Below are 52,653 nucleotides of genomic sequence, written 5' to 3'. Positions count from 1 at the left end.
ATACGTAGGATAATTTATTCGAAAGTAAAATCATCAGCATTCATCAATGTCAGCTCTAAGTAATTGACGATAAATTTAGATTAGCAGAGAATTCGACTAAACAAATTGCTAGAACTATACGTAGGATAATTTATTCGAAAGTAAAATCATCAGCATTCATCAATGTCAGCTCTAAGTAATTGACGATAAATTTAGATTAGCAGAGAATTCGAAAATAAAACCATCAAGATTTATGAAAGAAATTCTAAAGTCAAACGTAATTTCTATAACAAGTACACATGAAATTTGGCTTTCAAGTTAGCTAGAAGAAGGATCACAGCACTTAGGATCTATAAAATTGGACCATAATCAGTAAATAACCTCTATTTTAACAATAGTTATAAATGAACTATAATTTATATTATGTAAAATAGAAAATAGCAACCAACCTATCTTAATAGTATTAAAATACTGATAATGTGTTTTATATCTAAGATTAAGAACAACATGCAAAGCTATCTGTTCCTAAAAGAAATCCCAATTTGCTAACAAATAGCAACACAATTTATTTCTTTACCATCATTTTATAATTATAGCATGCAATAAGCGTTCTATTCCATATATATTTTATTAATTTTGTTTTACTAAATAATCTCAAGTATGAATACAATTGCAAATAACATTGCCGATTTTCTTAAGGAATATGCACCATTTAAATATTTAAGTTTTGATGAGTTAGCTGCAATTGCTACTAATATTAGAGTATTAAATTTAGAAGTCAATAAAACCTTGTTTAAAGTCGACGATCCCTTGCATGATGTATTTTATGTGGTCGCTTCAGGATTGGTTAATTTAACGGTTGTTGTAGACGCTGAAGAGAATATTTTAAACAAATGTCATGAAGGCGCCATCTTTGGTTTACGCCCGTTTTTTGCTAAAAACAACTACACCATGACTGCAAAAGCGCGTGAAGAGAGTATTTTGTACGCTATTCCTATCGCTATTTTTAGACCTTTTGTAGCTAATAATACGGATGTACTTAACTTCCTTTTGGAAAATTTTGCCATTAATACACGAAATTCTAAAGACAAAGAGAGCATGCATAATAATCAGGTTTCTGATTCTGTTTTTTATACAGGACAAACTTCTGAGATGCAATATTTTCAAACCTTGTCATACAACAACAGTCCGATAACGGTTGCACACAGTGATACGATTCAGGAAACAGCACAATTAATGGCCGAGTCTAAGAATACTTGCGCAGTAATTTGCAGTAATAAGATTCCCCTAGGAATTGTTACTGATAGTGATATGTCTCGTAAAGTTGCAACCGGAAGATTTGCTGTTACTAGTACAATAGATAAAATTATGGTGTATCCAGTAATCACGGTTTTAGAAAATATTTCTTTGGCCGAGGCGCAGTTACTAATGCTTAAAAACAATGTATCTCATTTGTGCGTAACGCAAGATGGTTCTGATAAAACTGCTGTAAAAGGCGTCATTTCAGAACATGATTTAGTGGTTGCTCAAGCAAATAATCCTGGTGTTTTAGTTAAAGAAATTAAACGCGCTCACGATGCAAACGATTTAAAACAAATTCGTTTTAGATTAGCAGATCTCGTGCAGAATTCGATCCAGAAAAATATCCCTTTAACACATGTGAATAACATTGCTAGTGAAATCACTTTTGCATTATTAAAACGTGCCATAGAGTTGTCTATTTTAGAATTAGGCTCCCCTCCTGCTCGTTTTGCTTGGTTGAGTATAGGGAGTCAAGGCCGAAAAGAACAATTATTACCAACAGATCAGGATAGTATCTTAATATTTGAAGATGTTACACCTGAAAAATATAGAGAGGTAAAAGATTATTTCTTAAATCTTGCCAGTAAATCTACTGACATATTAGAAAGTGTGGGCTATGAAAGCTGTCCTAACGGTCACATGGCCAAAAATATCTTGTGGTGTAAATCGCTTACAGACTGGATGAAACAGTACAATAACTGGATCAATATGCCGGGCGAACATAGCGGTGATTTAAGCAGTATTTTCTTTGACTATGAGTTGGTTTATGGCGAGCAAAAAATTGAGGATGCCATTAGTAGTACTGTTTTTCAAAATATGGAAAACAACACCCTGTTCTTTGACTTTTTAGGAAATGATGCGTTGCGTAAAAACTCTCCTTTAACATTTTTCAAAAATTTCAATGTTGAAGAAGAAGGTCCTCATAAAGATAAATTTGATATAAAAACTAAAGCGTTAATGCCGTTGATTGATGGTGCTCGTTTGTTTACTTTGAGTTTTAAAGTCAAAGGAATCAACAACACCTATATCCGTTTCAAGCAACTGGCAATGGTAGATCCTAAGCATGCAGAAACCTATTTAGAATGTGCCGAAGCTTTTCTAGTACTATCAAAAATTAGAACTTTAGAGGGAATAAAAAATGATAGTTCGGGACAATTTGTTAATTTAGAGGAATTATCTAAGATTGATAGAGACAAATTAAAGAACGCCTTGGCGCCAATGCGAAAATTAGAAGACCTGATAAAAGACAAATTCCAACTGACACATTTTTCATAATTATGCTAGACTGGCTTAAAAATATTAACAAAGAGTACCCTGAATTTTACAAAGAATATCTAGCTAAATTTGGTGAAAAATCCACTAGATATGTGATGCTATCAACTGAAACTACTGGATTAAATCCAAAGGATGATGTTGTGTTGACTATATCTGCTTTTGCCGTGGTTGACAACAGTATTTTAATAGGTGATAATTTTGAGCACATTTTGCTGCAGTACAAATACTTTCATGACAACAAACTTTCTAATGAGTTTATTATCGAAAGTAAAATGGAAAAATTAAGCGAGCCAGAAGCACTCGAGAAGTTTATCAATTATTTAGGGAATGCTGTAATCGTGGGTCATCATATTGATTTTGATGTTGAAATGATTAATGCCGCCTTAGAGCGTTTGGGTTGTGGACGATTAAAAAACGAAGCGCTAGATATTGATATTATGTATCGAAAACTACAAGATATAACTGATAAAGAATTTTCACTAGTCGAACTCTCAGAGGCTTTCAAAGTTCCTGTGAGCGAACGTAATTCGTCTGCTGATGACGCTTATACTATTGCTTTATTATTCTTAAAATTAAAATCGAGACTAGGAATTAAGTAAAGATGCTACTGTAATAATATACTCGTAGTCACCATGATGTGTAATAGAAACTGGAAATTCTTGTTGGCTCTTTATATCAATTAAGTAAGGTATCCCTTTCTTTTTTAAAACTTGTTTGCGATCATTTAAAGTAACTATTTGCTCTAATAACTCGATAGTAGTAGCAGCAACAGTATACACCTTGTGAAGATCCATGATTGTTTTTGTATAATATATGCTGCCTTGACAGCTGACTGTTCCGCTATGTTCATCACTATATTCGCAAGATAATTGTAAAGGCATAAAAGCTCTTTTACCAGTTTCTCGAATGAAAATTTTATAGGCAGCCTCTTTCCTACTCCATAGATTCCATACCATGAAATCTTGATTTTCGGCTTGTTGAATAAGCGTAATTTCTTGGTTAGTAAATAGTTTTTCAAGATAGCCTTTGCGGCGCCAGTTGTTTTCTTTTTTGGCTACAGCCAAATCTACTACATCATTTCCAATCATTCACAAAATATTGATTTAAAGATTTTTATATAGTATTACCTAATGTATTACTATACCTTATTTCAAGGCTAATTTTTCTTCTATAACTGCAACGGTAGCTTCTACATTTAGCATTTTCTCCATTGCTTCATTGTCAATTTGGATATTAAAAAAATCCTCAACATCTAATACAATATCCACTAAATTAGCTGAATTGATATTTAAGTCTTGTATAAAATCTGTTTGCTCTGTCAAAGTCTCCAGTGCTTCTTTATCAGTCACAAAAGGAGCAATAATATTTTTCAAATTTTCGATAATAGTGATTCTTTCCATTTATTTTATTTTTCAAATTTTTTAAATACAATACATCCGTTCACATCCCCAAAACCAAAACTGGCTTTTACAACGATGTTTACCGGTATTTCTATTAGTTTTTGTGGTACTTTGCTAGCATCTATTATTGCAGTAACTTCGGGATGAAGGTCTTCACAATTTATACTGGGGAATATAAAACTCTCATGAATTTGTAAAATACTAGCCACACACTCAATACTTCCTGCAGCTGATAAGCAGTGACCAACCATCGATTTAAGCGAATTGATATAAGGAAAATCATTGCCTCTCAGCTCAAGCGCCTGACTCCAGTTCTCAATCTCTAATCCGTCCTTAGTTGTTGCAGTGAGATGTCCGTTAATGGTATCAATCTTTCTAGGATCTATTCCACTATTTTTTATAGCATCTCGTATACACTTTTGAACCGCAACCGTATTAGGAGCTGTCATGGTTCCAGTGCCTCTTTGACCTCCTGAGTTGATATTACCTCCTTTTATCTCAGCGTATATTCTAGCACCTCGCGCCAGCGCATGCTCTAAATCTTCTACAACAAAAGCGCCTGCACCACTACCTGGAACAAAACCAGACGCGGTGGCACTAAGTGGTCTCGAACCCGTCTCAGGACTATCATTGTGTTTAAAAGTACAGACTCGCATGGCGTCAAAACCTCCCCAAATATAAGGTCCAGAATCACTAGTGCTACCAGCAAGTATGCGCTTTGCTTGTCCGGATTGTATTCGATCATAAGCCATCATCAAACTCTCTGTTCCCGTTGTACAAGCAGAGGAATTTGTGGTAACCTGATTGCCTAATCCTAATTTACCCGCCAGATAAGCGCTAATCCCACTATTCATAGTTTGTGCCACAGCAGTGCTCCCCAATCGCTTTGTTTGGAAATTATCAATTTTATAAATGCTTTCGCGAAATTTCTCAATTCCCGACGTTCCAGCTCCAAAAATTGTTCCAGAATCCCAATCAGGATCGGTTGCAGTAGTGATCTCGAGACCGGCATCTTTCCAAGCGTCTAGCCCTGCGATTACGCCATAGAGTATTCCGGTAGAATTAAAATTTCGTAGTTCTAATTCAGTAAAATAGTCTGCTATTTTTTCAGTAGAGAGGATTGGTTTGCCTGAAATTTGACAGGAGAATTTCAATCGCTCTAAGTCGGGATCTTTTTTTATACCCGAAATACCATTTTTTATCGCATGAGAAAATGCTGTTAGTCCCACGCCGTTAGGGGCAACGACTCCCATTCCTGTTATGACTACTCTCCTACTCATCTTTAGCTTTATTTTCAATTATCATTCCTGCTATTTCTCCTCGACATACTTCAATACCTAAGGCATTGCTCATGCTGACTTTGCATTTTAATTTCCCGAATCTAAAATAAATTTTCTCAGATGTAACCGTTACTTTTTCATTAGGATAAACAGCTTTTAAAAATTCGATAGTGCTTGATGTTAAAGCAATTGCTACTTGTGCGTTAGCTTCTTGATTTAAAAGATAAATTCCTAAACACACTACGCCTATTTGAGCCATGGTTTCAGTAAGTATGACTCCAGGAGTAACTGGATTGTCCTTAAAATGGCCTTTATAAAAATCAGCATGCTCTTTAAAAGTGTAGCTACCCACCACACCATCAGCACTTATTTTAGTAAGGCTGTCTACAAACAAAAAAGGTTCAGTATACGGGAGTTTATCAATAATTGCAGTAGCATCCATTTTTTCTTAAAATTAAAATTCGAGTAAAACACGTTGTGCCGAAAAGCCAGGACCAAAGCTCAACATTAATCCTAATTCACCCGCTTGCGGTTTACTATCCATAATGCGCTCCAGAACATACAAAACAGTAGCACTAGACATGTTACCATATAATTTAAGTACTTCCTTAGTGTCGTCTATATTCTTACCTAAGTCAGAAAATAAGGCTTCTACAGTTTGCACTATTTTTTTTCCGCCGGGATGGAATATCAAATGATCTAGCGCCTCTATTTTTAAATTATTTTTTTCTAAAAAAGGATGAATAATCGCTGGAAAATGCGACGCTATGGTATTAGGAACTTCGATATCAAGTACCATTTGTAAACCAGAATTAGTTAACTTAAAACCCATCATGTGCTCGTTATCATAAAAGTGATACATAGCTTCATCAAGAATTCGCGCACCTGCATCTTCCTCACAAGAAGAGAGTAACACGCAAGCAGCGCCATCACCAAAAATTGCTGCACTAACAATATTTGCCATTGAAAAATCATCCAACTGAAAAGTAGCCGTAGGACTTTCTACTGCAATCACCGCAGCTCTTTTTCCAGGATTAGCTTTCAAAAAATTCTTTGCATAAATAATTCCTGAAACTCCTGCAGCACAACCCATTTCGGTAACGGGAAGCCTAACAATATCTTGTCGTAATTTTAATTTATTGATTAAATAAGCATCTAGTGACGGAATCATTATTCCGGTGCAGCTTACCGTGATTATAAAGTCTAAATCTTCGGGTTGCCACTTTGATTTTTCTAAAGCTTTCACGAGTACTTTTTCACCTAAATCAATCACTTCTCTGGTGTAAATTTCATTGCGTTCTTGAAATGAAGATTGCGTAAAAACTTCGATAGGATCCATAATAGAATACCGCTTGTCTACAGCAGCACCTTCAAATATTTTTTTTACTTTTCGAATAAATCGCTCGTCTTGATTTACCAACCAATGATCCAAAAAAGGAAGGATTTCCGCTGTGGTTCTTGAATATTTAGGTAATTGCTTGCTTACTGAACTAATTTTTACACTCATATTTTATATATTATCCATTGGTACCTAAAAGCCCATTTCCATTTAACATCGTATTTTCTGAAGCCTAATTTTTTAGAAAACTGAATCAAGTCTACTTTCTTAAATCCTCGTAATATAGAGACTAATCCATCTTCACGTGACATATCGTTTAATCCAAATACTTTACACAACGCTTGGAAAGAACGGTAAGCTATTTTACTTCTATGCAAGTCATTGATTACAACTCCCAAAGTGGCATTATTGTAAAAAACCCGCAACAGTTGTTGGATTTGATCGTCTTTAAAATGATGTAATGTCAACGTACAAAGTACAATGTCGTATTTAAGATTTTCAAATTCTTTATCAAATATATTTTCGCATAAATAGGAAATATTGGCATAGTTTGTTGATAAGGCTCTTGCATGTGTAATTGTGAAATTATTAGCATCAATTCCTACCAATTTGAAAGTGAGCCCTTTGCTTGTTGCATAATCTGCTAGTGCTCTCAGCATATCTCCATTGCCACATCCCACGTCAACAATGGTAAACTCACGCTTTTTTTCGGCGGTAGACAACATGTCTTTCACTCCGTTAAGTGTTAGTTTATTGCCGCCTAGCAGTTGATTGATACTCGCTATTTTATCTAGGGCATCACGAAGTACTTCGCCTTCCATGGCAAAATCATCCATGATTTCCTCTTGATCTGTTCTACATTTTGTACTTAAACCCATCTATGATTCAACTGTAAGTGGTTTTCCATGCGTTTGCTTTATTATGTATGGTAAGATAAATTTGAAAGTAGTGACCATTTTTAGCACCAGATTAGCACTAGTTTTGTTTTCTAAAATTAGTGATAAAAAACGGCCTGCTTGTATTCTTTTATTAAAAGTATACTTCCATTTTTTCTGGTACTCTTTTTCTAAAGCAGCTCTACTTTCTATTGTGTTGTTATTGTACTTAATAATTAATTCTGATGCTATCTTGGCACTGTGTATTGCCATTGCCATACCATTGCCACAAAGTGGATGAATGAGCCCCGCAGTATCCCCTATCATGATTATATGCTCTTCTACCGCTTGCTTTTTATCAAATGAGATTTGGCTAATCGTTAATGGCTTTTCAAAAAGCAAGTTGCTATTAGTAAATAAATCTTTTAAGTGAGGGTTTTTTGTCATTACAAATTCTTGGAAATCAGTAATGTTTTTATATTTTTTAAAGGCATCGTAATTAACTATATAGCAAACATTTACGACATCGTTCTCTACTTTTGAAACACCACAATAGCCCCCATCAAAATTATGCAAGCTCACCATATTATTTGTAATATTTGCTTGATAATGTGCCTTTACCGCCAGCCATTTTGACTTTCTATCCATGAAAGCTCGCTTCAATTTAAGATCGATATTTGATCGCTTACCAAAAGCACCTAAAACCAAGTCGGCAGTAAACGTTTGATTACTTTGTGTGCTAATCGTAAAAATATCCTTATCGAAATCGACATTTTCGAAATCGACATTTTCTACTTGATCAATAATTATTTGACAACCGTTAGAAAGTGCTTCTTGATATAGGTATTCATCCAAAGCAAATCTACTGATACCAAAACCACCTAAAGGCAAAGTAGTGGTAATTACATGACCAGCAACGGTAGAAAATCTCAAATCAGTTATTGTTTTAGCTTTTATACCAGTCAAATCAAGACCTAACCAATCAAAGTAAGGAAGTACTTCGTTAGAAATATATTCTCCGCATACCTTATGTCTAGGATAACTATGTTTCTCTATCACTGTGACAGCAATACCGCTTTTAGCTAAATGAATCGCAGCTGTAAGACCAGCCAGTCCACCTCCAATAATTAATACCTTTTTTGATTTCATCTTGCCGTAAATTTATGCAATAGCAATACGATGAAGTTATAGAATTTAAAGAATACTTTATAGAACTATCGAGTTTTTTACTAAAAATTTTTAAACAAAATTATCGTGAGTTGTTGTAGTACCAGATTGATTTTGTGCGGTCGCGTAACGATTCCCCGTAAATTCTTCAAAAACTTCCAATTCAAATTCGCTAGTTATCGTTAATAAGTGATCAAAAATATCCGAAATAATGTTTTCATACTTAAGCCAGTCTTTCTCTGAACTAAAGCAGTAAATTTCGAGTGGTAAACCTTTAGAAGTAGCCTCTAATTGGCGCACCATAATCATCATATCTTTATTAATATTAGGATTTGCTGTGATGTATTTTTCGGCATAAATTCTGAAAACCCCCACATTGCTTAACCTTCTTATCGTTGCTGGAATCTCTTCATTCGCTGATAATTCGGTATTGTATTTATTGACAGCGGCAGTTTGCTCATTAATATATGACTTGATCATCTTATAATTTCCAAATTTCTCTAGCATTTTTTCATCGCAAAATTTAAAACTACTCACCTTTAAATATATGGCTCTTTTAATACGTCTACCTCCAGAATTGCTCATTCCGCGCCAGTTCTTGAAAGAGTCAGTTATAAAAGCATAGGTAGGAATTGTGGTAATGGTTTTGTCCCAGTTTTGCACTTTTACAGTGTTTAAATTAATAGATAAAACATCACCGTCAGCATCAAATTTAGGCATCGAGATCCAGTCTCCCACTCGCACCATATCATAAACAGACATTTGTACACTAGCAACAAAACCGAGGATTGTATCCTTGAATATCAATAATAAAATGGCAGTCATTGCTCCCATTGCTCCTAGAAAGTAAAACGGACTCTTCCCTAAAATTAAGGACAGTACTAATATTAAGCCAACAAAGTAAACAACAATTTTTAAGACCTGAATATAAGTAGTAATTGGTTTGTCTTTTAATGCTTTAGCACCAGATAAGATGATTCCGAAAACCGTCAATAAGTTTAATAAAGACCTGAAAATAACGATGATAATAAATATATTTGAAAGTAAAATCACATACTTTATCAACGAAGGAAAATCACCAAAGATGTATGGTGCCGCAAGCACGATAATAAATGCTGGCACGAGGTAAGCTATTTTTTCAAAAACCTTTTTCTCAACTAAAATATCATCCCAGGCAGCCTTTGTTTTTAAAATAAATTTATTGACTAAACTAACGACAAAAAATTTGGTTAAAAAGTAGGCAATCATGCTCACAATAAATAGCACGGCAATGAGTGTAATTAATTTTAAATAGAGTGCTACGGTAGGATGTAACCCAAAATCATTAATAAAAAGATGATCTAACCAAACTGCGATATTGTATTTATTTTCTAATTCTTTCATTCAAAGTGTGCTTTAATTGTAAATATAGCACTCCTATTATGGCTTGTCAAAAAGTCATTCAAAGATTATAAAAGGATTAACAGACAGCTTACTACTTGTTACAAAAAACAAAGCCCTTTCAATTTTAATCGAAAGGGCTATATACAAGAAGATTTTAAATGCTATTTAGCACCATCTTTTATATGTTCAATAATTTCTGGATTTAGCAAAGTAGAAGTATCACCAAAGTTAGAGAAGTCCCCTTCTGCAATTTTTCTAAGGATTCTACGCATAATTTTTCCCGAGCGTGTTTTTGGCAATCCATCAACAAACTGAATTTTATCTAACTTGGCAATCGGACCAACGTGGTCAGATATATGTTGGTTTATTTCCTTAAACAAGTTCTCTTTATTTCTAATCTCACCAGTTTCTTTAAGGATTACATAACCATAAAGTGCCTTACCTTTAACATCATGAGGGAAACCTACAATTGCACTTTCTGCAACTGCTGGATGTTCGTTTATGGCATCCTCAATAGGCGCAGTTCCTAGATTATGTCCAGAGACGATAACAACATCATCTACGCGACCGGTGATGCGGTAGTACCCCACTTCATCTCTTAAGGCACCATCACCAGTAAAAAACTTACCTGGAAAAGCAGAGAAATACGTATCAATATATCGTTTATGATCTCCCCAGATTGTGCGTGCAATACCGGGCCATGGAAATTTAATACAAAGACTACCTACAACTTGATTTCCTTCTATCTCGTTGCGTTTATCATCCATTAAAACGGGTTGAATTCCCGGTAACGGAAGAGTGGCATACGTTGGTTTTGTTGGGGTTACAAAAGCGAGTGGCGAAATCATGATTCCTCCAGTTTCGGTTTGCCACCAAGTATCAACTACAGGGCATTTTTTTGCTCCTACATGGTCGTTGTACCAGTGCCAAGCCTCTTCATTAATAGGCTCCCCTACTGAACCAATTACCTTCAGTGATTTCAGAGCATACTTATTAACATACTCTAAATTTTCTTTGGCTAAAGCCCTAATAGCAGTGGGTGCCGTATAGAACTGTGTAATCTTATGTTTCTCTATAATTTGCCAGAAGCGACTAAAATCAGGATAAGAAGGTACACCCTCAAAAATTACCGTAGTGGCACCATTTAATAGCGGTCCGTAAACGATATACGAGTGTCCTGTAATCCATCCAATATCTGCAGTACACCAGAAAACATCTGTTTCCTCGTAAGCAAAAACATTTTTAAAAGTATACGCACTTTGTACCATATAGCCTGCAGTAGTATGCACCATCCCTTTTGGTTTACCTGTAGATCCTGATGTGTACAGAATAAATAAAGGATCTTCTGCATCCATAATCTCAGCAACCGAATTATCTGAAGCCTCATCTACAAGTGGTTGCATCCAGTAATCTCTACCTTCTTTCATGTTAACCGCTGTATGTGTTCTTTTTACTACCAGCACTTTTTCTACAGTATCACATTGTTCTAATGCTTCATCTATAATTTCTTTAAGAGCAATGGTTTTGCTTCCGCGAAAGCCACCATCAGCTGTAATTACCATTTTGCAACCGCTATCTGTAATTCTATTAGTTACCGCCGATGCAGAGAAACCAGCAAAAATCACAGAATGTATTGCTCCTATTCTAGCACATGCCAATAAAGCCACAGCTAATTCTGGTATCATGGGTAAATAAATACACACACGATCACCTTTTTTAATCCCCTGATCACGCAAAACGTTAGACATTTTACACACACGCTGATGTAATTCATTGTAGGTAATATGCAACGCTTCCTCTTCTGGATTATTGGGCTCAAAAATGATAGCAGTTTTATCTCCTCTCTTATTCAAGTGGCGATCAATTGCATTTTTAGTAATGTTAAGTTTGGCCTCAGTGAACCATTTGATGTCACCTTCAGCCATATTAAAATCGACAACCTTATCCCATTGCTGGTACCAAGTAAAATTTTCTTCGGCGATTTTTCCCCAAAATTTTCTTGGTTCTCGAACAGATTTGTTATAATGTTTGAAATATTGTTCTAGATTGTCAACTTTATAGTAACTCATGCTTTTTAATTTTTTATAAATGTATTAAAACTCTCTGTATTGCTGAAACAATTTTAGCCATTAATTCCTATGAAATCATGGCTAATTATCAATATATGATGGCATAATGTATGAATTTATTAAAAACAGCCCTTTTTTAAAATAGCTACTATTAAAAAAAGGCGATACAGTACAACTGTATCACCTTTTTAGATAATAATTATTCAAACCAATAAATAAAACTTAAAACAAAAAATAACAATTTAACCTTCTACATCAAAACGACGATCTAGAAGATTAAATAGTCTTTTTTAAGCATAAGAGCTCCCTGCATTAAATTATATATTAATAATAAAGTAAAAATATAAATCCTTTAAATAAAAGGAATTACTTCACTTAGTAAGTGTGTCTACTAAGTGAACGTAATGAGCGGTCAGATGCATTTTATATTTTATGCTATGTTGTTTACTAATTCAAAATACAGAAAACAATGCATGTATACCCATTTAAACACACGACTTGTGTGGCAATTCCCTCTATAATTTATCCTATTTTTTTCATAGCCGTCATAGACTCACGCAACCACTCGCCCACTTGCTCGATTGGATGTACTCTAATACTTTTATTTACAGCAATTAGCACTGCATTATCAACACTATTAGACGTTGAGAATGGTGTACCTATGATATTAGTCTCTACTGATTTCATGAAATCTGTTAACAAAGGTTTACACGCATGATCAAATAAGTAACAACCGTACTCTGCTGTATCAGATATGATTCTATTCATTTCGTATAATTTCTTTCTCGCTACTGTATTTGCAATCAAAGGCAATTCGTGTAACGATTCATAATATGCAGATTCTGCAATGATCCCAGATTCAGTCATTGTTTCAAAAGCTAGTTCAACACCTGCTTTTACCATAGCAATCATCAATACACCATTGTCAAAATACTCTTGTTCAGAGATTGCTGCTTCTTGCGGAGCCGTTTTTTCGAAATTAGTTTCTGCAGTTGCCGCTCTCCATGTTAGTAAATTAACATCATCATTATCCCAGTCAATCATCATATTTTTTGAAAATTCGCCAGAGATAATATCATCCATGTGTTTATGAAACAACGGACGCATAATGTCTTTTAATTCTTCAGAAAGTCTGTACGCTTCAATTTTAGCAGGATTAGACAAACGATCCATCATGTTTGTAATTCCACCATGTTTCAAGGCTTCTGTTACTGTTTCCCATCCGTACTGAATTAATTTTGAAGCATATCCTGGTTCGATTCCTTTTTCTACCATTTTGTCAAAACATAGGATAGAACCTGTTTGCAACATTCCGCAAAGAATAGTTTGCTCTCCCATTAAATCTGATTTCACTTCAGCAACAAATGAGGAATTCAAAACTCCAGCTTTATGACCACCTGTAGCTACTGCATAAGCTTTTGCTTGTGCAAAACCATCTCCATTAGGATCGTTTTCTGGGTGAACGGCAATCAATGTTGGTACCCCAAAACCTCTTTTATATTCTTCACGTACTTCTGATCCTGGGCATTTAGGAGCACACATAATAACGGTAATGTCTTTACGAATTTGCATTCCCTCTTCAACAATATTGAATCCATGAGAATAAGCAAGTGTTGCTCCTTTTTTCATCAAAGGCATAATCGCCGTCACAACTGCTGTATGTTGCTTGTCTGGCGTAAGGTTACATACTAAATCTGCAGTAGGAATCAACTCTTCATAGGTTCCCACTTTAAATCCATTGTCTGCGGCATTCATATATGAAGCTCTTTTTTGGTCAATTGCCTCTTGTCTTAATGTATAAGAAATATCTAAACCAGAATCTCTCATGTTTAATCCTTGATTCAAACCTTGAGCTCCACAACCTACGATAACTACTTTTTTACCTTTTAAAGCTGCGATTCCATCAGCAAACTCTGATTGGTCCATGAATTCGCAAACGCCTAATTGTTCTAATTGTAATCTAAGTGGTAATGAATTGAAATAATTTGCCATTTTTATATTTTTAATTTTGTTTTAGTTCTTCTAATAATGCTGAAATTTCCATTTTCTCTTTAGAAATAGATATTCTCCCGGAGCGTACAAATTGCATAATTCCGTACGGTTTTAATTTCGAATACAATTCTTCTATTTCTGATCTTTTTCCTGATTTCGAAATCACAAAGAATTCTCTTGCTACAGTGACAATCTCAGAGTTGCTTTCTTTGATAATATTCTGAATTTGCCTTTCGTCAAAAAGTAAACTAGATTCAATTTTGAACAGCGCATTTTCAAGAAATATCGTCTCATCATCGACATGGTAAAATGCTTTGATGACTTCGATTTGCTTTTCGATCTGACCTACAATGTTTTGTACCCATTTTTCGGTAGTATTCACTACAATTATAAATCTTGAAACTGTCTCAATCTCTGATTCTGAAACATTTAAACTTAGTATATTAATGTGACGCTTTAAGAATATACCTGATATTCTATTTAATAGTCCAACGTTATTTTCTGAATAAACAGAAATTGTGAATGTTTGATTTTCCATTTTTTTTATGTTGAAAGTTTGTGTTTAGAGTGTATTGTTGGAATTACTTTTTTCAAATTTGCGCCAACTTTAAACCTTAAACTTTTAACTATTTTAAGACAAACGAATGTCTGAAACTGATGCACCTGTAGGTATCATTGGGAATACATTATTTTCTTTTTCTACCATTACCTCAAGAAAGTAAGACTCTTTTGAAGCCATCATCTCTGCAACAGCAGCATCAAGATCTTCTCTTTTAGTTACTTTTTTAGCTTTGATATAATACCCCTGTGCAATAGCTACAAAATTAGGATTGGTCATTTCAGTAGAAGCATATCTTCTATCAAAAAATAACTGCTGCCACTGGCGCACCATTCCTAAAAACTCGTTGTTTAGCACTACAATTTTTACGGGTACTTTTGTTTGAAAAATAGTTCCTAGTTCTTGAATTGTCATCTGGAACCCACCATCACCTATGATGGCAACAACTTCTCTTTCTGGCATTCCCATCTTAGCTCCTATCGCTGCAGGTAGTGCAAACCCCATGGTTCCTAAACCTCCCGAAGTAACATTACTCTTAGAATGATTAAACTTAGAATAACGGCAAGTAAACATCTGGTGTTGCCCCACATCAGAAACCATAATGGCATCTCCATTTGAATGTTTATTGATCATTTCTATCGTCTCACCCATAGAAATTCCTTTGCCATTTGTAGGTGCTAACTCTTCATCAATTACTTTCTTACACTCAATTTTGTATAATTCCTTGAATTTATTATGCCAGTCGTCATGTGATTTACTAGCTATTAAAGGTAGAATTGCTTCAAGAGCTTCTCTCACATCGCCTAAAACAGCTACATCTGTTTTTACGTTTTTGTCTATTTCAGCAGGATCAATATCAAAGTGAATCACTTTTGCTTGCTTAGCATAGGTTTCTAAATTTCCTGTAACACGGTCGTCAAAACGCATACCTAAAGCAATTAAAACATCGCACTCATTAGTCATGATATTAGGCGCATAATTTCCGTGCATCCCTAACATCCCAACATTTAAAGGGTGATCTGTAGGCAAAGCAGACAAACCTAAAATTGTCCAAGCAGCAGGAATTCCAGTCTTTTCGACGAACTGTTTAAACAATTCCTCGGCCTTTCCAAGAATAATTCCTTGTCCAAAAACGATTAATGGTTTTTTAGCATTGTTAATTAAAGTGGCCGCGGCTTTTACCTTATCTATTTTTAATCTAGGCACAGCAACATAACTTCTAATTTTAGTACATTTTTCATATGAAAAATCCAGCATGTCGAACTGAGCATTTTTAGTAATATCTACTAATACTGGACCTGGACGACCTGATCTAGCAATGTAGAAAGCTTTTGCCATAATCTCTGGTATCTCAGATGCTTCTGTGATTTGGTAATTCCACTTAGTCACTGGAGTCGAAATGCCAATAATGTCCGTTTCTTGAAAAGCATCAGACCCTAGCAAATGTTTACCCACTTGTCCCGTGATACACACCATAGGCGTTGAGTCAATTTGTGCATCTGCAATACCGGTAACTAAATTAGTTGCTCCAGGTCCCGAAGTTGCGATTGCCACACCCACTTTACCTGTTGCTCTAGCAAATCCTTGTGCAGCATGCGTTGCACCTTGTTCATGGCGCACTAGTACATGATGCAGTTCATCTTTAAACTTATATAATTCGTCATAAACCGGCATGATCGCTCCACCTGGGTAGCCGTAAACCAAATCTACTCCTTCTGCTAATAGACATCTAATAACGGCTTCTGCGCCTGATATTTTATTTGTTTCCATCGGATATAATTTATTCGCGCTGAGACTAATGCTCTTTGCTTTATTTGTCAGTTACACATCCAGTGGATGCGCTTGATACTGAGCGAATGTATTTTAGTAAAACTCCTTTTTTGATACTCGATTCGGGTTGTACCCATTTTGCTTTTCTTGCAGCAAACTCATCGTCAGAAATTTTTAAATTAATAGTGTTTTTGATTGCATCAATAGTGATAATGTCACCATTTTCTACCAGTGCAATTCCACCTCCATCAAAAGCTTCGGGCGTTACGTGACCTACAACAAAGCCATGTGAACCACCAGAGAATCTACCATCAGTAATCAAAGCGACACTTTTTCCTAAACCTGCACCCATAATCGCTGATGTTGGTTTAAGCATTTCAGGCATTCCTGGCCCACCTTTAGGTCCACAGTACCTAATGACGACTACATTACCTGGTTTTACCTCTCCGGCACGAACGCCTTTTATTACATCATGTTCATTTTCAAAAACGATAGCATCTCCTTCAAAATATTCTCCTTCATTACCGCTAATTTTTGCTACGCATCCTTCTTCGGCAAGATTACCGTAAAGGATTTGGATATTTCCTGTTGCTTTTAGTGCCTTTTGGATTTCGTGAATTACTTCTTGTCCGTCATTTAAGTCAGGAACAGCAGCCAAGTTTTCAGCTAATGTCTTTCCGGTTACAGTCAAGCAATTTCCATGTAGAAGTCCTTCTTTCAATAAGTATTTCATTACTCCTGGAACCCCACCTACTTCATGTAAATCCTCCATTAAGTATTTACCACTAGGTTTTAAATCAGCTAGTAATGGCGTTTTATCACTAATGTCTTGGAAATCTTTTAATGTGATTTCGATATCAACAGAATGCGCCATTGCAATTAAGTGCATAACCGCATTTGTAGAACCACCTAAAACCGCCACCATCGTAATCGCATTTTCAAATGCTTCACGAGTCATTATGTCTCGAGGTTTGATATCTTTTTCTAACAATATTCTAATTGCTTTACCAGCATCAATACATTCTTGTTTTTTCTCTTGGCTTAAAGCCGGATTAGAAGAGCTATATGGTAAACTCATTCCTAAGGCTTCAATCGCTGATGACATGGTGTTAGCCGTGTACATTCCACCACAAGCTCCAGCACCAGGGCAAGCATTTTTTATAACACCTTTAAAATCTTCGGGTTCAATTGTATTACTAAATTTTTTCCCTAAAGCTTCAAAAGCAGAAACAATATTCAAAGATTCTCCTTTCCATTTTCCAGAATGAATTGTTCCTCCATAAACCATAATTGATGGACGATTTACGCGACCCATTGCAATTACAGATCCTGGCATATTCTTGTCACAACCAGGAACAGCAATTAATCCGTCATACCATTGTGCTCCCATAACTGTTTCGATAGAATCAGCGATTACGTCTCTCGATACTAGTGAAAAACGCATACCATCAGTACCATTTGAAATCCCGTCACTTACTCCTACAGTATTAAAAATAAGACCTACTAGATCTTCTTTCCACACTCCTTTTTTAATGTCTTTGGCAAGGTCGTTTAAGTGCATGTTACACGTATTCCCTTCGTAACCCATACTTACTATCCCAACTTGTGCTTTTTTAAGATCTTCTTCTGTTAATCCTATTCCGTATAGCATTGCTTGTGCTGCTGGTTGCGTTTCGTCTTGGGTGATGGTTTTACTATATTTATTTAATTCCATTATCTATTTTATAACTGTATTTTTAATTTCTTTTACTTGATTTAAACAATAGTTGATTGCCCTATGTGAACATTATCATTGTTAAAGTACATTAAATCATCTTTATTCAAAATGAAGTTGGACACAAACTCCCCTACTTCATTAGTTCCAAAAGTAGTTCCCGGATTCAAATCCATGGTCACCACATTATATTCAATTGCTTTTTCTATAGCTTCATGAACGAGTTGCGCCTCTTCGGTCAAGCCAAAATGTTCTAACAACATGGCTGCAGATACAATTGAAGCGATAGGATTTGCAATATTTTTCCCTTTTGCCTGAGGAAACGATTTATGAATAGGTTCGAATAATGCTTTTGTTGTTCCAAAAGACGCCGAAGCCAATAACCCCATAGATCCCGTGATGGCACTTGCTTCATCTGAAAGTATATCTCCAAAAAGATTTTCGGTTAGGATAACATCAAATTGTTTTGGATTAAGAACCAATTGCATTGCGGCAGTATCTACAAATAGAAAATTCAATTCTACATCTGGATAATCATACGCCACTTTTTGAACTACATTTCGCCATAAGCGAGAAGTTTCAAGCACATTAGCCTTATCGACCATAGTGACTTTGTTGCTTCGCTTTTGGGCTGACTGGAAAGCCAAATGTGAAATTCTTGTAATCTCTTCTTCTGTGTACTCACACACATCAGAAGCTTTTGTTTTGTCTTCGCTTAATTTTTTATCACTAAAATAAATTCCGCTGCTTAACTCTCTAAAGATGATAAAGTCGGTTCCTTCAACAATCTCTTTTCGCAAAGGAGAAGAATGCATTAAGGTAGCATACGTTCTAATAGGTCTTTTATTGGCAAAAAGCCCCAACTCTTTTCGCAATTTTAACACTGCTTGAGAAGGACGTTTTTGTGCATCAGGATGATTATCATAATTAGGATCTCCGTTCCCTACCGCACCTAGTAAAACAGCATCTGTATTCAAACATAGATTTAATGTTTGCTCAGGCAATGCTACACCTGATTTATCAATAGCGACAGCACCAATTAAGGCATCCTCAAAAATAAACTCGTGCTCAAACATTACGCTAATCGCATGCAATGCTTTTTTTGCTTGTAAAACTACTTCAGGACCTATTCCATCTCCTGATAAAACTGCTATCTTTAAATTCATATCTCTCGCTATTAATAATCAATTAGAAAAAATAATTAGTTGTGTTATTCGATCTAATGCAAACAGTTATACGGTTACGCTTTTACAAGCTTCTATAATTTGATGAATATCTTCATCGATGACTTCTTTTTTAATATCGGCAAATCTCAAAAACTCTTGGTAAACAATATCTAATTGTACCTTTGTTAATTCATAGCCTACTTTTTTTGCTCTGTACGCTAGTGCAGCTCTTCCGCTTCTAGCGGTCAAAACGATTGAAGATTCATTAACACCCACTTCTAGCGGGTCCATGATTTCATATGTCGCTCTGTTTTTAATAACACCATCTTGATGTATTCCTGAGCTGTGTGCAAAGGCATTAGCACCTACAATAGCCTTATTAGGCTGTACAACCATCCCCATACTTTCAGAAACTAAACGACTCATTTCATTCAACTGTCTCGTATTGATATCAGTATAAAGGTTTAAATAAGGATGTTGCTTGAAAATCATTACCACTTCTTCAAGTGCCGTGTTCCCTGCTCGCTCTCCTATTCCATTTATTGTACATTCTATTTGTCTTGCTCCGTTGATTGCTCCCGAAATCGAATTAGCCGTTGCCATTCCAAGATCGTTATGACAGTGGCAAGACAAGATTACGTTTTCAATTCCTTTTACATTCTCTCTTAGATATTTAATTTTTGCTCCATATTCTTCTGGTAAGCAATATCCTGTAGTGTCTGGAATATTTAAAACTGTTGCTCCTGATTTAATCACTTCCTCACAGACTCGAGCAAGGAACTCATTATCTGTTCTACCAGCGTCTTCAGCGTAAAATTCTACATCTTCAACATATGATTTTGCATGCGCTACAGCTGCTTTTGCTCTTGCAATTACATCTTCACGAGTGGTATTTAATTTATGTACTATGTGTGATTCTGATGTTCCTATACCCGTGTGAATTCTTGGGCGCTTAGCATACTTCAAAGCATCTGCAGCAACATCTATATCATTCTTTACTGCTCTTGTTAAACCACAAACAGTTGCATTCTTTACAATTTTACTAATCTCAGAAACAGATAAAAAATCACCAGGACTCGATACAGGAAAACCAGCTTCGATGATGTCAACACCCATCTCATCCAGTCGATTTGCAATCACTAGCTTTTGTTTGGTATCTAATTTACATCCTGGAACTTGCTCTCCGTCTCTTAAAGTGGTGTCAAAAATTTGAACTTTCTCTCTATTCATATTCATTTATTTAATGTAATTTCACATTTCAATAACAAAGTTAGATTTGATTCACTCATATTAAAACCAAATACTAGCAAATATACTGCTTATAAAGCAAATTATAAAGACACAAGTTATTGATTTACAACAATTTAAGCTTTACTATTTTACAATGGCTAACCATCAAAAAGATTTTTTATTTGTATTAATTAAATCCCTTTCTAAGTCAGAAAAGCGACAATTCAAGATATTTGCCAGCCGATTAGAAACGAGTTCGAATACGAAGTTCATTGAATTGTTTAATATTTTAGATAAGTCAGAGACTTATGACGAGAAAATAATTTTAAAAAGTGGTGCGATTAAGAAAGTGCAGTTATCAAATTTGAAATCGTATTTATACAAGCAAATTTTAGTAAGCATTCGTTTGAACATCCCTAGTCAGAACATTCGATACCAATTAAGAGAGCAAATCGATTTTGCCAGCATCTTATATAATAAAGGACTCTATAAGCAAAGTTTGAAGGTGCTAGATAAAACCAAAATTCAAGCTTTAGAGAATGATGAGAAATACATGGCTTTTGAAATTGTGGAGTTCGAAAAACTAATCGAATCGCAGTACATTACACGCAGTATTCAAGGACGCGCTGACGAACTTGTTGTGCAAGCAAAAGAGTTGAATTATCGCAACACTATTTCGAGTAAACTATCTAACTTGTCGCTGCAATTGTACGGTATCATGCTTAAAACAGGATACGTTAAAACAGATGAGGAGTTTCAGTATATCGATGAATATTTCACAAAGCATATTGCAAAATTTGATGAAAGTAAGTTTGGCTTTCGAGAAAAATATTGGTTTTACAATGTGAATTTATGGCACAGCTTCTTAGTTCAAGACTTTTTAGCTAGTTATAAATATGCGTATAAATGGGTAACTTTATTCTATGATAATCCCAACATGATCTATCTAAATCCAGTGTTTTTTCTAAAAGGGAATCACTATTTACTAGAGTCATTATTCATGCTTAAGTACAAATCTAATTTTAAGAAATACCTTTTTAAGCTAGAAGAAACCATCAATGACAGTAAGTTTCCTGCTAATGATAACATTGCTTCACTGTCATTTTTATACCTATATAACAACAAATTAAATTACCATATTCTAGAGGGTACTTTTAGCGAAAGTGAATACCTGATTCCAGAAATCTTACATAAAATAAAATTACACAGTGAGCATTTAGACGAGCATCATGAGATGTTATTTTATTATAAAATTGCATGTATCTATTTTGGTACCGAAAAACACGCAGAATCAATCTTTTATTTAGAGAAGATTATAAACAATAAGAACCTAAGCATGCGCGAGGATTTAATGTGTTTTGCAAGGCTACTTTATTTAATAGTTCATTACGAAATGGGGAAAGATTTTAATCTTGAATCCCAACTTAAAAGCACTTATAAGTTTTTAATAAAAATGAATGATTTACATGAAGTACAAAAGGAGATTATTCGTTTTTTAAAGAACTTAAACTCGCTATACCCTGCTGACATTAAGAAAGAATTTGTGAAAATGCGTGCTCGCTTTATTGAGTTAGAGAAAAACACCTATGAAAAAAGAGCCTTTTTATACTTAGATATAATTTCGTGGCTCGAAAGCAAAATCGAAAATAGAAAAATTGCTGATATCATGCATGAGAAAGCACAAGCAACTAATAGATAAAGTAAAAGCCCGTCTAGAATGAAATCCAGACGGGCTTTTTACACTTCTATATCCTACTATCGCTCTTATAGTTTTCTTTTTATTTACCCAAAACCCATCCTAGCGAAAAGTTAAGTATAGGAACAACTTCTGTATCGTATTTATCTATGTTGACGCCCAAACCTAGATTTAAACCCAAGTTAAATTTACGGCTATAGGTGCGTTCAAATCCCCAAACTGGACCAACTGTGAGAGAAGGAATTGTTTTACTGTAGTAGTCATTTTTAGTAGCGATCGATTGAAAAACGTAACTTCCTGTTAAAGCATAGTAACCACCAGAATTATGGCTTGTTACTTTACCTTTCTTAGCTCTTTTTTCTAAGTTGTAATAATGACGAAATTGCTCATTGATTACAGGATAGAAATCCCATCTTTCTCCAGAAAAATCATTACTTCTATAGCCCACACCAACACTTACCTCAGAATATAAGGTGTTTTTTGTATCAAAACCATGCTCGTAGACAAAGCCAGGTACTAAGACATTAACCATAAATTGGTTTTTAACCACTGATGGAATTTCTTGAGCTTGCAAACTACCTATTGCAGCTAAGCTTAATAACAGACATATTTTATTTTTCATTTTTACCAATCCTGGATTACGTTACAGCTAAATTTACTATTAACAAACGTACTATAAAAATCCTAATAAATTAACAATATTATTAAGAAAAATAACCAGAATAAAAAGAATAAATAACTAGTTTGCAGGAAGCTGCATTTTTAATTTATTAAATACTTTTTCGTAATTAGGCATGTCAACTTCGTATTTTATTCCTTCATTTACAACAAACTCTGTAAGGGAAGCCAGTTCAAAATTACGTCCCGCCTGCACATCTCTATGCATTGAAGAGGTTGCACTATGTGGCATTTTCTCTAATTGATTGATGGTTTTCATGGTAATATCCCCTGGTAAATCAAGTCCTTTTACTGCAGCTAGCATTGTTATTTCTTGCAGTAAATTTACAAATAGTGCTCTACTAGAATTAGATGCTATTATTTCACCTATATTCTCATCTAGATAAGAAGTAGCAGAAGCTAAACTCGAAATAAAGATGAACTTCTCCCATACTTTTGCTTCTATGTTTTCTAATAACGTACTTTCTATAGCTGCTTTTTCGAAAATAGCCTGCAAACTTTTTAATTTAGAAATAGCTGCTGAATCAGATCCAAAAAACAATTTCTCTATAGGCCCTACTTTTTTAATCACAGCGGGACTTTCGATCATAGCTACAATGTAAACACAACCCAACAACACTTCGTTATCTGGATATAATGTTCGAATTCGCTCTGGAGCATCAACACCATTATATAAAGGTAGAATAACGGTATTTTTAGTAATGCTTTTTCTAAGAGTTTCTAGACTGCTTTCAATATCGTATGTTTTTGTAGCACAAATTAAGTAATCTAATTTCCCTATTTGTTCTGCGTCGCTAGCAACAACTGCTGGATAAACAATTGTTTCACCTTCATCTGTAATTAATTTCAAGCCAGATGTTGCTATCGTGTCTAGTGTGTTTCCTCTAGCTATAAATACAATTTCAACTGTTTCTGAATTGTGGTAGGCTTTCGCCAAAAGGCCTCCAAAATAACCACCTACTCCACCCATTCCTAAAATACCTATTCTTGTCTTCATACTTTGTTTTTTAGATAATAAAAAACCATCAAGAAAATAAGTCACGTAAATTAAAGTATTTACTATTACCTATCTTTTTAATGGTTCGTATTTGATTTCAAAATCAGATTGCATTAAATTAGTAAAAAAAAACAGACCTATAAGCCGGATTCTGTATCTCGATAAATCGAGACCCTTATCATTTATCTAGATCTCAAATTACTTTGAGACTCAAGCTATCTACCCTTCAACAACGAGCGAGAAACCCTTAAATGCTGATATACTTGATATTTCACCGCATAGAGTTTACCTGGTTTCACTACAGCATTACCTGTACATACTTTCTGTTGCACTTGTCCTAGCCCTAATAAATTAGAACTGACGGGTGTTACCCGCTATGCTTCCCTATGGTGTCCGGACTTTCCTCTCTCTCGTCCCAATAGTTACTGGGAACAAAACAGCGATAAGGCGGTCTGTTGCGCAAATCTACATTATTTATTACACCTTTACTACAAACTACTACTTACTTTAACAACACTTTTATAAGCACTTCGTTATAAAATACTTACCTTTAAGCTATAACCTCTAATATACTATTTATGAAAATTAAAATGTACCACTATGCCACAGTTTCAAAAGCATTAGACGATTTGCATGAAAAAGGATTTACTTATGATTTTAATGTTAACGAACAAGATATTGTAAAAAATCCACAGAAATACGAAATTGAGCATGTGTACAGATACGAAGGTGAAACTGATCCTGGAGATGAGGCAACAGTTTACGGTATCAAGTGTTCAACAGGTCGCAAGGGGGTTTTTGTAACAGGTTTTGCTGCTAACTCGATTAGTGAAGCGGGACAAATATTAATTAATCTAAGTACAAAAGACGGAAGAAAAAGAGCCATTTAGATTGCTATTTAAGTGACTTTATTGGCTACAAATACTAACCATTAACAGCCACAGCTATGAAAACTAAGTACCACTATGCCTCTGTATCAAAAGCGCTAGAAGAGTTAAAATTATTGGGATTTGATCGTGATTACAACTTAGATGAAGACTTTATCGTGCAAAATGTGCTTGATATAAATATTGTTCATGTCTATCGCTATGAAGGATTTACTAACCCTGACGATCAAGCGATCGTTTACGGAATCGAGCCTAAAAATGGTCAAAAGGGAGTCTTTGTTTCAGGGTTTACTCCTAACGCAATTACAGATGCACTGAGGGCACTTATTGACATTCAAATTAGGCAAAGAGAATAAAATGTAGACTGCTTGAAATGAGAACAAATCAGTGACCCTTGTAACAATCGGTTATTTATTGGCCTGCAATGACTTATCTAGTTGAAGCTAATTGGTATATTTCAAGCAGTCTCTTTTAGTTGATAATTATCTAAATTTAGGTTTTCAAAATCTAATCGCATTGCCTATATTTGCTTTCGAATAAAACTCTATGGAACAATTTATAGTATCAGCACGCAAATACCGTCCGCAAACATTTAACGATGTTGTGGGGCAAAAAGCTATCACTAATACGTTATTGAATGCTATAGAGAGTAATCATTTGGCTTCGGCTTTATTATTTACAGGTCCGCGTGGTGTAGGTAAAACTACCTGTGCTCGTATTCTTGCCCGTAAAATAAACCAACCTGGTTATGATGATCCTAATGAGGATTTTGCTTTTAATGTTTTCGAATTAGATGCTGCTTCAAACAACTCTGTTGATGATATTAGAAGTCTAATTGACCAAGTTCGTATCCCGCCACAAACCGGTAAATACAAAGTGTATATTATTGATGAGGTGCACATGTTGTCTTCGGCAGCTTTTAACGCGTTTTTAAAAACACTAGAAGAACCGCCTAAACATGCGATTTTTATTTTGGCTACGACCGAAAAACACAAAATCATCCCCACTATTTTATCTCGTTGTCAGATTTTTGATTTTAAGCGAATCACTGTAAAAGACGCTAAGGAGCATCTTGCAGAAGTAGCTACAAGTCAAGGAGTGCAGTTTGAAGATGATGCTTTACACATTATCGCTCAAAAAGCTGATGGTGCCATGCGTGATGCTTTATCAATATTTGATAGAGTAGTTTCTTATTGTGGTACTAATCTAACGCGACAAGCAGTAACTGAGAATTTAAATGTACTTGATTACGAAACCTACATCAACATTACCGAATTACTATTAGAAAATAAAATTCCAGATTTATTGATGGCTTTTAATGACATCCTAGCCAAAGGTTTTGATGCACATCATTTTGTATCTGGTTTAGCTTCGCATTTTAGAGATTTATTAGTGAGTAAAACGCCTGCAACCTTAACATTACTTGAAGTAGGTGAGCAAGCCCAAAAAATGTATGGCGTACAAGCGCAAAAATGCAGTACAGAATTTTTATTAAAAGGTATCGAAATTGCAAATGACTGTGATTTAAAATACAAATTAAGTCAAAACCAGCGCTTACTCGTTGAGCTTTGCTTAATGCAACTTGCCTCTATCAATTATGATGGAGAAAAAAAAAAGCTGAGTCCTTTATAATTCCGCCTACCTATTTTAGAAAGCAACCCGATTATTCCATTGCCGAAGTAAGCAAAACAACTCCTACACCTACCCCTGAAGTAACTCAAGTTGCTACCGCTCCCACGGCCACCCCTGCCCCTCCTCCTCCTGTTATTAAAAAGGAAGAAGCGTTTAGCGGACCAAAAGTTTCGGCATTTTCATTAGGAAGTATCAAAGCTAAAAAAGCACTAGAAGAAAGCAGCAAGAATTTTGTAAAACCTACAGAAAACCTACCCACAGAAGCGTTTACTGATACCGAAATGAAAATCCAGTGGACAAATTATGCTAAGAAATTAGGCGCTAAGGGATTCAAAATTATGGAGTCGTTACTATTAATCAATGATCCTGTTTTAAAAGGAACAATGATTAGTATCGAATTACCAAATGAAGGTTCGAAACTAGATTTTGAAAGCCAGAAAAATGGTTTAATAGGACATTTACGTGGTCATTTACACAACCACGATATTACTATTGAAGTAATTGTGAATGAAAGTTTTGAAAGTAAAAGAAGCTTTAATGACCAAGATCGCTACAACCGTTTACATGAAATAAATCCAAATATTGATCTATTGAGAACAACATTTGGATTAGATATTACTTAATATTTTATTGCCTGCATCTTACTATTAGATCACACCAATCTTTTTCATCAAGAAGGTAGCACTTTTATTTTTACAAATCCCGTCACGAAGTTTGTAATCAAAATGTAAATCATTATTCACTATTTCGACCTCAAAACATTTATTTGTTAGCGTGTCAGGAAACTCATGCGTAGTTAAGCACACCTCAATATCATGAGTCGCAATAGCTCCAATAGCTTTTTTAGCAATCACTTTCTTCACCACTTCAATTGTTCCGTTGCGCTTATCATCAGAGTTGGTACCTCGCAATATTTCGTCAAGTAACACAAATGCAGGCTGTCCTTCTAGCGCATCCATAATCAACTTAAGTCGCTTGATTTCGGCAAAAAAGTACGATTCGCTATCAGATAACGAATCAGACAAACGCATCGATACTAAAATAGGTAAAGGATGCACGTTAGCTTCGCTAGCGCAAACTACAGATCCTATTCCTGACAGTACCATATTAATTCCTAAACTTCTTAAAAAAGTACTTTTCCCCGACATGTTAGAGCCCGTCAAGATCATGAAACTCTGCGGATGAAATGAGGCATCATTCCCTACCCTGCTTTTTGAATTAAGCAAAGGATGGCTTAAATTTTTAAAATCTATTTTGGCTTCGCTATTCAAATTTGGAACAACAAAAGAAGGATTATTGTAAGAAAGATTCCCTAGACTATTTAGCATTTCAAACTCCCCAATCACTTCAAGCCACAATTCTAAAACACTTGCATGCTCTTCTTTCCAAGCTAGCAATCGCTTTAAAACATGTAGATTAAAAAGGAACGAACCATTAAATAATGATGCTGCAACCAAGTTTCCTATGGTATCCATATTCGAAAATAAAGAAGAAAGCTTGTGTAAATGCACGCTCGCAGTACGGTCCTTATAGCGCAACTTTTCTTGTAAGGCAATCAGTTTTTTAGACTTAAATTCCTCTTTTTCAATTTGCTCAATCAAAGAAGCATACTGACTAATTACCTTATCAATATCCTCTGCATTTGCGATTTCGATTTGAATGCGCTTTAAGAACGTTCCTAGAATGGCTAGGTTAATTAAAAAGATGTATGTTAAATAGGTTAAAAAAACACTGTTAGCAGTAATAAAATAAGCCGATAATGTCACTACAAATAATACTGGCATCACATAAGAAACAATGTCAGTCCATTTAGGCAGTGAAGTGCTAGGGAATTTACTCCAAGCAAGTAGCGCCTCATAACTCAACTTATTATCCTTTGTCACTTTGGCGTAAGCAAAAAACTCTTGACGCCAATCAATTTTAGCGCTTAACTCCGCTATAGCCTCTTGATTTTCTAATATTTGTTCGTTTGGTAATACACTCAACAACTGGTTTGCTAAGGTTTTTTTACCCACATACGTTGCCGTACGATTGATATTCTGGAATAAAGAATGATCTCCAAAAATATCCAAATCGTAAGCATAAGGATGTTGAAAATCATTAAACACAGCACCGTTAGCAAAATGCAAGCTACCAGATTCAAGATATTGATTTTCGTTTTCGTTGATTTCGATTAAAGCCTCCGTAAGCTTTCTTTTTATCGAAAGTTTAGCATGGTAGCGCATTAAAAGGATAAAAGTGGCAAAAGAAAGTATTTCTAGTGCAATATAAATTGTTTCCGTTTGCTGTAAATGAAGATATAAAGCACCAATAAAAACGACGATACTTAATAATCTAAGAAAACTTATAGTGGTATATTTTTTATTAATAGAGAGTAATTCTTTAGCAAATTGCTCCTTGTTTGATTGGTATATATTCATGGTTTAATTTATGTTACACAAATATAATATTCCGTGACAAATAACACATGTAATAAAATCTTAAATCGTTTCTAAAGCATAAAAAAAAGCAACCATAACTTGACACACAAGAACAGTTGCTTTGCATAGCGTTAATCAATACGTTAAAATAAATCACTACAAGATACTATAAATGAACAGATTACACCTATTAATAAAAAAGCTTAATCGATTGGGAATGATAAAATTGGGATTTCAAAATTTTTAGTCAGCTTCTTAGTCAAACTAGGATTTACAATTCCCTCAAAAAATCCTCGCTTGTAAGACAGCATCGTTAAAACGTCAATATCTTTATATAAAATAAAATCCAGAATTGTACCTTCAACATCGTCGTTAAGCACCACATTAAAAGTCACAGCATCCTCCTTAAAATCAGCTTTCCACTCTTCGATAACAGTAGTAGCTACATCTGACTGCGCTGTTTTAACATACAAGCACTTTACTGATGCGTCATACAACTTTGCAAGCTTTACAACTTTCTTCAAGGCTTTCTTATCTTTAGGTCTAAACCTAGTTGTAAAACCTATTTTATTTACCTTTTTATACACCGCTTTGCTAGGCACGCTCAAGATAGGAATGTCGATTTCGTCCAGCACGTTTGCCGTATTGCTACCAAGTAAAAATGACGCCCAACCAGTCGCACCCTCTGTACCCATTACCACATAATTAATTTTATCCTCCTTAATCGCTTTCTCAATGTTATAAAGCAAACTACCATCCATTAAACGATGTGACATAGGCACCGACCCAAGATTTAATTTCTCAGCAGTAGCACGCAGTTTAGGAATCTCATCCTTAAACATCTCAAATTGTGCCAACTCTAATGACTCATACATTACCATGTAATTTTGCGGAAAAAACTGGTTGTCAATCACCGGCAACTCAAAAGTATGCAGTAAAATCAACTCTCCTTGCACCGCCTTTGCAAATTCAAGCGCGTGAATAAAAGCATTATTAGCAGTATCTGAAAAATCCGTTGGAAAAAGTATACGTTTCATCTTGTTTAGCGTTTAAGAGTTATTAGATCAAAATTACAATTAAAGTTACATCAATAATATGATAAACATCAGTTCTTTATAACTATTTTAAGAGAATTTTGGGGGTGCCACCACTCCTGTAAAAGGGCAATCTCGCATGCGATCATTGCCCTTTTACACAATTGCTGTCGGGCTATACGCGCCGCTATGGCGACCTGCTGCTATCCCTCACCCGAGTGCAGCGATAATCAAGAAAATTCATTATTACTACGCGATTTGTTTTAGTACCTTTGCAACCAATACACAAAAACATGCTAAACAACGACGCCATAGTAGCACTAGCAACACCATCAGGAGCTGGAGCTATCGCAATCATAAGAATCTCAGGACAAGAAGCCATTACCATTGGTAATTCGGTTTTCAAATCTATAAAAGACAAGAATTTATTAACTCAAAAGACGCATACCCTACATTTAGGCCATATCGTTGATGGGACTAAAACTCTTGACGAAGTATTAGTTTCTATTTTTAAAGGGCCAAATTCATATACTGGAGAAAATACAATCGAAATTTCATGCCATGGATCTACTTACATCCAGCAACAAATTATCCAACTCTTATTGCGTAATGGCTGTCGTATGGCTGATCCAGGCGAATTCACTTTGCGCGCTTTCTTGAACGGAAAATTAGATCTCTCGCAAGCAGAAGCCGTTGCCGATTTAATTTCGTCAGATAACGAAGCCTCACACCAAATTGCGATGCAACAAATGCGTGGTGGTTTCTCTAATGAAATAGCCAAATTGCGTGAGGAATTATTAAATTTTGCTTCGCTAATCGAACTAGAATTAGATTTTGCTGAAGAAGATGTAGAATTTGCTGATAGAACACAGTTCCACGAATTATTAAACAGAATCGAGTTTGTTTTAAAGCGTTTGATCGACTCTTTTGCCGTAGGAAACGTTATCAAAAACGGAATCCCAGTAGCCATTGTAGGCGAACCAAACGTAGGGAAATCTACTTTATTAAATGCGCTTTTAAACGAAGAGCGTGCTATAGTTTCAGAGATTGCTGGTACTACCCGTGACACAATTGAAGATGAATTAACGATTGGCGGAATTGGTTTTAGGTTTATTGACACTGCTGGAATCAGAGAAACAGTAGACGTTGTAGAAAGCATTGGAATCAAAAAAACATTCGAAAAAATCGAGCAAGCGCAAGTAGTCATTTTTTTGTTTGATGGTTTAAAGTTTCAGGTTTCAAGTTTGGACTACATTGTCGAAATTGAAAAAGTAAAAAACAAACACCCTCAAAAACCAATTCTGGTTGTGATCAATAAAATGGATTTGTTAGACGAATCTGAATTGAAACGCATCAGCCAAAAACTTGAAACTTTAAACCTGAAACTTTTAAAAATTTCCGCTAAACAAAACATAGGTATTGAAGAACTTAAAAACGAATTGCTATCATTTGTAAATACTGGAGCACTACGTAACAATGAAACAATTGTAACAAATACAAGACATTATGACTCGTTACTAAAAGCATTAGACGAAGTAACTAAAGTGAAATACGGATTAGAAACTAACTTATCAAGCGACCTAATGGCTCTAGATATTCGTGAAGCTTTGTACCATTTTGGGATGATTACCGGTCAAGTTACTAATGATGAGTTGCTAGGGAATATTTTTGCTAACTTTTGTATTGGGAAATAGATTTTACAAAACATCATAAAATAAAACAAAGAATCCCAGTTAAAATGTCATAAAACGGCATTTTAACTGGGATTCTTCTTTCTGTTTATTTAAGCTTTATTTACAGATAGTTTGCTCCTTTTTGTACCATTATTGTACCACAAAATTAATTTTCATGATTGAATTTTTTTTTGGCGAAATTATGACACATAGAGACACATAGAGACACATATAGACACAATGGGACACAAAACGAGTCATATTATGAGTTCTAACATTGAGGTTATCAGAATTTGTGAGCACTGCAAAAAACAGTTCACAGCCAAAACAACGCGCACACGGTATCGTTCACCCATTTGCAATAGCCGTGGTTATAAATCACTAGTACGCAAAGGAAAAGTAGAAAAAAGTAATACGGAGATTGTTCAGCTTTTAAACACAGATTTGGAAAAAATAAAGCCACTTGAGTTTTTAAAAATTACTCAGGCAACCATTCTTTTTGGAATCAGTAGAAGCACGCTCTACAGGTTAGTTAATAATGGACAGCTGGACATTGCAAAGTTTGGCAAACGAACTGTTATCCGCAGGTGCGATCTTGAAGCTTTTTTTGCAATTCCTGTACAGGATGTAACCTTGAAAACTGGACAGCAATTTCCTGGCTTTGACAATTGCTACACTATAACGGAAATTCAACAGAAGTATAATATTTCTTCAGGAGCGCTCTATCTATTGATTCAACGGCAGGGTTTAGTGAAATATTCTGTTGGAAAATTCACCTGTGTTGCCAAACAGGATATTGATATAATTTTTAATACTGTGGGAAGATGAAAAATATAAATGTTAGGCTAAGAAAGAGGATACTGCCAAGTGGTAAGATTACACTATATCTTGATTTTTTCCCTCCAGTATACAATCCTAAGACTAATAAACTTTACCGTAGGGAGTATTTAAGTTTATTTTTGGTGGCAAGACCAAAAAATGCTATTGAAAAAGCTTTAAATTCTGAGAATTCATACAAGGCTGAGATCATTCGTGGCAACAGGTTTAATGAAGTAAATAAGGAGCAGATTTACACTCCATTTGAGCTCGAGCGCATTCATCTCAAGGAGGTTGGTAAAAAATCATTTCTACATTATCTAAAGCATACGGCAGAAAGCCGGACTGGTAATACTGCAGATATTTGGAAGTACGCAATTATTCACTTTGAAATGTTTTTAAAAAATGAGGACATATTAATGCAGGACATATTAATGCAGGACATTGACGTGACAATTATTGAGGACTTTAGAGCATACCTCTTGAAGGCAAAATGCCTCAAAAAGAAAAACCAGTTTCTGGCTCAAAACACTGCCTTATCTTATTTTAATAAGATCAAGGCGACCTTACGAAAAGCTTACAAAAAAGGATTACTGCAAACTGATGTTAATGCTGCAGTTGAAGGTATAAAAGAACAAGAGTCTCAAAGGAATTTTCTAACCATGGAAGAAGCAGTAAAGTTATTTAATACGCCTTGTGAAAAAGAAATAGTCAAACGTGTTAGTCTTTTTTCTCTGCTCACAGGTATGCGTTATTCTGATATATCAAAACTGACATGGGAAGAAGTACAATACAGCAAACAGGAAGGGTATTATATAAGATTTAAACAGCAGAAAACTGATAGACCTGTCACACTGCCTATTTCTGAGGAAGCGCTTGAATTCTTAGGTGAACGAAGAATGGAACCTGGAAGAGTCTTTTTAAATTTAAAAAAATGGGATTTTGATCGTATGATATTCGTTATCCTTATCAGTCCTACCAGACCGGTAATATCTATAAAAATCTGAATTACGAATATGCTCATTAAAATCTTGCTAGAGTTCTTCTAATTCATTAATGAAATAGGCCTCGTACATTTTTCCATTATATACAGGACAGGACGTTTCAATCCTAAATACTTTATTGTAATAAATTAATTTTCCTAGTAATTGCGGCTTGATAATTTTAAAGAAAATTATTTCTTCGGCCTCATCTTTAAAACCATCACTCCCAACTTGAATTTTTAGTTGACCTAATAAATTACACAAATAATTAGTTAGTACACAAGACTCGTCTATAAGATTACCACTTTTTTCATTTACTCCCCGCTCATATTCTCCTACATCAGAAAGTATGTTTTTTAATGTATTTTTCATGATTAGTTAAATTAAAATCATAACTATTTGATAACAAATGATTTAAGTAAATCTAAATTAGATAGTAAAAAACGTACAACTACAGAACAATTTAAAATTTAACTTAAAAACAACTTACAGGTAACACCTCCTTCAGAAGTCTTACCAAATAGTTAAGTAGTATTAAAGGTAAGTTCACATATATTTTATATAAACATAAATTTTCTAGTAAATTACTGTAAATCAACACCAACAACTGCAAATTATTTATTAAGGAATTTGGCCCGAATAATTGATTTATTTTTGTAGTCTAATGCTTCTCGTTCCAGCTGGATTATAAATTTTAATAGGAGATAGTAGCTATAAAGATGAATAACAGTAATAAAAAAAGTGCTTATAGAAACAAAGTCTCTTAGCTTCTATAGTAGCGCAATCCTTTTTATTTTTTCTTCAAAATTAGAAAGATATAGCGCCCCGTAATCTCGGGGACTATAGCTAATTCTTGAAAAATATTCAGTGTGTGTAATTAAGAAATGTATAGAAAGTCTAATAGGCTACTTTAACTAATTCACTGGATTTTCGTAATATTTAAAAACAATATATATACTTTTAAAGATGAGTAGTCACCATAGCACTATAACCATCCTGCACTGATTTTATAATATCCGACTTGTCTAAATTTAGTCCGTCGATATCATCAATGGTAGTGAACTCGCGCATATTATCAGTTCCCCACAAACTGAATTCGACAATAATCGGCGTTAAACTAATACCTTTGGGGGTCAACAAATAAATGTTCTCCTTCTTATTCTCAGGAAGTTTTATTTTGAATATTAGCTTATAGGTTTCTAATAATTTTAGTCGGGCAGATAAAATACTCGGTGCAATTTTCTCATCAGAATCTGATATTTCTTTGAACGTCTTTTTGTGTTTAACGAGCATATCTCTGATGATTAACAAAGACCATTTATCGCCTACAACATCAAGCGTAGCCGAGACTGGACAGCCTGAACGAAATTCTTTTTCCATTTTTTTTAGAATTATTACTATTGATTCGATAGTAACTGTTACTTTTGCTTTCGATTCGATAGCAAAAATACAAAATTTAAACAACAAATATGTTAGCAGGACATTTCACAACAGCATTAATAGCGAAGCAAAAGTATCCAAAAGGAGCTTTATTATATTTTTTAATCCTATCACAATTGCAGGATTTACTCTGGTTTACCTTTCATTATCTGGGATTAGAAACCACAACACCAAGTGATGCCTTTGATGCCACATTAAGCAATATGGCGGTTGACATGTTGTATAGTCACGATTTGGTACCACTATTGTTTTGGTTGGCTATCGTTTTCATCATCGGGAAATTAATATTCAAAAGTACCCAAATAGGAATAGTTAGTATGTTTCTAATCGGAATTCATTTTGTTTTGGATTTCTTCTCTGGTCATATGCATCATGTATTTGGCGCAGGCACTACTGAGATGGGTCTTGGTTTGTACGCCGCTTCTCCATACATTGCGATTTTGATAGAAGCCCTTTTTAGCGCTGTTGCACTCTGGTATTTCTTTACTGAAGAAACGAAAAAAGGCGTTACACGTACTACTTCCAACAAAATAGCGATTATTGCTGTTTTTGGCTATGGACTAATTTTTATGTTACTGATCGCAACACACTCCTTTAGAGAATTATTGGGTATTCCAGAATTGAATTTGGGTTTTAATACCAATATGCCAACCTTAATTTTGACATATGCTGCAATGCTTTATTGTTTGAATTATTTTGTACCGAGATTCAAAATTGCCTAAATAACTACATGATGCTAGAAGGATTTATAGGTTTTATAAAAGAATTAAAAGTGCGTAACGACGCCTTATTTTACTTTGGTTTGTTCTGTTTACTACTTTCAGTAATTTGTATTGTATTAACTAAAACAACAGCAACACAAATTCACGGAGTAAATGCTTGGTTCAAACCTTTCAAATTTGCAGTCTCATTGGGATTGTACTCGTGTACTATGGCTTGGTACTGCCATTATCTATCTGATTTCAATACTACTCCTTTTAACTGGACAGTCATTGTATTGTTTGGTCTTGAACTGCTGTATATTATTTTTCAAGCATCAAAAGGGCAATTATCGCATTACAATATTAGCACACCAACCTATTCGCTGCTGTACTCACTTATGGGTTTAGTAGCCGCAGTAGTTACCTTGTATACTGCTTATATTGGATTGCTGTTTTTTACACAGTCTTTTCCCAAATTACCATCCTATTATGTTTGGTCCATTCGTTTAGGAATTTTAATTTTTGTGGTTTTTTCGTTCGAAGGAGGTTTAATGGGGTCGCGCATGAATCACAGTGTCGGTGCTATCAATGATAATTCAAATATGTGGTTGATTGGTTGGAGCAAAACGGTGGGCGATTTGAGAGTTTCTCACTTTATAGGCATGCATGCTTTACAGCTACTTCCACTACTTTCCTTTTATATTTTTAAAAACACCAAAGCAACAATAGTTGTTTCAATTATATATGGACTTCTTGCAGTATCAACATTAGTACAGGCGTTAAACGGCAAACCGCTTATTACTGAAAAGAAAATAGAGGAACTGAAATAAAAAGGGCATCAATATTGTATAAAAATAATATCAATTTAGATTAAAACACAAAGCGTTATATAAGCATTTATCAAATTAACAACACAAAATAAATTATACTATGAGATATTTTATAAGTTTAGCCATACTAATTAGCTTCTTTTCTTGTAAAAATTCTGAGAACGAAAATAATAGTACTCGAACAGAAACCGAATTAACTCAAAAAGAGAATAAGCTCGATTCGAAAACAAAAGAGATCAGCGTAGAAGAACAAATGCTAAAACTCAATTCAGAAGTAGAGAATACTATTATCTACTGCGAAAATGATAAGTTCATCATTAAAATCGACAATCTCAAAAATGGAGATTTAAGATACAGTTCGTGGGATAAACCAAAATCAATCGCTACCAAGCCAACCCTTGTCCTTTACGACGGAAAAGTTGAAAAACAAGGTACAAGTGGAGGATACCATTATATATTTAAAAGTGACAACTGGAGTTATATAATAGAAAATAAATTTGTGGGAGAAACTGCAGAAGCAACGGGCATTTTTCTAAAGTTGATTAATAACGGGAAACAACAGGAATATTCTAAAATGATAAATTTGACTGTCGAAAAAGATTATGATCTGAAGTCTTACTCGAAAAGCAATTTAATTGGAAATTGGTTTACACCACATAGTGCAGTAAGAAAAGTGAGCTTTTTCGATAATGGCACATTTATATTCGATGAGGGAGATGGAAAAAAAATTGAAGGAAAATTTAAATTAATTGAAAAATCAGTAACCCTAGATTTCGATAATGGAACTATTAAAACATTGAAAATTGGAAGAGGAAGAGAAAATACAAGCTTAACTTTAGTTGGTGAAGGAGAGAATTTTTCTAAAGAAAGAAAATGATAAAAATATTTTACAAAGTAGCGTGTATGTAGCTCGCGGGTTGATCAAAAAGTGTATTGGATATTTTATTACAAGTGCGGAATTTAAAAGTGCTGGTATAATTAAAAAGGAAGAAGTTAATTAGAGAAAATTAAGCTTTTATAGTACTAACTATTCGTTATAATGCAGAATAAAAAATTGTATTTAAAAAAGTATTAATCAATTAAAGCTAAATCACTTTAAATTGTCCCTCTAACCCCTAAAAAAATGCAATAATCAACAACCAAATAATTTAAAACATGAAATACGCATTAGTAATCGGGCTCTTTTTAGTCCAAATCCTTGGTTATTCACAATCAAATAAAGAAACTGTTCCTACTCCAAAACCCGATGACAAGTTGTTGTTAACCATTTTTCTTAAACACGATCAAAGCATGAATTTGAATGAAATCGAAAAGATTAGAACCGATCAAGGTTTTTATAAAAATTTTCCACCCGAAGGAGTTTCAGTAGTAAACTGGTATGTGGTTATGGGGATTGGGCAAATGGTGGTCTTGGAACTTCCTGCCTCCAAATTAGCCGCAGTAAATCTAGCCATTGAAAGAACCGCTTGGAAGGCTTTCAAAACTGAAATTTATCCCACCTACAACTTGTACCCTATTGTAGAACCTAAGTTGGAAAATAAAGCGAAAGTAGCTTACTAGAGAACATAAAAAAATAATTTTTATTACAGTTTCCAATAACCATTTCTAGTTCCAACTCTACTTATAACTTTTGCGTTTGTTAATGCTTTTAAATGTTTCTGAATTGCTGATTCTGCAATCCCAAGCTGTTCTGCTAATTCTTTTCTAGTTATTTTATTGTTTTCAAGTATCAAATTAAAAACTTCTCTTTGTCTATCCGTAATCATTTGACCACTTATCTGACCACCTTGGTCTACTAGTATATCTTTGTACAACGTGACAATAATGCCGCCATCTAAACTCCAGACCACAACCGAGTTATTCGGTCTAGCACCCTTAATAGTTGTTTAACCATATCCCCTCTTTTTAGTTAATCATTTCTTAAGCTATTAAAAAAACCATCCGTATTACTATAAATTCGCCTTATCAATTCAGATTAATTTATCCTTGTTTAAAAACAAATAAATTATTACTGACCAAAAAATAAATCTATATCAAACTTTTATATTAGAAATATTGATCTACATAGCACTTTTAAATATTGCGATTTTTCAGGGAATTGTTTTAGGATTTATTATAATAAAGTCTTCACTATTCAATAGTAACTCAAATAAATATTTAGCCTATTTGCTATTTACGCTGTCAATAGAATTACTGAAACATGTTAGTGAAATTCAACACGTATTCGCCTCCTACCCTATTCTGCAATTTATTGACGACATCGAGTGGGTTTTTTTGATACCTGTTTTCCTATTTTTGTTTGTAATCAATCGCATAGATAAATCCTCAAAAGTTAAACAACGAAGTTATTTGTATTATATTCCGTTTGCATTATCCGCAACCCTTGCCTTAATATACAGTCTTGATCATATTGTAGAAGCGGTTACTTTTTCTAAAACAGGAATATTTGTATTCCAAATTTTTAGTCTAATTCATCTTTTATTAGCTGTTACATTCATCCCATTTCTTTCGATTTATTCTTTTTCCAAGATAAAATATTTAAAAGATTCACAAGAAAAAAATTGGATATTTACCTTATTAACCATCGCTTCATTACTACTATTTGCATGGCTAAGTGCTGCACTAGTCGGTTTACTTCTTAACTATGACATTTCTTACTCCATGAGTACATTGGCCTTGGTGGCTACATTTTTAATTCACTGGATAGCTTATATAGGTATTTACAAATACAAATTGGCCAAAAACAAAGATGCTGTTACTACTTTTTTAAATACCGATTTAACGCTTTCTGATCACGAACTTCCAATCATAAAAAATAATAGACCCGAAGAACAGAAAGAATCAATTACTGCAGACAATATTTATTATCAAAAACTAGAATCACTTTGCAAAGAGCAACATATTTACACAGACAGCACATTAAACCGAGAGAAAGTTGCTGAAAAACTAGGTATTAGTCCAGGTTATCTTTCCCAAATTATAAATAGCATAACAGGTGATAACTTTGCCAATTACATCAATAACTATCGGATTGAAGCGGTCAAAGAAATGATCTCAAATTCTGAATATGAAAATTATAATTTGTTGACAATTGGATTGGAATCTGGTTTTACATCAAAGACAACTTTTTACAATTCCTTTAAAAAAATCACTAGTCAAACACCAAATGAATATAAAAACGCCAATAAATAAGTACCAATTTATACACTTTTAAGCTTTTGAGACCTTTAGCTATTCCATTTGCTTCAATTTTGCTTAAAATAATTCAAATCACATTTTATGAAAAAAATTTTGACACTAGCTGTTCTTACAGTTTTAGGATTTACAAATGTTAATGCACAAAAAATCAATTTTGGTATTAAAGGAGGTTTAAACTTTGCAAATATCAGCGGAGATAACACCAAAAATTTTGATGCTGTAACATCGTTCAATTTTGGTGTTTTATCAGAAATTCCGATTTCCGATAAATTTTCATTCCAACCTGAGTTGTTATATTCTGGCCAGGGATATAGCTTCAATGATAATACAGTTGCTTTAGGCTATTTAAATGTTCCTTTGATGGGGAAATATTATGTAACAAAAGGATTCAGTGTGGAAGCTGGACCGCAAATAGGCTATTTGTTGTCTGCTAAAAACGAAAGTACTAATGTAAAAGGTTCGTTTAAGTCTGTTGATTTTGGCATTAATTTTGGTCTAGGTTATAAACTAGACAATGGTCTTAATTTTGGTGCAAGATACAATATGGGAGTATCTAACATCAATAAAGTAGACAATACTTCAAATAAAAACACAAACGGAGTACTGCAATTATCTGTTGGTTATTTCTTTTTCTAAATTGCAATAATCTTAATAATTCACATCCTGAACTATGAGTTAAAATTCAACAATAGTTTCATGATGAATATTATCCTGAAAAAAGATGTAAACACTAAGAAACCTCGAAAACTCTAAGATTTTCGAGGTTTTATATTTAGAAAACAATTATACAACTGTAATTATCATTAATTCAATGTATATTGATAAATACGGTGCTAGAAATTTCGATAACAATCCTAACCAGAACTTCTATTTCAGAGTCTGCAATACAGCTTGTCTCGCCAATTTAGGTTCGAAATTTCTGTTGTACAATAATGGGTAATTTGTTCTATTTGGAATTGGGTAATCATTTTTCCAAGACATACCATCTTGCAGTCCCCACAAAGTGACTCTGCTTATTTTATCTTTGTTCTTTACAAAAATGGCAAAGAATTCTTTGTAACGATTCGCTAGTTGCACTTCTACAGATTCAGGCAAACCATTTTTGTAAGGGTCTAAAAAGGTTTCGAACTCCTCTAATTGATACTGAGGCTCCATCATGCTTTTCCCAGTTATCTGACCTTCTTTGGTAATTGGCAATACATCCACATCCAATTCTGTAATCATCACTTTTATTCCTAAGGCCGCATAAGCATCAATCGCTTGTTGAATGTATTCTGTCTTAGGGAAATTTAAACCCCAATGTGCTTGAATCCCAACACCATCAATTCTGATTCCGGCATCTTGAAGCATCTTGATCATGCGAACAATTCCGTCTCTTTTTTCTGGACGCCAAGCGTTGAAATCATTATAATACAATTCGGTGTTAGGGGCATATTCACTAGCATATTTGAAGGCCAATCGAACCATTTCGTCACCATCGCCAATACCATTTACCCATGTTGTAGGTCGGTATTTGCCATTATCATCCATAACCTCATTTACTACGTCCCATGCTTGTACTTTCCCAGCATAGCGACCTGCAACCGCTTTGATGTGCGTACGTAATTGTTCTTTTTGTTCTTCTGGGGAATTTGGCGCTCCTTTATCGTTTGTAAAAAACCATGCAGGCGTTTGATTGTGCCATATCAAGGTATGACCCATAACGAACATCTTGTTTTCTTTGGCGAAAGCAACATAGGCATCAGCCAATGTAAAATCATAAACTCCTGGTGACGGACAAACTACTTCCGCTTTCATACAGTTTTCAGGGGTAACGGTATTGAATTCCCTTTTTATAATTGTTTGTGAAGCCTTATCCTTGCCCGAAACGATATCATCATTTATAGCACTACCTAATAAAAAGTAGTTTTTAAAGGCGTCTTTTAATGTTACATTTTCAGTAGTTGTTACTGTTTTCGAAACAGCGGTAGTTTTCACTTTTTGAGCATTGCAAGCTGTGAATGATAATGATAAAACACCCATAATTGTGGCCATTTTATTTACTGTGAACTTTGGTTTTTGCATAGTTTTTTGTTTATTAATAGAAAAATGTATTGTAATGAATAGATCTATTTTTTGGTTACTTAATTTTACTTATCGCACTCCATGTACTGCCATGGCTAAGGTATATACCGAATCCAAGGCAGTAATAAAAAGTATGGTTTGCTTTGGTCCACCAAAAGTGACATTGGCAGTCCAATCTTTAGGCACGGCAATATGTGCTATTTGCTCCCCTTCTTTATTGAAAACAGTAACGCCTTTTCCGGTGAGGTAAACATTTCCTAAGTTGTCAATCGTCATCCCATCCGAACCCATATTGGCAAACAATTTTTTATTCGAAAGTTGGCCATTTTTCCCAATTGTATAGGAGTAGGTTTTTTTACCAGATTCGTCTGCAACATAAAGGGTTTTTCCATTGGGAGTACCAATGATTCCGTTGGGTTGATTGAAGTTATCGTCGGCTACAATTGTCGGTATTTTTGTATTTGGTGCTAAATAATACACCCTTTTTGATGCTTGCTGTGTTTCTTGATGTTGCCACCACGTACGTTGGTAATAAGGATCCGTAAAATAAATACCGCCTTTGGCATCTACCCAAAGATCATTGGGACCATTGAATTTTTTACCCTCAAAATTCGCAAGTATCACGGTCACTTTTTTTTTGGCATCAATAGACCAAATCTCATTTTTTTCATCGGCAATGGCCAACAAATTCCCTTGGTTGTCAAAATACAATCCGTTAGAACGACCAGATGGTTTCATATAATCTGAAACGGTATTGTCACTGGCATTCCATTTCAGGATACGGTCATTGGGCTGATCTGTAAAATAGACATCGCCATTTTTGTCTGCAGCAGGACCTTCGGTAAATTCGAATCCATCAGCAACCAAAGTAAGCTGCGCACCATCGGCAATTATAGCTTTGTTTAAGTCTTTATGCGCCTTGCAAGACATATTTACGGTCAAAAGCAAGCTGATGCTCAGTAAATTTAGGCAATTGCTGTAAATCTGTTTTTTTGATTTAGTTATCATATCGTATTGTTAGTTTATTTTCTAATTGAATCGCCTTTAGCCCAATAAATAGCGCCAAAAATGTGGTTTAAAAAGTTTTTATCTTTAAACGATTCTGGTTTATGACCGATAGCCGTATAAAACGATCTTCCACCTTCATACTCTTGATACCATGCAATAGGATGTGCATTTCCCATTCCTTTCAATGGAATATCATCATAACCAGCAGTAAAATCATACGAAGCTTCATCAACCGTCAATAGAACATGTAGTTTATCGAGGTTCATGTTTTTAAAGTTGTACCATTCATCAGACCGAAGCCATTTATTGGGTAAATGCCATGTTGCTGGAAAATCATGATTGGCAACGTTTACAATGGCGGCTTGTAATTTTGGATGATTTACGAACTTTGCGCCTACTAGACCGTCAAACCATTTATTATCGTTTTCGCCATCTGCCGTTCCGTGTATACCTACAAAGCCACCGCCTCGTTTCATAAATGCTTTTAAAGCATCCATGTGTTTTGGTGTCAAAAAATTGGCATTGGCATTCATGAATATCACGACATCATATTCTGGTAATTTTGTTATAAGATCATCTGGTCTTTGGGTCCAATCAAACTTAAACTGATTTTCGGCTGCCATTTCTTTGAATGCTTCGACAGCGACAGGGATAGAATTGTAATGCCAGGTATCATGCTGGGTAAACAATAAAACACGAAACTGATCTTGCGCATTTGCTTTCATCATCGTTAGGATACATAGGGTTAGTAAAAAGTATTTCATTTTAAATGGTTTCATAATTTAATTTTATTGGTTACATGCATAACTAAAACGATGTGTTTTAATATATTTTGATTCTACTTAAAAAAATATAGCCACAGATTTTATACTAATTAATCACTGCTACCGTTGTTAATTCAATTTAACTCTTTTAAAATCTGCCAAATTCGCGTAAATCTGCGTGATAAAAAATTGCACGCAGATTTGGCAGATTTCCGCAGATAATAATTTCCGTGGCAAAAAAGTTAATACAGCTTTCGTAAAAGTTTTTTGACAGCAAACTTTCAGTTGGTGGTGGATTATTTCAATAGTTCATAATAAATATATTCCCAAGCCAAATCCACACTATACAAAGGTGGAAAGTTATAGTCTTCCACTTCCGCTAAGATGTATTGCACTCCAGCTATTTCTTGATACTTGAAAATATCTTTGAAATCTATTTTTCCACTTTCGCCTAATTCTTTATAATCTTTTACATGCCAACTAATAAATCGGTTGGGATAGTTTTTAAAATAATCTATAGGATTAACTCCTCCCCGATGCATCCAATACAAATCAGATTGAAAATAGACATAATCCGGATTGGTGTTCTTAAGAAAATAATCATAAATGGTTACGCCTTCGACCTTTAAAAATTCATCGGCATGGTTGTGGTACACAAACTTGAGTCCGTTCTTCTTGCAGAGTTTTCCAACTTTGTTATAATAATTGCAATACTCTTGCAATTCTTTAATTGTCTTGATGCCTTTTAATTTACTATTTGAAGTTGACAAATATTCAACACCAGCTATTTTATGGTCTTGTATCGTTTTGTTCCACCACGCATTGATTGCGGCATCATCATTTTTGTCTTCGGGATCGAAAAAGGTCATTGAGCCTAAAAATTTCATACCTGCTTTTTCGACCATAGCCTTAAACTGCGTTGGACTTTGACCATAAAAACCTCCATCCTTGTATACAAAAGTCTCCACATAGCTATACCCCATTCTACCTAACTGAATTAGGGTTTGTTCTGGGTTTTTAAGCATTTCTTTGTGAACAGAAACAAGCTGAATACCTATGTTTTTGTCTTTAGGATTGTTTTTAATGTATCTTGTTTTCCATAAACTCTTTTCATTAGGATCAAAGCCTTCCAATATGACATCTGTATAATTTTGAAAGTTAAAATCAACCTTCATCGTCTTATTACCATTGAGGTCTTTGTCTTGCATTGTCCAATGATTTTCTGAAGTAAACAAGCCTTTTCCTGTGAAAAATTCGCCTTTTGTATTATGACCTGCAGCAAAAACAGCATCGGTAACCGTATCATACCCAATAATTTCTAACAGTATTGGATTGTATTGATTGGAATTATCTTTTTGAAAAACTTCAACCGTGAGCGAATGATTATCGAAATTGGTCAAACTACTCATCTTAATTTCAGGATATTCTGCAACACTATCTGTATTAGGATTTATAGCACTTACCCATTGGCCCGAATATTGCCTGAGTCGGTCTTTTTGAGAAGAAATACCGTAGTTTTGTTGAGCAAAACCGACGAATGATTTTAGAAAAATAATTAAAAAAAGAACTCTTTTCATTTTTATTATTTTTTATCAAGGTGAATAAATAGTGGCTTTTGCTAAACTTAGGTTTTACTCTTCTCATGCAATTTTTCAGAAATATTACTATGCAAAAGCTTTGTGGAATCAATGCTATAGAAGTTGAATCTGTTCCCTCCTAAAAAGAATTAATCTGCTTGAAGAGTATCAAGCAGATTAATTTTTATTTTTTTTATTGTAAAATAGCTTCTAAAAACTACTCCAAATACGGATCTAAAGTCTGGATTTTACCATTTTCATCATAAGTGATTTCCGCGACTTTTACAGATCTTAAGTGGGTAACTCCTTCAGATAAACTAGAATCATGGTAGAATAAATACCATTTATCTTCGAACTCACAAATTGAATGGTGTGATGTCCAACCAATAACTGGATTTAAAATTCGACCTTGATACGTAAACGGTCCGTAAGGATTGTCTCCCGTAGCATAGCAGATAAAATGCGTATCTCCTGTAGAATAAGAGAAATAATATTTACCATTGTATTTGTGCATCCACGAAGCTTCAAAAAAGCGACGGTCGTTGTCTCCTGCTAAAAGCGGTTTTCCGTTTTCATCTAGGATTACGAGCTCTTTTACCGATTCGTCAAAACTTTTCATGTCAGAGGTAAGCTTTGCCATAATTGGATTTAGAGCCAACTCATTTCCTACTGGTTCTTTGTGGTTTACATCATAACTATTGTTTCTATAGCTTTGCAATTGACCGCCCCAAATGCCACCAAAATACATATAATAACTACCGTCATCATCACAAAAAACAGCTGGATCGATAGAGTAACTACCTTCAATAGCTTCTGGTTCAGCAATAAATGGCCCTACTGGAGAATCACTAATCGCAACACCAATCTGGAAAATTCCGTTGGCTCTTTTGGCGGGGAAATACAAATAATACTTTCCATCTTTAGTAGCAGCATCAGGCGCCCACATTTGTCTTTCGGCCCACGGCACATCTTTTACGTGTAGTGCTAATCCGTTATCTTTTGCTTCCCCTGTTGGGCTATCCATAGAAATAACGTGGTAATCTTCCATCCCAAAATGGTCTCCATTGTCGTTAAACGGAATTCCCGCTTCGATGTCATGAGAAGGATAAATGTATATTTTTCCGTTAAAAACATGCGCCGAAGGATCTGCGGTGTACATGTGTTTGATTAGCGGTTGTGAAATTGCTTTTTTGTTTATTTCGTCAAAATTGATATGACTGATATTTTCTTCTGGCATAATAATTTAATTTATATTTTTACTTCTTCTTTCTTTTAATTCACTTTCTAGCTGCACTTCCATTTTTTTATCGATCATATAAAAACATACCAAACCAGCACTTGCGATAAAAAATAATCCTGGATAAACACTTACGGCTAATTTAATTCCGTCAATTGCAGATTGCGCTTGGTTAGCTGCTTCAGCGACATAACCATATCTTGATAATAGAAAAGCACCTAGTGCTCCACCAATACTCAAACCTACTTTTAGACCAAAAATCATAGCCGAAAAGATGATCGCAGTAGCGCGTCGGTTGTTTTTCCATTCGCTATAATCAGCTACATCGGCAATCATTGCCCATAGTAACGGAATCGTAATTCCGTACAAAAATCCATGTACAACTTGCGTTACAAATACTAACGTTATAGAGGTAGGCGCATAAAAATTGAACTGCACTAAGCTTAAAGCAGATAGGAATATAAAGGCAATAAAAATGTTTCTTTTTCCGAATTTATCAGCCAATCCTTTTGAAAACATAATTCCGAAAATCATGAACAAAATCCCACCAGAATTAAACAAACTAAAGGCAGATGTAGGGGCATCTTTTGGCCATTGAAACTCGGTAAGTCCCATTCCGATTAATGAATCATTTAATCCAGCAATCATATTATTAAATCCGATATCCTGCAAAAACGTCGCTTGAGCAACAGGATCTAAGTAATATTTAAAGTAATAAATGTACATTCCGCCTTTTAGCGAAAGCGTAACAAAAATCAAAATTGTAACAAAAAGCATGATTACCCAAGGCTTGTTTTTAGACAAATCGAGTAAATCTTGTTTTACTGATGATTCTTGTTCTTTTTTAGGAACAATACGTTCTTTTGTAGTCAAGAATGTGATTATAAAACAAATAACTCCTGCTATTGCAAAAATCATCATGGTCGTTTTAAAACCAGCTGCTTTGTCGCCATGACCCAAAATTAAAACCAAAGGCAATAACAATCCCTGAATGATAAATTGCGCAAACATTACCGCTACAAAACGATACGAAGACAAACTGTTACGTTGTCCCATATCCCCAGTCAAAACCCCGCTTAGAGCTGAATACGGTAAATTATTGGCCGAGTACACTAATATCAATAAGAAATAAGTCACCAAAGCGTAAATTACTTTTCCATCTGGACCGAAATCTGGTGTTGAGAAAGCCAAAATAGCGATGATTCCAAATGGCAAAGAAGTCCATAAAATCCAAGGTCTGAATTTTCCCCAACGGGTTCTTGTTCTATCGGCAACTGCACCCATTATAATATTAAAAAAGGCACCAATAAACCCTCCAAAAAAGATAATCGCACTGGCTGTTCCTGCTGGAATCTTATACACATCGGTGTAGAAAAATGCCAAAAAGGTCATCAAAGTTTGGAAAATTAAATTGGCTGCAAAGTCGCCTAAACTGTAACCTACTTTCTCTAAAACCGAAAGTTTTTGGGATGTATTATTCATTTTGTAATTTTATTTATGGTTATTCTTTCTAAACGTTTCCTATTATTTAATCGTTTTATCACTAAAGCGCTCGATTGATTTTAACTCTGGTTCGCCACCTCTTTGGCCACAGCCCGAAGCGATATACAATTCTTTTTTGTACCAAATAAATTGTGTACCATGTCTACCTCGCTCCAAAGAGGGTAGCGTACTCCAAATTCCGGTTTTTGTATCTAAAACTTCAACTTCATTATGTGCTAGTAATTGATCTCCATTTTCACCACCAGTAACTAAAATTTTATCACCAATACAAATTGATGCAATACCAGCACGCTGCGTAGGAACAGGATTGGCAAGTGTGCTCCATTGTCCAGATTTTAAATCAAACACATCCACCTCTGGAATTGTTAATTCAAAAACCTTTTCGATAGCGCCTGATGAAACCCTTCCGCCCAATACATATAATTTGTCTTTACAAACTACTGAGGTAGCATGATCACGAGCTCGAGGTGTATCAGTTAGTTTTTCCCATTTCCCTGTTTTGAAATCGTAAACATCAAACCAGCTTACGTGTCCATCCCAGTGACCGTCAATAATACCACCCGAAATATAAAGTTTGTCCTTATAAACATTGGTGGTTGTAGAGGATCTTAATCTATTCTCTGGCATCGAAAATCCTTTTTCCCAACTGTCCTTTTCAGGATCATAAACATAAGCTGTAGCTACTGGAGTTTCGTGTGGGAATTGCCCCGTAGCAGCGCCAACGATATAAATTTTCCCTTTATAAGAAAAACTTTGAAAATGGTGCAATTCAATTGGCGGTTTGGCACCTGATGTCCATGTATTTGTTTCAGGATTAAAAATGGACACTTCTTGAATACGTCGACCGCCAAGCAGGTAAAATTTACCGCCAACTTCAGCAAATGCCGCTTCATGTCGTGCTGCAGGTTCTCCTGTACAGGCCAAGGTTTCCCATTTATAATTATCGAAAGATTGTGCAATCCCTTGTTGACAAAATAAAGTGAGCATCGATAATACCAATATTTTCGAAAGTCTAGAAAGTCGTATCATAATCTCTTTTTATTTTATTTAATTTGATTGTTAGCTTTACATACTAGATAAAAAATATGGCACGCAGATTATAGAGATTTTGGCAGATTTACTACTGTGAATCAATTTTGAATTTGCGAAATTTGCGTGCTTTTTTAATTTTAGTATAATTAACGGTTAATCATATAATTTGAAGCAGTTTGCACTACTACTAGTTACAATCGCTCTATTTTTTCTTCAAAGCCATTACTTGATCGTATGCTTTGTTAGTCTTATTATTTCGATCGAAAAGCAATGGATAATTTGTTCTGTTTTTGATAGGCCAATTGTTTAACCACGACTGACTGTCATTTACTCCCCAAAAAGTAACACGACCAATTTTGTCTTTATGCTTCAAAAAAACTTTGAATAAATCTTCATATCGTTGGGCAAGTTTCACTTGAATACTGTCTGGAACTCCATTAGTGTACGGATTCATTTTGGCATCTTCTTCAAAATTCTGATCTACATTGGCACCTACTAACTTCTCTGGCACTGGTAAAACAGATATATCTAGTTCCGTAATCATCACCTTCAATCCTAATTTAGAATAAGCAATTATACTTTCTTCAATATCTTTTAATGGTAAACCATCAAGGCTCCAGTGTCCTTGGATACCAACTCCGTCAATGCGAGCACCACTATCTTTTATTTTCTTTAATAATCGAATAGCTCCCTCTCTTTTTACCGGTTGCTCGATATTAAAATCATTATAATACAATTCCGTATTTGGAGCTGCTTTTTCGGCTAACTTGAAAGCGGTTACTAAGAAGTCATCACCTAATTTTTCGAAAAATATAGATTTTCTATACGTTCCATCTTCGTTTAAAGCCTCATTTACAACATCCCATCCATCTATTTTACCTTTGTATCTTCCGGCAACAGTACTAATGTGATTTTGCATAAACATGCTCAATGAATCTTTGCTTTTTATTGCAAGTACAAATGGAGACAATTGCTCGTGCCATATAAGTGCATGACCTACAACAAACATGTTATTCTTTTTTCCATAAGCCACATATTTGTCTGCTACATCAAAAGTGTACTCATCCCATTTTGGATGAATCATTTCACATTTTAAATTATTCTCTGGAGAAATAGCACTAAATTGTGATTTAATCAAGTTATTTACATCAGCATCTTTTTCATTGATTTGATCCGCACTAAGAGCAGTACCTATGTAAAAATCTTGTTTATAAGCGCTTTTTAATGTTGGTGCAGTACTTACAGCTTCTTTTTTAGCCTGACAACTCATCATTAAAACCCCTGCCAATATAATTGTAGCCGTTTTGCTATTTACTATTTTCATATTTTGTTTTTTAAATCAATTTTTATATTAACTATATCTTACTTTGTATTCGAATTTTTGAACCAATTAAATTGGGCTTGATTATCACTTTCTTGTCCCATTGAGGTGGTGTACATGGCATAAAATGCACCTACAAAACCACCGCCAACTTGCGTACTTAAAAATTTGGCATCCACTTGATCTTCCAGCGTACTCCATTTTTTATTATCGAAAGAATATTCGAAACTATAAACTGGTCCATTGGCAACTATCTTCAAAAATAATTTTCCCTTACTATCAATTGTAACCGATTTGATTTCATCAACTGCCTCACCATTGGATTTGTACAGCTGCACTACGTTTATATTATTCTTTACCGACTGGCAGAAATAGTAAAAATGAGATTCATTTTGGAAAACTATTAATCCTGATTTTTCATTTTCTTTCTTAGTCGAAAACTCCATTTCGGTGCTTACTTCGCCTACTAAATGTTGTTGTCTAAAGCCTACGAAACTAGGATTACCAGTTCCTGAAACTGTTTCTGGTCTTGTTTGTATAGTAAGAGCTCCTTTTTTAGAATCTAAAGAGTACCATTTTTCATGTGGTGTTCTTAAAAACATCCATTGATAATCTAAAGACGTTCCATTAAATTCATCTACAAACAGATCTCGATTGCTTTTGATTGTTGTAGCAGGTTTCGTTTTTAAAGTGTAATTCTTTTTAACGACTTCACCTTCTAAGTTAATTTTTGGCCAACCTTTTTCCCAAGATACGGGCGCCATAAAAGTTTCTCTTCCGGTATTAAAAAATCCTCCCTCATAAGGACGACAACCAAGAAAAACCGCATACCAATTGCCATTAGTATCTTCAACAAAATCAGCATGACCTGTTGATGTTACAGGATCTTTGCGATTAGGATCTAAATTTCGCTGTGTCAAAATTGGATTTTGAGCGTACGATTCATACGGCCCTAAAACATTTTTACTTCTAAAAACTACTTCCGAATGGTTAACATCCGTTCCGCCTTCAGCAGCTATTAAATAATAAAAACCATCCTTTTTAAAAATATGTGGCCCTTCAATCCAAACTGGTTTTTGACTTATATCAGCTCCCCCATTAACGATAATTTCAGGACTGCTGATTACTTTATTTGTGGCAAGATCAAATTCTACTATTTTTATCGAGCGATGCCCGTCATAAACCGAAACTTTGTTGGGAGGATCACTATTATAAATGATATACCCACGATTTGTATCATCAAAAAATAAGGAAGGATCAATCCCTTCGACTTCTGGAAGCCAAACGGGATCACTCCAGCCTTTGGATAAATCTGTAGTCGTAATCACAAAATTATTTCCGTTATCTATCAAAGTACATGTGATGTAAAAAGTCCCGTTGTTGTAGCGGATCGCTGGCGCAAATAAACCTCTTGAGATTCCTAAACCGTCCAGATTTAATTGCGTAGTTCTGTCCATTGCATTTCCTATTTGTTCCCAATGCGCCAGATCTTTCGAATGAAAAATAGGCAGTCCTGGGAAATAAGAAAAGGTAGAATTGACCAAATAGTAATCCTCTCCTACTCTGCAAATACTAGGATCAGGATAAAACCCTTTTAGAATAGGATTTTGAACCACCGTCGTATTTTGAGCAAGAATTACATTGGCACAAAAAAGAACTAATACAATTAAATATTTTTTCATTCTGCGCTATTTACAATGGTTTTCACGTATTCAAAAAAAGCTTTCTTTCGTGCAGAACTCACTTTCCAATCTACAGGAACACTTTGAAATCCTTCTTCAATATTTGTTTCCCCTTCTCTTCTAAAATCAAAGAAACCCCATGAAGATTTGTTCTCGATTGCTGTTTTGAAATTGTTTTCTTCTTTATCAAATTCATAATGGTCATCTTCATTAAAAACAATTGGTTTTAAACTGTAACCAGGCACTTGTTTTGTTTTTTCGATCATTGTTGCCACACCTTTTGGATCTTCAACAGCGTTCGCATGAAGTAGAATATAATCAGACGCTTCTATCACACTAGAAGTTGGAATCGAAGCACCTTGAAAACTTGTGGATACTAAATACCTAAAGTTTCCTCTTTTGTTATTTTTTACTCTATTAATCAATGTCGCCATACCACTTTCCGTTAAGATTTTGTGGTCGTAATACGGTAAATCACATTCATTCACAACTTCGATAAGAATGTTTTTATAGCCCGTATCATGAAGTCCGTTTATTGTATTGTCCACAGCATTGATTACTGCTTTTTCATCTGCTAAAAGTTGGTCTTGTCCAAAATAAAATAATCCTATCATTACGACCATTTCTAACTCATCGGCCTTTTTAAGCACTTTTGTCAATCGGTTCCAGTAGGCTGGTTTAATCGAACCATCAGCAGTAAAAGCCGAGTTGATCCAATTTTTATTCCCATACCCTGTTGGACTACCACCTTGTAAATTCACGGTAATCGCGTTTAATCCATACGATTTCCATTCTGACATGGCAGCAACAAACTCGTCTGTATTGCGATCGGCACTCCATTTTTGAGTGTCGGGATATTTCCATAAAACAGCTGTTTCTGGATTCTCATCATCAAAAGTCGCTTGCACCATTCTGGAATTAAACAACAATCCTTCAATAGGTTTACCTTTCCAAGTTTTACCCTTATTGATTATTTTTCC

General features: G+C 34.8%; 49 protein-coding genes and 1 other RNA gene (1 of these 50 cut by a window edge). 16 read left to right on the top strand and 34 right to left on the bottom strand.

Annotated elements, in window-relative coordinates:
* Window positions 1-639 precede the first annotated feature (639 nt).
* Both HNQ00_RS00670 and HNQ00_RS00665 read left to right on the top strand, forming a co-directional pair.
* A complete protein-coding gene (locus tag HNQ00_RS00670; RefSeq protein WP_173836087.1) occupies window positions 640-2,556 on the top strand; it encodes a DUF294 nucleotidyltransferase-like domain-containing protein in 1,917 nt (638 codons plus the stop codon).
* Window positions 2,557-2,558: 2 nt separating this feature from the next.
* Window positions 2,559-3,155: a 3'-5' exonuclease gene (locus HNQ00_RS00665; protein WP_173836085.1), complete on the top strand. Its 597-nt coding sequence runs from the start codon at window positions 2,559-2,561 to the stop codon at window positions 3,153-3,155.
* Here the strand turns inward: HNQ00_RS00665 and HNQ00_RS00660 are convergent.
* The 15 genes from HNQ00_RS00660 to HNQ00_RS00590 form a co-directional block, all read right to left on the bottom strand.
* The gene (locus HNQ00_RS00660; RefSeq protein ID WP_173836083.1) at window positions 3,141-3,644 is read right to left on the bottom strand and encodes a 4'-phosphopantetheinyl transferase family protein; all 504 of its coding nucleotides are present in this window, start codon (window positions 3,642-3,644) and stop codon (window positions 3,141-3,143) included. The genes HNQ00_RS00665 and HNQ00_RS00660 overlap by 15 nt on opposite strands.
* Window positions 3,645-3,701: 57 nt before the next feature.
* Window positions 3,702-3,956: an acyl carrier protein gene (locus HNQ00_RS00655; RefSeq protein ID WP_173836081.1), complete on the bottom strand. Its 255-nt coding sequence runs from the start codon at window positions 3,954-3,956 to the stop codon at window positions 3,702-3,704.
* Window positions 3,957-3,961: 5 nt separating this feature from the next.
* Window positions 3,962-5,236 carry a beta-ketoacyl-[acyl-carrier-protein] synthase family protein gene (locus tag HNQ00_RS00650; protein ID WP_173836079.1) on the bottom strand — a complete coding sequence of 425 codons (1,275 nt, stop codon included), beginning with the start codon at window positions 5,234-5,236 and terminating at the stop codon, window positions 3,962-3,964.
* Complete coding sequence (locus HNQ00_RS00645) at window positions 5,229-5,678, bottom strand: 3-hydroxyacyl-ACP dehydratase FabZ family protein (RefSeq protein ID WP_173836078.1); 450 nt, start codon at window positions 5,676-5,678, stop codon at window positions 5,229-5,231. The genes HNQ00_RS00650 and HNQ00_RS00645 overlap by 8 nt, the downstream gene beginning before the upstream one ends.
* 12 nt (window positions 5,679-5,690) lie before the next feature.
* Window positions 5,691-6,743, bottom strand: a complete 1,053-nt coding sequence (locus tag HNQ00_RS00640; protein WP_173836076.1) for a type III polyketide synthase — start codon at window positions 6,741-6,743, stop codon at window positions 5,691-5,693.
* Complete coding sequence (locus HNQ00_RS00635) at window positions 6,740-7,453, bottom strand: methyltransferase domain-containing protein (protein WP_173836074.1); 714 nt, start codon at window positions 7,451-7,453, stop codon at window positions 6,740-6,742. Before HNQ00_RS00635 ends, HNQ00_RS00640 begins: the two co-directional genes overlap by 4 nt.
* Window positions 7,454-8,599, bottom strand: coding sequence for an NAD(P)/FAD-dependent oxidoreductase (locus HNQ00_RS00630; RefSeq protein ID WP_173836072.1), 1,146 nt, complete (start codon window positions 8,597-8,599; stop codon window positions 7,454-7,456). It lies immediately after the preceding gene.
* Window positions 8,600-8,689: 90 nt separating this feature from the next.
* A complete protein-coding gene (locus tag HNQ00_RS00625; RefSeq protein WP_173836070.1) occupies window positions 8,690-10,000 on the bottom strand; it encodes a mechanosensitive ion channel family protein in 1,311 nt (436 codons plus the stop codon).
* A gap of 161 nt (window positions 10,001-10,161) precedes the next feature.
* Complete coding sequence (acs, locus tag HNQ00_RS00620; RefSeq protein ID WP_173836068.1) at window positions 10,162-12,069, bottom strand: acetate--CoA ligase; 1,908 nt, start codon at window positions 12,067-12,069, stop codon at window positions 10,162-10,164.
* Window positions 12,070-12,591: 522 nt separating this feature from the next.
* Complete coding sequence (gene ilvC, locus HNQ00_RS00615; protein WP_173836066.1) at window positions 12,592-14,061, bottom strand: ketol-acid reductoisomerase; 1,470 nt, start codon at window positions 14,059-14,061, stop codon at window positions 12,592-12,594.
* A gap of 10 nt (window positions 14,062-14,071) precedes the next feature.
* Complete coding sequence (ilvN, locus tag HNQ00_RS00610) at window positions 14,072-14,599, bottom strand: acetolactate synthase small subunit (protein ID WP_173836064.1); 528 nt, start codon at window positions 14,597-14,599, stop codon at window positions 14,072-14,074.
* Between the two features lie 93 nt (window positions 14,600-14,692).
* Window positions 14,693-16,390, bottom strand: coding sequence for a biosynthetic-type acetolactate synthase large subunit (gene ilvB / locus HNQ00_RS00605; protein WP_173836062.1), 1,698 nt, complete (start codon window positions 16,388-16,390; stop codon window positions 14,693-14,695).
* Between the two features lie 40 nt (window positions 16,391-16,430).
* On the bottom strand, window positions 16,431-18,104 hold the full coding sequence (gene ilvD, locus HNQ00_RS00600; protein WP_173836060.1) for a dihydroxy-acid dehydratase: 1,674 nt from the start codon (window positions 18,102-18,104) through the stop codon (window positions 16,431-16,433).
* Window positions 18,105-18,145: 41 nt separating this feature from the next.
* Window positions 18,146-19,270, bottom strand: coding sequence for a 3-isopropylmalate dehydrogenase (leuB, locus tag HNQ00_RS00595; RefSeq protein ID WP_173836058.1), 1,125 nt, complete (start codon window positions 19,268-19,270; stop codon window positions 18,146-18,148).
* A 66-nt stretch (window positions 19,271-19,336) separates the two neighbouring features.
* Window positions 19,337-20,500, bottom strand: coding sequence for a 2-isopropylmalate synthase (locus HNQ00_RS00590; RefSeq protein ID WP_173836056.1), 1,164 nt, complete (start codon window positions 20,498-20,500; stop codon window positions 19,337-19,339).
* Between the two features lie 154 nt (window positions 20,501-20,654).
* On the opposite strand from HNQ00_RS00590, the gene HNQ00_RS00585 reads away from it, so the two are divergent.
* Window positions 20,655-22,199: a hypothetical protein gene (locus HNQ00_RS00585; RefSeq protein WP_173836054.1), complete on the top strand. Its 1,545-nt coding sequence runs from the start codon at window positions 20,655-20,657 to the stop codon at window positions 22,197-22,199.
* Between the two features lie 79 nt (window positions 22,200-22,278).
* Here HNQ00_RS00585 and HNQ00_RS00580 read toward each other — a convergent pair whose 3' ends face one another.
* From HNQ00_RS00580 to rnpB, 3 genes are all read right to left on the bottom strand, one after another.
* Window positions 22,279-22,818: a DUF3575 domain-containing protein gene (locus tag HNQ00_RS00580; protein ID WP_173836052.1), complete on the bottom strand. Its 540-nt coding sequence runs from the start codon at window positions 22,816-22,818 to the stop codon at window positions 22,279-22,281.
* Window positions 22,819-22,935: 117 nt separating this feature from the next.
* Window positions 22,936-23,871, bottom strand: coding sequence for a ketopantoate reductase family protein (locus HNQ00_RS00575; RefSeq protein ID WP_173836050.1), 936 nt, complete (start codon window positions 23,869-23,871; stop codon window positions 22,936-22,938).
* A 124-nt stretch (window positions 23,872-23,995) separates the two neighbouring features.
* An RNA gene (gene rnpB, locus HNQ00_RS00570) (RNase P RNA component class A) lies at window positions 23,996-24,330 on the bottom strand.
* Between the two features lie 119 nt (window positions 24,331-24,449).
* On the opposite strand from rnpB, the gene HNQ00_RS00565 reads away from it, so the two are divergent.
* The 3 genes from HNQ00_RS00565 to dnaX all read left to right on the top strand — a co-directional run bounded on the left by HNQ00_RS00565 (window position 24,450) and on the right by dnaX (window position 26,390).
* Window positions 24,450-24,761: an SH3 domain-containing protein gene (locus HNQ00_RS00565; protein WP_173836048.1), complete on the top strand. Its 312-nt coding sequence runs from the start codon at window positions 24,450-24,452 to the stop codon at window positions 24,759-24,761.
* Window positions 24,762-24,817: 56 nt separating this feature from the next.
* Entirely contained in the window at window positions 24,818-25,114 is a 297-nt protein-coding gene (locus HNQ00_RS00560; protein WP_173836046.1) for a hypothetical protein, read from the top strand.
* Between the two features lie 190 nt (window positions 25,115-25,304).
* A complete protein-coding gene (gene dnaX / locus HNQ00_RS00555) occupies window positions 25,305-26,390 on the top strand; it encodes a DNA polymerase III subunit gamma/tau (protein WP_173836044.1) in 1,086 nt (361 codons plus the stop codon).
* Window positions 26,391-26,475: 85 nt separating this feature from the next.
* Here dnaX and HNQ00_RS00550 read toward each other — a convergent pair whose 3' ends face one another.
* Window positions 26,476-26,649 carry a hypothetical protein gene (locus HNQ00_RS00550; RefSeq protein WP_173836042.1) on the bottom strand — a complete coding sequence of 58 codons (174 nt, stop codon included), beginning with the start codon at window positions 26,647-26,649 and terminating at the stop codon, window positions 26,476-26,478.
* A gap of 22 nt (window positions 26,650-26,671) precedes the next feature.
* On the opposite strand from HNQ00_RS00550, the gene HNQ00_RS00545 reads away from it, so the two are divergent.
* A complete protein-coding gene (locus HNQ00_RS00545; RefSeq protein ID WP_173836040.1) occupies window positions 26,672-27,013 on the top strand; it encodes a DNA polymerase III in 342 nt (113 codons plus the stop codon).
* A 24-nt stretch (window positions 27,014-27,037) separates the two neighbouring features.
* Here the strand turns inward: HNQ00_RS00545 and HNQ00_RS00540 are convergent, their stop codons facing one another.
* Together HNQ00_RS00540 and HNQ00_RS00535 are read right to left on the bottom strand one after the other, a co-directional pair.
* Complete coding sequence (locus HNQ00_RS00540; protein ID WP_173836038.1) at window positions 27,038-28,810, bottom strand: MutS-related protein; 1,773 nt, start codon at window positions 28,808-28,810, stop codon at window positions 27,038-27,040.
* A gap of 203 nt (window positions 28,811-29,013) precedes the next feature.
* Entirely contained in the window at window positions 29,014-29,847 is an 834-nt protein-coding gene (locus tag HNQ00_RS00535; RefSeq protein ID WP_173836036.1) for a universal stress protein, read from the bottom strand.
* Window positions 29,848-30,137: 290 nt separating this feature from the next.
* On the opposite strand from HNQ00_RS00535, the gene mnmE reads away from it, so the two are divergent.
* From mnmE to HNQ00_RS00520, 3 genes are all read left to right on the top strand, one after another.
* Window positions 30,138-31,538, top strand: a complete 1,401-nt coding sequence (mnmE, locus tag HNQ00_RS00530) for a tRNA uridine-5-carboxymethylaminomethyl(34) synthesis GTPase MnmE (RefSeq protein WP_173836034.1) — start codon at window positions 30,138-30,140, stop codon at window positions 31,536-31,538.
* A 243-nt stretch (window positions 31,539-31,781) separates the two neighbouring features.
* Entirely contained in the window at window positions 31,782-32,345 is a 564-nt protein-coding gene (locus HNQ00_RS00525; protein ID WP_254598407.1) for a helix-turn-helix domain-containing protein, read from the top strand.
* A complete protein-coding gene (locus tag HNQ00_RS00520) occupies window positions 32,342-33,340 on the top strand; it encodes a tyrosine-type recombinase/integrase (RefSeq protein ID WP_254598406.1) in 999 nt (332 codons plus the stop codon). The genes HNQ00_RS00525 and HNQ00_RS00520 overlap by 4 nt, the downstream gene beginning before the upstream one ends.
* Window positions 33,341-33,367: 27 nt before the next feature.
* Here HNQ00_RS00520 and HNQ00_RS00515 read toward each other — a convergent pair whose 3' ends face one another.
* Window positions 33,368-33,688, bottom strand: coding sequence for an RteC domain-containing protein (locus HNQ00_RS00515; RefSeq protein ID WP_173836030.1), 321 nt, complete (start codon window positions 33,686-33,688; stop codon window positions 33,368-33,370).
* Window positions 33,689-34,276: 588 nt separating this feature from the next.
* Window positions 34,277-34,780 (bottom strand): winged helix-turn-helix transcriptional regulator, encoded by a 504-nt coding sequence (locus HNQ00_RS00510; protein ID WP_254598405.1) that lies wholly within the window; start codon window positions 34,778-34,780, stop codon window positions 34,277-34,279.
* Between the two features lie 5 nt (window positions 34,781-34,785).
* Between HNQ00_RS00510 and HNQ00_RS00505 the strand changes: the two genes are divergently transcribed.
* The 4 genes from HNQ00_RS00505 (at window position 34,786) to HNQ00_RS00490 (ending at window position 37,847) form a co-directional block, all read left to right on the top strand.
* Window positions 34,786-35,478: a hypothetical protein gene (locus tag HNQ00_RS00505; protein ID WP_173836026.1), complete on the top strand. Its 693-nt coding sequence runs from the start codon at window positions 34,786-34,788 to the stop codon at window positions 35,476-35,478.
* Window positions 35,479-35,486: 8 nt separating this feature from the next.
* Window positions 35,487-36,287, top strand: coding sequence for a hypothetical protein (locus HNQ00_RS00500; RefSeq protein ID WP_254598404.1), 801 nt, complete (start codon window positions 35,487-35,489; stop codon window positions 36,285-36,287).
* A gap of 100 nt (window positions 36,288-36,387) precedes the next feature.
* Window positions 36,388-37,164, top strand: coding sequence for a hypothetical protein (locus HNQ00_RS00495; protein ID WP_173836024.1), 777 nt, complete (start codon window positions 36,388-36,390; stop codon window positions 37,162-37,164).
* A gap of 278 nt (window positions 37,165-37,442) precedes the next feature.
* Complete coding sequence (locus HNQ00_RS00490; protein ID WP_217425231.1) at window positions 37,443-37,847, top strand: hypothetical protein; 405 nt, start codon at window positions 37,443-37,445, stop codon at window positions 37,845-37,847.
* Between the two features lie 23 nt (window positions 37,848-37,870).
* On the opposite strand, the gene HNQ00_RS00485 is transcribed toward HNQ00_RS00490, so the two are convergent.
* A complete protein-coding gene (locus HNQ00_RS00485; RefSeq protein ID WP_173836022.1) occupies window positions 37,871-38,137 on the bottom strand; it encodes a winged helix-turn-helix transcriptional regulator in 267 nt (88 codons plus the stop codon).
* A 205-nt stretch (window positions 38,138-38,342) separates the two neighbouring features.
* Between HNQ00_RS00485 and HNQ00_RS00480 the strand changes: the two genes are divergently transcribed.
* Both HNQ00_RS00480 and HNQ00_RS00475 read left to right on the top strand, forming a co-directional pair.
* The gene (locus HNQ00_RS00480) at window positions 38,343-39,479 is read left to right on the top strand and encodes a helix-turn-helix domain-containing protein (RefSeq protein ID WP_173836020.1); all 1,137 of its coding nucleotides are present in this window, start codon (window positions 38,343-38,345) and stop codon (window positions 39,477-39,479) included.
* Window positions 39,480-39,566: 87 nt separating this feature from the next.
* A complete protein-coding gene (locus HNQ00_RS00475; protein ID WP_173836018.1) occupies window positions 39,567-40,121 on the top strand; it encodes a porin family protein in 555 nt (184 codons plus the stop codon).
* Window positions 40,122-40,352: 231 nt separating this feature from the next.
* Here the strand turns inward: HNQ00_RS00475 and HNQ00_RS00470 are convergent, their stop codons facing one another.
* The 10 genes from HNQ00_RS00470 to HNQ00_RS00425 all read right to left on the bottom strand — a co-directional run.
* The gene (locus HNQ00_RS00470; protein ID WP_173836016.1) at window positions 40,353-41,549 is read right to left on the bottom strand and encodes an endo-1,4-beta-xylanase; all 1,197 of its coding nucleotides are present in this window, start codon (window positions 41,547-41,549) and stop codon (window positions 40,353-40,355) included.
* Window positions 41,550-41,618: 69 nt separating this feature from the next.
* Window positions 41,619-42,479, bottom strand: a complete 861-nt coding sequence (locus HNQ00_RS00465) for an SMP-30/gluconolactonase/LRE family protein (RefSeq protein ID WP_254598403.1) — start codon at window positions 42,477-42,479, stop codon at window positions 41,619-41,621.
* A 92-nt stretch (window positions 42,480-42,571) separates the two neighbouring features.
* Entirely contained in the window at window positions 42,572-43,336 is a 765-nt protein-coding gene (locus tag HNQ00_RS00460) for a ThuA domain-containing protein (RefSeq protein ID WP_173836012.1), read from the bottom strand.
* A gap of 281 nt (window positions 43,337-43,617) precedes the next feature.
* Entirely contained in the window at window positions 43,618-44,898 is a 1,281-nt protein-coding gene (locus HNQ00_RS00455) for a sugar phosphate isomerase/epimerase family protein (RefSeq protein ID WP_173836010.1), read from the bottom strand.
* A 217-nt stretch (window positions 44,899-45,115) separates the two neighbouring features.
* Window positions 45,116-46,135, bottom strand: a complete 1,020-nt coding sequence (locus tag HNQ00_RS00450; RefSeq protein ID WP_173836008.1) for a glycoside hydrolase family 43 protein — start codon at window positions 46,133-46,135, stop codon at window positions 45,116-45,118.
* A gap of 6 nt (window positions 46,136-46,141) precedes the next feature.
* Window positions 46,142-47,617, bottom strand: coding sequence for an MFS transporter (locus tag HNQ00_RS00445; RefSeq protein ID WP_173836006.1), 1,476 nt, complete (start codon window positions 47,615-47,617; stop codon window positions 46,142-46,144).
* 42 nt (window positions 47,618-47,659) lie between these two features.
* Window positions 47,660-48,667, bottom strand: coding sequence for a Kelch repeat-containing protein (locus HNQ00_RS00440; protein WP_254598402.1), 1,008 nt, complete (start codon window positions 48,665-48,667; stop codon window positions 47,660-47,662).
* Between the two features lie 205 nt (window positions 48,668-48,872).
* A complete protein-coding gene (locus HNQ00_RS00435) occupies window positions 48,873-49,994 on the bottom strand; it encodes an endo-1,4-beta-xylanase (protein WP_173836004.1) in 1,122 nt (373 codons plus the stop codon).
* A 38-nt stretch (window positions 49,995-50,032) separates the two neighbouring features.
* On the bottom strand, window positions 50,033-51,673 hold the full coding sequence (locus HNQ00_RS00430; RefSeq protein ID WP_173836002.1) for a glycoside hydrolase family 43 protein: 1,641 nt from the start codon (window positions 51,671-51,673) through the stop codon (window positions 50,033-50,035).
* On the bottom strand, window positions 51,670-52,653 hold the 3' portion of the coding sequence (locus tag HNQ00_RS00425) for a hypothetical protein (protein WP_173836000.1). Its footprint extends 132 nt past the window's final position; the window shows 984 of its 1,116 coding nt (coding positions 133-1,116); the start codon falls outside the window, past its right edge — the gene reads right to left on this strand; the stop codon is at window positions 51,670-51,672. The genes HNQ00_RS00430 and HNQ00_RS00425 overlap by 4 nt, the downstream gene beginning before the upstream one ends.

The sequence above is a fragment of the Flavobacterium aeripolare genome (genome assembly GCF_013294025.1).
Classification (GTDB): Bacteria; Bacteroidota; Bacteroidia; order Flavobacteriales; family Flavobacteriaceae; genus Flavobacterium.
This window is presented reverse-complemented; position numbering and strand designations above follow the sequence as displayed.

Bases quoted from the DNA above. Each gene is read 5' to 3' on its own strand.
- HNQ00_RS00670 (WP_173836087.1), top strand. From the start codon at position 640: ATGAATACAATTGCAAATAACATTGCCGATTTTCTTAAGGAATATGCA.
- HNQ00_RS00665 (WP_173836085.1), top strand. From the start codon at position 2,559: ATGCTAGACTGGCTTAAAAATATTAACAAAGAGTACCCTGAATTTTAC.
- HNQ00_RS00660 (WP_173836083.1), bottom strand. From the start codon at position 3,644: ATGATTGGAAATGATGTAGTAGATTTGGCTGTAGCCAAAAAAGAAAAC.
- HNQ00_RS00655 (WP_173836081.1), bottom strand. From the start codon at position 3,956: ATGGAAAGAATCACTATTATCGAAAATTTGAAAAATATTATTGCTCCT.
- HNQ00_RS00650 (WP_173836079.1), bottom strand. From the start codon at position 5,236: ATGAGTAGGAGAGTAGTCATAACAGGAATGGGAGTCGTTGCCCCTAAC.
- HNQ00_RS00645 (WP_173836078.1), bottom strand. From the start codon at position 5,678: ATGGATGCTACTGCAATTATTGATAAACTCCCGTATACTGAACCTTTT.
- HNQ00_RS00640 (WP_173836076.1), bottom strand. From the start codon at position 6,743: ATGAGTGTAAAAATTAGTTCAGTAAGCAAGCAATTACCTAAATATTCA.
- HNQ00_RS00635 (WP_173836074.1), bottom strand. From the start codon at position 7,453: ATGGGTTTAAGTACAAAATGTAGAACAGATCAAGAGGAAATCATGGAT.
- HNQ00_RS00630 (WP_173836072.1), bottom strand. From the start codon at position 8,599: ATGAAATCAAAAAAGGTATTAATTATTGGAGGTGGACTGGCTGGTCTT.
- HNQ00_RS00625 (WP_173836070.1), bottom strand. From the start codon at position 10,000: ATGAAAGAATTAGAAAATAAATACAATATCGCAGTTTGGTTAGATCAT.
- acs (WP_173836068.1), bottom strand. From the start codon at position 12,069: ATGAGTTACTATAAAGTTGACAATCTAGAACAATATTTCAAACATTAT.
- ilvC (WP_173836066.1), bottom strand. From the start codon at position 14,061: ATGGCAAATTATTTCAATTCATTACCACTTAGATTACAATTAGAACAA.
- ilvN (WP_173836064.1), bottom strand. From the start codon at position 14,599: ATGGAAAATCAAACATTCACAATTTCTGTTTATTCAGAAAATAACGTT.
- ilvB (WP_173836062.1), bottom strand. From the start codon at position 16,390: ATGGAAACAAATAAAATATCAGGCGCAGAAGCCGTTATTAGATGTCTA.
- ilvD (WP_173836060.1), bottom strand. From the start codon at position 18,104: ATGGAATTAAATAAATATAGTAAAACCATCACCCAAGACGAAACGCAA.
- leuB (WP_173836058.1), bottom strand. From the start codon at position 19,270: ATGAATTTAAAGATAGCAGTTTTATCAGGAGATGGAATAGGTCCTGAA.
- HNQ00_RS00590 (WP_173836056.1), bottom strand. From the start codon at position 20,500: ATGAATAGAGAGAAAGTTCAAATTTTTGACACCACTTTAAGAGACGGA.
- HNQ00_RS00585 (WP_173836054.1), top strand. From the start codon at position 20,655: ATGGCTAACCATCAAAAAGATTTTTTATTTGTATTAATTAAATCCCTT.
- HNQ00_RS00580 (WP_173836052.1), bottom strand. From the start codon at position 22,818: ATGAAAAATAAAATATGTCTGTTATTAAGCTTAGCTGCAATAGGTAGT.
- HNQ00_RS00575 (WP_173836050.1), bottom strand. From the start codon at position 23,871: ATGAAGACAAGAATAGGTATTTTAGGAATGGGTGGAGTAGGTGGTTAT.
- HNQ00_RS00565 (WP_173836048.1), top strand. From the start codon at position 24,450: ATGAAAATTAAAATGTACCACTATGCCACAGTTTCAAAAGCATTAGAC.
- HNQ00_RS00560 (WP_173836046.1), top strand. From the start codon at position 24,818: ATGAAAACTAAGTACCACTATGCCTCTGTATCAAAAGCGCTAGAAGAG.
- dnaX (WP_173836044.1), top strand. From the start codon at position 25,305: ATGGAACAATTTATAGTATCAGCACGCAAATACCGTCCGCAAACATTT.
- HNQ00_RS00545 (WP_173836040.1), top strand. From the start codon at position 26,672: ATGAAAATCCAGTGGACAAATTATGCTAAGAAATTAGGCGCTAAGGGA.
- HNQ00_RS00540 (WP_173836038.1), bottom strand. From the start codon at position 28,810: ATGAATATATACCAATCAAACAAGGAGCAATTTGCTAAAGAATTACTC.
- HNQ00_RS00535 (WP_173836036.1), bottom strand. From the start codon at position 29,847: ATGAAACGTATACTTTTTCCAACGGATTTTTCAGATACTGCTAATAAT.
- mnmE (WP_173836034.1), top strand. From the start codon at position 30,138: ATGCTAAACAACGACGCCATAGTAGCACTAGCAACACCATCAGGAGCT.
- HNQ00_RS00525 (WP_254598407.1), top strand. From the start codon at position 31,782: ATGAGTTCTAACATTGAGGTTATCAGAATTTGTGAGCACTGCAAAAAA.
- HNQ00_RS00520 (WP_254598406.1), top strand. From the start codon at position 32,342: ATGAAAAATATAAATGTTAGGCTAAGAAAGAGGATACTGCCAAGTGGT.
- HNQ00_RS00515 (WP_173836030.1), bottom strand. From the start codon at position 33,688: ATGAAAAATACATTAAAAAACATACTTTCTGATGTAGGAGAATATGAG.
- HNQ00_RS00505 (WP_173836026.1), top strand. From the start codon at position 34,786: ATGTTAGCAGGACATTTCACAACAGCATTAATAGCGAAGCAAAAGTAT.
- HNQ00_RS00500 (WP_254598404.1), top strand. From the start codon at position 35,487: ATGATGCTAGAAGGATTTATAGGTTTTATAAAAGAATTAAAAGTGCGT.
- HNQ00_RS00495 (WP_173836024.1), top strand. From the start codon at position 36,388: ATGAGATATTTTATAAGTTTAGCCATACTAATTAGCTTCTTTTCTTGT.
- HNQ00_RS00490 (WP_217425231.1), top strand. From the start codon at position 37,443: ATGAAATACGCATTAGTAATCGGGCTCTTTTTAGTCCAAATCCTTGGT.
- HNQ00_RS00475 (WP_173836018.1), top strand. From the start codon at position 39,567: ATGAAAAAAATTTTGACACTAGCTGTTCTTACAGTTTTAGGATTTACA.
- HNQ00_RS00470 (WP_173836016.1), bottom strand. From the start codon at position 41,549: ATGCAAAAACCAAAGTTCACAGTAAATAAAATGGCCACAATTATGGGT.
- HNQ00_RS00465 (WP_254598403.1), bottom strand. From the start codon at position 42,479: ATGTCTTGCAAGGCGCATAAAGACTTAAACAAAGCTATAATTGCCGAT.
- HNQ00_RS00460 (WP_173836012.1), bottom strand. From the start codon at position 43,336: ATGAAACCATTTAAAATGAAATACTTTTTACTAACCCTATGTATCCTA.
- HNQ00_RS00455 (WP_173836010.1), bottom strand. From the start codon at position 44,898: ATGAAAAGAGTTCTTTTTTTAATTATTTTTCTAAAATCATTCGTCGGT.
- HNQ00_RS00450 (WP_173836008.1), bottom strand. From the start codon at position 46,135: ATGCCAGAAGAAAATATCAGTCATATCAATTTTGACGAAATAAACAAA.
- HNQ00_RS00445 (WP_173836006.1), bottom strand. From the start codon at position 47,617: ATGAATAATACATCCCAAAAACTTTCGGTTTTAGAGAAAGTAGGTTAC.
- HNQ00_RS00440 (WP_254598402.1), bottom strand. From the start codon at position 48,667: ATGATACGACTTTCTAGACTTTCGAAAATATTGGTATTATCGATGCTC.
- HNQ00_RS00435 (WP_173836004.1), bottom strand. From the start codon at position 49,994: ATGAAAATAGTAAATAGCAAAACGGCTACAATTATATTGGCAGGGGTT.
- HNQ00_RS00430 (WP_173836002.1), bottom strand. From the start codon at position 51,673: ATGAAAAAATATTTAATTGTATTAGTTCTTTTTTGTGCCAATGTAATT.